The sequence below is a fragment of the Nocardia sp. NPDC003482 genome, from assembly GCF_053588115.1.
Window position 1 is genome coordinate 165260 of sequence record NZ_JBSFPI010000014.1, and the last position, 56307, is coordinate 221566.

The 56307-nt window shown below is 68.6% G+C and carries 55 protein-coding genes and 1 tRNA gene (2 of these 56 only partly in view); 41 read left to right on the forward strand and 15 right to left on the reverse strand.

Annotated elements, in window-relative coordinates; genetic code table 11:
- On the reverse strand, positions 1 to 1067 hold the 5' portion of the coding sequence (gene pdhA, locus ACWDSJ_RS22960) for a pyruvate dehydrogenase (acetyl-transferring) E1 component subunit alpha (protein ID WP_450034139.1). Its footprint begins 4 nt before the window's first position; the window shows 1067 of its 1071 coding nt (coding positions 1–1067); the start codon lies at positions 1065 to 1067; its stop codon lies beyond the left edge, outside the window.
- Between the two features lie 166 nt (positions 1068 to 1233).
- On the opposite strand from pdhA, the gene ACWDSJ_RS22965 reads away from it, so the two are divergent.
- Positions 1234 to 1737: an Lrp/AsnC family transcriptional regulator gene (locus tag ACWDSJ_RS22965; RefSeq protein ID WP_450034141.1), complete on the forward strand. Its 504-nt coding sequence runs from the start codon at positions 1234 to 1236 to the stop codon at positions 1735 to 1737.
- A 608-nt stretch (positions 1738 to 2345) separates the two neighbouring features.
- A complete protein-coding gene (gene purN / locus ACWDSJ_RS22970) occupies positions 2346 to 2942 on the forward strand; it encodes a phosphoribosylglycinamide formyltransferase (protein ID WP_450034142.1) in 597 nt (198 codons plus the stop codon).
- A 342-nt stretch (positions 2943 to 3284) separates the two neighbouring features.
- Here the strand turns inward: purN and ACWDSJ_RS22975 are convergent, their stop codons facing one another.
- Entirely contained in the window at positions 3285 to 4343 is a 1059-nt protein-coding gene (locus ACWDSJ_RS22975) for an alpha/beta fold hydrolase (RefSeq protein WP_450034143.1), read from the reverse strand.
- 111 nt (positions 4344 to 4454) lie between these two features.
- Here ACWDSJ_RS22975 and ACWDSJ_RS22980 point away from each other — a divergent pair, with 111 nt between their 5' ends.
- From ACWDSJ_RS22980 to ACWDSJ_RS22990, 3 genes are all read left to right on the forward strand, one after another.
- The gene (locus ACWDSJ_RS22980; RefSeq protein ID WP_450034145.1) at positions 4455 to 5081 is read left to right on the forward strand and encodes a class I SAM-dependent methyltransferase; all 627 of its coding nucleotides are present in this window, start codon (positions 4455 to 4457) and stop codon (positions 5079 to 5081) included.
- Positions 5082 to 5262: 181 nt separating this feature from the next.
- A complete protein-coding gene (locus ACWDSJ_RS22985) occupies positions 5263 to 6465 on the forward strand; it encodes a benzoate/H(+) symporter BenE family transporter (RefSeq protein ID WP_450034147.1) in 1203 nt (400 codons plus the stop codon).
- Positions 6466 to 6524: 59 nt separating this feature from the next.
- Positions 6525 to 7331: a sulfurtransferase gene (locus ACWDSJ_RS22990; protein WP_450034199.1), complete on the forward strand. Its 807-nt coding sequence runs from the start codon at positions 6525 to 6527 to the stop codon at positions 7329 to 7331.
- Between the two features lie 232 nt (positions 7332 to 7563).
- On the opposite strand, the gene ACWDSJ_RS22995 is transcribed toward ACWDSJ_RS22990, so the two are convergent.
- Together ACWDSJ_RS22995 and ACWDSJ_RS23000 are read right to left on the reverse strand one after the other, a co-directional pair.
- Positions 7564 to 8265: an HNH endonuclease family protein gene (locus tag ACWDSJ_RS22995; protein WP_450034149.1), complete on the reverse strand. Its 702-nt coding sequence runs from the start codon at positions 8263 to 8265 to the stop codon at positions 7564 to 7566.
- A gap of 32 nt (positions 8266 to 8297) precedes the next feature.
- Positions 8298 to 8660, reverse strand: coding sequence for a hypothetical protein (locus ACWDSJ_RS23000; protein ID WP_387362339.1), 363 nt, complete (start codon positions 8658 to 8660; stop codon positions 8298 to 8300).
- Between the two features lie 134 nt (positions 8661 to 8794).
- On the opposite strand from ACWDSJ_RS23000, the gene ACWDSJ_RS23005 reads away from it, so the two are divergent.
- The 3 genes from ACWDSJ_RS23005 (at position 8795) to ACWDSJ_RS23015 (ending at position 13227) form a co-directional block, all read left to right on the forward strand.
- A complete protein-coding gene (locus ACWDSJ_RS23005) occupies positions 8795 to 11599 on the forward strand; it encodes a DEAD/DEAH box helicase (protein WP_450034150.1) in 2805 nt (934 codons plus the stop codon).
- Positions 11596 to 12360 (forward strand): SWIM zinc finger family protein, encoded by a 765-nt coding sequence (locus ACWDSJ_RS23010; RefSeq protein WP_450034152.1) that lies wholly within the window; start codon positions 11596 to 11598, stop codon positions 12358 to 12360. The genes ACWDSJ_RS23005 and ACWDSJ_RS23010 overlap by 4 nt, the downstream gene beginning before the upstream one ends.
- A 105-nt stretch (positions 12361 to 12465) precedes the next feature.
- Complete coding sequence (locus ACWDSJ_RS23015) at positions 12466 to 13227, forward strand: helical backbone metal receptor (RefSeq protein ID WP_450034153.1); 762 nt, start codon at positions 12466 to 12468, stop codon at positions 13225 to 13227.
- A 7-nt stretch (positions 13228 to 13234) separates the two neighbouring features.
- Here the strand turns inward: ACWDSJ_RS23015 and ACWDSJ_RS23020 are convergent, their stop codons facing one another.
- Positions 13235 to 14062 (reverse strand): SDR family NAD(P)-dependent oxidoreductase, encoded by an 828-nt coding sequence (locus ACWDSJ_RS23020; protein WP_450034154.1) that lies wholly within the window; start codon positions 14060 to 14062, stop codon positions 13235 to 13237.
- A 65-nt stretch (positions 14063 to 14127) separates the two neighbouring features.
- Positions 14128 to 17376 (reverse strand): fused isobutyryl-CoA mutase/GTPase IcmF, encoded by a 3249-nt coding sequence (gene icmF / locus ACWDSJ_RS23025; RefSeq protein ID WP_450034155.1) that lies wholly within the window; start codon positions 17374 to 17376, stop codon positions 14128 to 14130.
- Between the two features lie 161 nt (positions 17377 to 17537).
- Here icmF and ACWDSJ_RS23030 point away from each other — a divergent pair, with 161 nt between their 5' ends.
- Complete coding sequence (locus ACWDSJ_RS23030; protein WP_450034201.1) at positions 17538 to 18599, forward strand: enoyl-CoA hydratase/isomerase family protein; 1062 nt, start codon at positions 17538 to 17540, stop codon at positions 18597 to 18599.
- 25 nt (positions 18600 to 18624) lie between these two features.
- On the forward strand, positions 18625 to 19401 hold the full coding sequence (locus ACWDSJ_RS23035) for an enoyl-CoA hydratase (RefSeq protein WP_387362325.1): 777 nt from the start codon (positions 18625 to 18627) through the stop codon (positions 19399 to 19401).
- Between the two features lie 2 nt (positions 19402 to 19403).
- Here ACWDSJ_RS23035 and ACWDSJ_RS23040 read toward each other — a convergent pair whose 3' ends face one another.
- From ACWDSJ_RS23040 to ACWDSJ_RS23055, 4 genes are all read right to left on the reverse strand, one after another.
- Positions 19404 to 20474, reverse strand: a complete 1071-nt coding sequence (locus ACWDSJ_RS23040) for an Hsp70 family protein (RefSeq protein WP_450034157.1) — start codon at positions 20472 to 20474, stop codon at positions 19404 to 19406.
- A gap of 84 nt (positions 20475 to 20558) precedes the next feature.
- Entirely contained in the window at positions 20559 to 21095 is a 537-nt protein-coding gene (locus ACWDSJ_RS23045) for a MarR family winged helix-turn-helix transcriptional regulator (protein ID WP_450034158.1), read from the reverse strand.
- Positions 21096 to 21129: 34 nt separating this feature from the next.
- On the reverse strand, positions 21130 to 22533 hold the full coding sequence (locus tag ACWDSJ_RS23050; protein ID WP_450034159.1) for a metallophosphoesterase: 1404 nt from the start codon (positions 22531 to 22533) through the stop codon (positions 21130 to 21132).
- A gap of 430 nt (positions 22534 to 22963) precedes the next feature.
- Positions 22964 to 24133 carry an FAD-dependent monooxygenase gene (locus ACWDSJ_RS23055; RefSeq protein WP_450034160.1) on the reverse strand — a complete coding sequence of 390 codons (1170 nt, stop codon included), beginning with the start codon at positions 24131 to 24133 and terminating at the stop codon, positions 22964 to 22966.
- A gap of 106 nt (positions 24134 to 24239) precedes the next feature.
- On the opposite strand from ACWDSJ_RS23055, the gene ACWDSJ_RS23060 reads away from it, so the two are divergent.
- On the forward strand, positions 24240 to 24815 hold the full coding sequence (locus tag ACWDSJ_RS23060; RefSeq protein ID WP_450034161.1) for a TetR/AcrR family transcriptional regulator: 576 nt from the start codon (positions 24240 to 24242) through the stop codon (positions 24813 to 24815).
- Here ACWDSJ_RS23060 and ACWDSJ_RS23065 read toward each other — a convergent pair.
- Positions 24796 to 25590: a thioesterase family protein gene (locus ACWDSJ_RS23065; protein ID WP_450034162.1), complete on the reverse strand. Its 795-nt coding sequence runs from the start codon at positions 25588 to 25590 to the stop codon at positions 24796 to 24798. The genes ACWDSJ_RS23060 and ACWDSJ_RS23065 overlap by 20 nt on opposite strands.
- Before the next feature lie 21 nt (positions 25591 to 25611).
- Positions 25612 to 25968, reverse strand: coding sequence for a VOC family protein (locus ACWDSJ_RS23070; RefSeq protein WP_450034163.1), 357 nt, complete (start codon positions 25966 to 25968; stop codon positions 25612 to 25614).
- Between the two features lie 97 nt (positions 25969 to 26065).
- On the opposite strand from ACWDSJ_RS23070, the gene ACWDSJ_RS23075 reads away from it, so the two are divergent.
- Both ACWDSJ_RS23075 and ACWDSJ_RS23080 read left to right on the forward strand, forming a co-directional pair.
- Positions 26066 to 27073 (forward strand): hypothetical protein, encoded by a 1008-nt coding sequence (locus tag ACWDSJ_RS23075; RefSeq protein ID WP_450034164.1) that lies wholly within the window; start codon positions 26066 to 26068, stop codon positions 27071 to 27073.
- A gap of 67 nt (positions 27074 to 27140) precedes the next feature.
- Positions 27141 to 27626, forward strand: a complete 486-nt coding sequence (locus tag ACWDSJ_RS23080; RefSeq protein WP_450034166.1) for a GNAT family N-acetyltransferase — start codon at positions 27141 to 27143, stop codon at positions 27624 to 27626.
- 28 nt (positions 27627 to 27654) lie between these two features.
- Here ACWDSJ_RS23080 and ACWDSJ_RS23085 read toward each other — a convergent pair.
- The 3 genes from ACWDSJ_RS23085 to ACWDSJ_RS23095 all read right to left on the reverse strand — a co-directional run bounded on the left by ACWDSJ_RS23085 (position 27655) and on the right by ACWDSJ_RS23095 (position 29392).
- Positions 27655 to 27727 (reverse strand) — tRNA-Arg (locus ACWDSJ_RS23085).
- A gap of 136 nt (positions 27728 to 27863) precedes the next feature.
- Positions 27864 to 28532, reverse strand: coding sequence for a DUF305 domain-containing protein (locus ACWDSJ_RS23090; RefSeq protein ID WP_450034168.1), 669 nt, complete (start codon positions 28530 to 28532; stop codon positions 27864 to 27866).
- Positions 28529 to 29392: a DUF3105 domain-containing protein gene (locus ACWDSJ_RS23095; protein ID WP_450034170.1), complete on the reverse strand. Its 864-nt coding sequence runs from the start codon at positions 29390 to 29392 to the stop codon at positions 28529 to 28531. Before ACWDSJ_RS23095 ends, ACWDSJ_RS23090 begins: the two co-directional genes overlap by 4 nt.
- A 136-nt stretch (positions 29393 to 29528) precedes the next feature.
- Between ACWDSJ_RS23095 and argS the strand changes: the two genes are divergently transcribed.
- From argS to murA, 28 genes are all read left to right on the forward strand, one after another.
- Complete coding sequence (gene argS / locus ACWDSJ_RS23100; protein ID WP_450034171.1) at positions 29529 to 31187, forward strand: arginine--tRNA ligase; 1659 nt, start codon at positions 29529 to 29531, stop codon at positions 31185 to 31187.
- A complete protein-coding gene (lysA, locus tag ACWDSJ_RS23105; protein ID WP_450034172.1) occupies positions 31187 to 32608 on the forward strand; it encodes a diaminopimelate decarboxylase in 1422 nt (473 codons plus the stop codon). The genes argS and lysA overlap by 1 nt, the downstream gene beginning before the upstream one ends.
- Positions 32605 to 33960: a homoserine dehydrogenase gene (locus ACWDSJ_RS23110; protein ID WP_387371122.1), complete on the forward strand. Its 1356-nt coding sequence runs from the start codon at positions 32605 to 32607 to the stop codon at positions 33958 to 33960. Before lysA ends, ACWDSJ_RS23110 begins: the two co-directional genes overlap by 4 nt.
- On the forward strand, positions 33957 to 35039 hold the full coding sequence (gene thrC, locus ACWDSJ_RS23115) for a threonine synthase (protein WP_450034174.1): 1083 nt from the start codon (positions 33957 to 33959) through the stop codon (positions 35037 to 35039). The genes ACWDSJ_RS23110 and thrC overlap by 4 nt, the downstream gene beginning before the upstream one ends.
- Positions 35040 to 35064: 25 nt before the next feature.
- Complete coding sequence (gene thrB / locus ACWDSJ_RS23120) at positions 35065 to 36006, forward strand: homoserine kinase (RefSeq protein WP_387371126.1); 942 nt, start codon at positions 35065 to 35067, stop codon at positions 36004 to 36006.
- Between the two features lie 325 nt (positions 36007 to 36331).
- Positions 36332 to 38359, forward strand: coding sequence for a transcription termination factor Rho (gene rho, locus ACWDSJ_RS23125; protein WP_387371128.1), 2028 nt, complete (start codon positions 36332 to 36334; stop codon positions 38357 to 38359).
- A gap of 672 nt (positions 38360 to 39031) precedes the next feature.
- The gene (gene rpmE, locus ACWDSJ_RS23130) at positions 39032 to 39259 is read left to right on the forward strand and encodes a 50S ribosomal protein L31 (RefSeq protein WP_387371130.1); all 228 of its coding nucleotides are present in this window, start codon (positions 39032 to 39034) and stop codon (positions 39257 to 39259) included.
- Between the two features lie 87 nt (positions 39260 to 39346).
- Positions 39347 to 40426, forward strand: coding sequence for a peptide chain release factor 1 (gene prfA / locus ACWDSJ_RS23135; RefSeq protein WP_387371132.1), 1080 nt, complete (start codon positions 39347 to 39349; stop codon positions 40424 to 40426).
- 4 nt (positions 40427 to 40430) lie between these two features.
- Positions 40431 to 41321: a peptide chain release factor N(5)-glutamine methyltransferase gene (prmC, locus tag ACWDSJ_RS23140; RefSeq protein ID WP_450034177.1), complete on the forward strand. Its 891-nt coding sequence runs from the start codon at positions 40431 to 40433 to the stop codon at positions 41319 to 41321.
- Between the two features lie 32 nt (positions 41322 to 41353).
- Positions 41354 to 41833 carry a MarR family winged helix-turn-helix transcriptional regulator gene (locus tag ACWDSJ_RS23145; protein WP_387371136.1) on the forward strand — a complete coding sequence of 160 codons (480 nt, stop codon included), beginning with the start codon at positions 41354 to 41356 and terminating at the stop codon, positions 41831 to 41833.
- Positions 41830 to 42648, forward strand: a complete 819-nt coding sequence (locus ACWDSJ_RS23150) for an ATP-binding cassette domain-containing protein (RefSeq protein WP_450034179.1) — start codon at positions 41830 to 41832, stop codon at positions 42646 to 42648. The genes ACWDSJ_RS23145 and ACWDSJ_RS23150 overlap by 4 nt, the downstream gene beginning before the upstream one ends.
- Positions 42608 to 43450 carry an ABC transporter permease gene (locus tag ACWDSJ_RS23155; protein WP_450034181.1) on the forward strand — a complete coding sequence of 281 codons (843 nt, stop codon included), beginning with the start codon at positions 42608 to 42610 and terminating at the stop codon, positions 43448 to 43450. Before ACWDSJ_RS23150 ends, ACWDSJ_RS23155 begins: the two co-directional genes overlap by 41 nt.
- A 60-nt stretch (positions 43451 to 43510) precedes the next feature.
- A complete protein-coding gene (locus ACWDSJ_RS23160) occupies positions 43511 to 44176 on the forward strand; it encodes an L-threonylcarbamoyladenylate synthase (RefSeq protein WP_387371142.1) in 666 nt (221 codons plus the stop codon).
- An 11-nt stretch (positions 44177 to 44187) separates the two neighbouring features.
- Positions 44188 to 45381, forward strand: coding sequence for an MraY family glycosyltransferase (locus ACWDSJ_RS23165; protein ID WP_387371144.1), 1194 nt, complete (start codon positions 44188 to 44190; stop codon positions 45379 to 45381).
- Between the two features lie 11 nt (positions 45382 to 45392).
- Positions 45393 to 45848 (forward strand): hypothetical protein, encoded by a 456-nt coding sequence (locus ACWDSJ_RS23170; RefSeq protein WP_450034183.1) that lies wholly within the window; start codon positions 45393 to 45395, stop codon positions 45846 to 45848.
- Positions 45849 to 46209: 361 nt separating this feature from the next.
- On the forward strand, positions 46210 to 46935 hold the full coding sequence (atpB, locus tag ACWDSJ_RS23175) for a F0F1 ATP synthase subunit A (RefSeq protein WP_387371171.1): 726 nt from the start codon (positions 46210 to 46212) through the stop codon (positions 46933 to 46935).
- A 71-nt stretch (positions 46936 to 47006) separates the two neighbouring features.
- Complete coding sequence (locus ACWDSJ_RS23180) at positions 47007 to 47255, forward strand: ATP synthase F0 subunit C (protein WP_216897472.1); 249 nt, start codon at positions 47007 to 47009, stop codon at positions 47253 to 47255.
- 5 nt (positions 47256 to 47260) lie between these two features.
- The gene (locus ACWDSJ_RS23185; protein ID WP_387371149.1) at positions 47261 to 47812 is read left to right on the forward strand and encodes a F0F1 ATP synthase subunit B; all 552 of its coding nucleotides are present in this window, start codon (positions 47261 to 47263) and stop codon (positions 47810 to 47812) included.
- 19 nt (positions 47813 to 47831) lie between these two features.
- Positions 47832 to 48641 (forward strand): F0F1 ATP synthase subunit delta, encoded by an 810-nt coding sequence (locus ACWDSJ_RS23190; protein WP_387371151.1) that lies wholly within the window; start codon positions 47832 to 47834, stop codon positions 48639 to 48641.
- A gap of 50 nt (positions 48642 to 48691) precedes the next feature.
- Entirely contained in the window at positions 48692 to 50329 is a 1638-nt protein-coding gene (gene atpA / locus ACWDSJ_RS23195) for a F0F1 ATP synthase subunit alpha (protein ID WP_450034185.1), read from the forward strand.
- A gap of 51 nt (positions 50330 to 50380) precedes the next feature.
- Complete coding sequence (locus ACWDSJ_RS23200) at positions 50381 to 51349, forward strand: F0F1 ATP synthase subunit gamma (RefSeq protein ID WP_387371155.1); 969 nt, start codon at positions 50381 to 50383, stop codon at positions 51347 to 51349.
- Positions 51350 to 51373: 24 nt separating this feature from the next.
- Positions 51374 to 52822: a F0F1 ATP synthase subunit beta gene (gene atpD, locus ACWDSJ_RS23205; RefSeq protein WP_450034187.1), complete on the forward strand. Its 1449-nt coding sequence runs from the start codon at positions 51374 to 51376 to the stop codon at positions 52820 to 52822.
- A 6-nt stretch (positions 52823 to 52828) separates the two neighbouring features.
- On the forward strand, positions 52829 to 53203 hold the full coding sequence (locus ACWDSJ_RS23210; protein WP_387371159.1) for a F0F1 ATP synthase subunit epsilon: 375 nt from the start codon (positions 52829 to 52831) through the stop codon (positions 53201 to 53203).
- 214 nt (positions 53204 to 53417) lie between these two features.
- Positions 53418 to 54077 (forward strand): MspA family porin, encoded by a 660-nt coding sequence (locus ACWDSJ_RS23215; protein ID WP_387371161.1) that lies wholly within the window; start codon positions 53418 to 53420, stop codon positions 54075 to 54077.
- 26 nt (positions 54078 to 54103) lie between these two features.
- Positions 54104 to 54775 (forward strand): MspA family porin, encoded by a 672-nt coding sequence (locus ACWDSJ_RS23220; protein ID WP_387371163.1) that lies wholly within the window; start codon positions 54104 to 54106, stop codon positions 54773 to 54775.
- 213 nt (positions 54776 to 54988) lie between these two features.
- A complete protein-coding gene (locus tag ACWDSJ_RS23225; protein ID WP_387371165.1) occupies positions 54989 to 55411 on the forward strand; it encodes a DUF2550 domain-containing protein in 423 nt (140 codons plus the stop codon).
- Between the two features lie 18 nt (positions 55412 to 55429).
- Positions 55430 to 56035 carry a cob(I)yrinic acid a,c-diamide adenosyltransferase gene (locus ACWDSJ_RS23230; protein WP_450034188.1) on the forward strand — a complete coding sequence of 202 codons (606 nt, stop codon included), beginning with the start codon at positions 55430 to 55432 and terminating at the stop codon, positions 56033 to 56035.
- A gap of 10 nt (positions 56036 to 56045) precedes the next feature.
- Positions 56046 to 56307, forward strand: partial view of a UDP-N-acetylglucosamine 1-carboxyvinyltransferase gene (gene murA / locus ACWDSJ_RS23235; RefSeq protein ID WP_387371169.1) — the 5' portion only. It continues 992 nt past the right edge of the window; the window shows 262 of its 1254 coding nt (coding positions 1–262); it begins with the start codon at positions 56046 to 56048; its stop codon lies off the right edge, out of view.

The following is a 56307-nucleotide window of genomic DNA, read 5'->3' on the forward strand; positions in this document are numbered from 1 at the left end:
GAGCGGACTCCCTCCAGGTGGGCCGCGCGCTGCTCGTCGATCAGGGGATGCGGCGCGGCGTAGACGTGGTCGAACAGCTCGCTCGGATCGGGGTCGGGGAGTTCGAGAGTGGCGGTGCGGACACGGGCGCCGACCTCGTCGGACCGGTCCTTGACGTGGTGCTCGAAGGCGTTGTCCCACAAGCCTTCTCGCTCCAGCAGGCGGCGCATTCGATCGATGGGGTCGCGGCGCTGCCACACCTCGGTCTCGGCCGCGGTGCGGTAGCGGGTCGGGTCGTCGGCGGTGGTGTGCGGGCCCATGCGGTAGGTGATGGCCTCGATGAAGGACGGGCCGCCGCCGGACCGGGCGCGGGCGATCGCCTGCCGGGTCACCGCGAGGACGCCGAGCACGTCGTTGCCGTCGACCTGCACACCCGGGATGCCGTAGCCGTAGGCGCGCCGCACGATCGGGGTGGGGCTCTGGACGCGGACCGGTTCGCTGATCGCCCACTGGTTGTTCTGGCAGAAGAAGACCACCGGGGCGCTCCACGAGGCGGCGAAACCCAGGGCCTCGGCGATATCGCCCTGACTGGTCGCGCCGTCGCCGAAGTAGGCGACCACCGCGATCTCCGCGCCCTCGAGATGCGCGGCGTAGGCGTAGCCGGTGGCGTGCAAACCCTGGGCGCCGACCACGATCGCCGGATTGGTCATATTGATCTCGGCCGGATCCCAGCAGTGGTGCGCGACCCCCCGCCACAGCCGGGTGATCTTCGCCGGATCGACGCCGCGGCAGTAGGCCACGGCCGCCTCGCGATAGCTACAGAACACGTAGTCGTCGCGGTGCAGGGCGTGGGCCGAACCGACCTGAGCCGCCTCCTGCCCGAACAGCGGCGCCCACAGCCCGAGCTGCCCCTGCCGTTGCAGTGCGGTCGCCTCGGTGTCGATCCGGCGGGCGACCACCATGTCCTCGTAGAGTTCGCGCAGCTCTGTGGGTCCCACATCCGCGACCGACGCCGCGTGCTCCCGATCGAACACCCGTCGTCCGTCCGGTTGAACCAACTGCACCGGGTAGGTGGCTCTGTCGGCCATGCCCATCGCCTCCTGTTCATCGCGCTGCCGGGGTCTCCGGGTATCGCGACATATCGATGTGCTGTAACTCACAGCATCCACGCCTGGGCGATTTGCGCAAGTCACCACACGGCAACTGTGCAGAATGCTCGTCGTCCGGCCGCTGATTGCTGTCATACTGCATCGCATGTCCAGTGCAGAACCTGTCAACGCGGTGGTCGACGCGACGGATGCCCGGTTGTTGCTCGAACTGGTGGCCAACCCCCGGGCGACGGGGGTGGAGCTGGCCACGCGATTGGGGTTGTCGCGCAATACGGTTCAGGCGCGGCTGGCGCGCTGGGAGGCGGGCGGGGTGCTGGGCAGCTTCGAACGTCGGGTGGACCCGCGAGCGTTGGGCTATCCGTTGTCGGCGTTCGTGGCGGTGGTGGTGGATCAGCACAAGCTGGATTCGGTGGTGGACGAGTTGGCGGAGGTTCCGGAGGTGACGGAGGTGTGTGGGATGACGGGGCCTACGGATCTCACTGTTCGGGTGGTGGCGCGGGATGCGGATGATCTGTATCGGATCGCTGGGCAGATTTTGAAGATTCCGGGGGTGGAACGGACGAATATGGCGTTGGTCATGCGCCAGCTTGTGGGGCCGCGGACTTCGCCCTTGCTCCAACGCCTCTCGAACGCCCGCGCCCCTCGCTGACCCGCCCGCCACCCCAGGTTCGGCAACCCCAGGTTCGGCAACACAGCCGCACCCTTTACTTGGATTCGCACCCCCTGCATGGCCTTACAAGGGGTGCGCATCCGAATAAAGGGTGCGGCTGGGGTGGCGGTCAGTGGTCGGCGGTGCGGGTGTTTTCGTCTTGGATCGCGCGTTCGTAGCTTGGAGGCTGGCTCGCTCCACGGCTTCTATCGCTTCTCGGTTGTTCCGGTAACCGGACTCGAGGTGCAGCTTCCAGTCCGGCCTGTCGAGATTGGTGTCGTGGGCGTCTAGGTAGCGGGCCTTGTTCATTCGTGGCCGCGGTGGGTTTGGTTCGAATCCCACGGTGAGGGGGCGTGGACACTAAACTTTGTGCTTATGTGAAATGGTGCGTTCGGAGGGCGGACGCGGTGGCGGCTCGGGGCGAACGCCGAGTTTGGTGCGGCATTGACGACGTGACGGTGGATTATGTGGGGCCACAGCACATAACAGTCATGCCAACCATTCCATCGAGACTCGGCCATGGGTGTAGGCCAGTGAACGCTTGGCCGGATCGTTCCGTTAGGTGCAGTGCACGGCGCCCTTATCGGCATTATGAGACACTGCACGGCATGCCGGAGATCCGAGTCGCAGTACTTGCCTCGCACAAGGGGTCGAATCTGCGCGCGTTGCATCGAGCCTCGCTCGCAGACGATTCTCGATTCTGCATTGCGCTGGTCATCAGCAACAACAGCGGTTCGGGGGCGCTCGCCTTCGCGCGCGAACACGGTATCCCAGCCCTCCATATGTCGGGGCGAACGTACGCGAATCCGGATGACCTCGACGAAGCGATGCGAGTTGCCCTGCGCGAACATCGGATCGACTGGGTCGTGACGGCTGGCTACATGAAGAAGGTCGGCGACAGGACCCGCAGAGAATACGCGTCGCGTATTCTCAACATTCACCCCGCATTGTTGCCCCGCCACGGCGGACCGGGAATGTTCGGTCAGGCCGTACACGCGGCCGTGCTGGCCTCAGGGGACCAATTCAGCGGGCCATCGGTCCATCTCGTCACCCAGGAATACGACGCGGGTGAAGTGATTGCGCAGTCCTACGTTCCTGTCCTGGCCGAAGATACGGTGGAAACGCTGGCGCAGCGTGTCTTGGCGGCCGAACACGCCCTGTTGCCGGCTGTCATCCGGAAGATAGCTCACAAGGAGATCCTTTAGCCAATCATCCGGTTGCGGTCCGTGCCGTCGCGCGGCCTACCGGGTAAAGCGATTGTGTACGGGCAGACGCTCGGAGCGTCGATCATCGAGTATTGCAACCTTTCAACCAAAAGCGCCCTCGCTGTATGCGACTCCGTCGCTGTCGGTCAAAGCACTTTCTAATACGATAGGGTATTCCTGGCTTCCCCGAAATTCATGTGCCGCAAGAGCTGAACCGTCGCAATAGTATTAGTTTCTATTATCACAGCCGCACCCTTTATTCGGATCCGCACCCTTTGTGGGGCGCTAGAGGGGGTGCGGATTCGAATAAGGGGTGCGGCGGGGGCTGCCGGGGCGGGGGGGTTAGGGGTGGAGGGCGGCTGCGGCGGCGGCTCGGGAGCGGACGCCTAGTTTGGTGCGGGCGTTGGCTATGTGGCGGTGGATGGTGTGGGGGCTGAGGGTCAGGTGGGCCGCTATTTGGTGGTCGGTGAGGCCCTGGGAGACGAGGTGGAGGATTTCGCGTTCGCGGGGGGTGAGGGCTTGGGGGCCCGGTGGGGTGGGGCGGGGTGGGAGGGGGTGGCCGAGGGCTCGGAGGGTTTCGTCGGCTACGGCGGTGGCGTTGCCGCGCCAGGGGAAGTGGTCCTCGCCGGGGAGTTCGACGAAGGTGGCGCGGGGGAGGCGGCGGGCCACGTCGAGGCCGAGGGGGAAGGGGACGGCTCGGTCGTCTCTCCGATGCAGGACGGTGGTCGGGATTCGCACTGCCGCAAGGTGATTCGTGGCGTCGAGGGCGTAGGTGGCGGCCAGGGAGCGGGCGGCCTGGTCGGCGGTGGCGGACAGGCGTTGGAATTGGGCGAAGCGTTTGCGTTCGGCGTTGTCGGCGCCGGGGACGAAGACGTCGGCGAGGAGGCGGGAGCCGAGGCCCCAGTGGGTGGCGATGGTGTCGACCATGGCGCGGCGGGCGGCCTCGGGGGCGAGGTCCGCGCCGCGGGCGAAGGCGCCGTAGAGCACGAGGCGGTGGACGCGGCGGGGGAGGCGGGCCGCGAGTCCGGCGGCGACGGCCCCGCCGGAGGACGCGCCGAGAATCGCCACGCGCTCCAGGCCGAGGGCGTCGAGAAGGTCTGTGGTGACGGCGATCTCGGCCTCGAGTTCGAGGGGAGCGCCGCCGCCACCGGACAGGCCACGGCCGGGCTGGTCGTAGCGGATGACGGTGAAGCGGTCGGCGAGCCGGGACAGATACCCGCGGAACAGCGGGTCCTCCCAGTTGAGGGCCAGGTGGCTGCACCACCATCCGCCGATCAGCAGGGCGGGGCCGCTGCCGACCGCCGAATAGGCGACGTCGCCGCCGACCGTTCGCACATGACGGACGACCTGATCCTCGACGCGCAACATGAGCCACCTCTCACCGGTCGTGCGGATTCTCACGACAGGAGAACATCGTCCCGGACACCGCGGGCGCATCACCCGTTCCCGCCATCGATGATGGCCCGAAACGGCCATGACACCGGTCGCCCTGGCCCGCCACACTCGATCACCATGACCACCACAACGTTCGGTCAGCGCGTCTTCGCCAGCTGGTACCCGAATTTCATGTCCCGCGTCGATCGGGCCGGGCAGGCCGATATGCGCCGCGAGCAACTCGCGCACGCGCGGGGCCGCACCCTCGAAATCGGTGCGGGGAACGGGCTTTCCGTACCGCACTATCCCGGCGATCTCGACGCGCTGGTCCTGCTCGAACCGAACGCGGCGCTGCGGGCGCGGCTCGCGGAGCGGACCGATACCCCGGCCGCCGTCACGATCGTCGATGGTGACGCGCACAATCTGGAGTTCCCCGAGGGCAGTTTCGACACGGTCACCGCGTCGCTGGTGTTCTGTTCGGTCCGCGACCCCGCCCGCGCCCTGCGTGAGGTGCACCGGGTCCTGCGGCCGGGCGGCCGGTTCCTCTTCCACGAGCACGTCCGAGGCACCGGCGTCCGAGCGTTCTTCCAGGACCTGCTGACGCCGATGCAACGGCGCCTCGCGGACGGCTGCCACGCCAACCGCGACTTCGAATCCTACCTGGCCGCAACAGATTTCGAGATCGAAAGCATCGACCACCGCCAAATGCCGACAATGATGTCCACCATCGTCCCCCTGGTCGTCGGCACAGCCCGAAAGCGCTGACCCACCCCCCGTCCGGCAACCCAGCCGCACCCCTTGTTCGGATCCGCACCCGTTGTGTAGCCCTGGAAGGGGTGCGGATTCGAATAAAGGGTGCGGCTGGGTTGCCGGGCGTTGGGGAAATCAGGCCAGTTTTGGGGGAGTGGATGGTGACTGGGGGTGGGGGATTGGTGAGGATGGCTCGGTGAGTAGTGGTGTGGAGAGTGCGGCCGTGGGGGAGCGGGCTGTGGGGGTGGGGCAGCCGATCGGGGCGGGGGTGGTCGCGGCGCTGGTGGGGTTGACCAGTTCGTTCGCGGTGGTTTTGGCGGGGTTGACGAAGGTGGGGGCGTCGCCGGGGCAGGCGGCTTCGGGGTTGGCGGCGGTGTGTGTGACGCAGGCCGTGGGGATGATGATTCTGAGTTGGCGGTATCGGATGCCGATCTCGTTGGCCTGGTCCACTCCGGGGGCGGCGCTGTTGGCGAGTACGGGGGCGGTGGCGGGTGGGTGGCCCGCGGCGGTGGGGGCGTTCGTGGTGACGGGGGTGTTGATCGTGGTGACGGGGTTCTGGGAGCGGTTGGGGAGGTTGATCGCGGCGATTCCGGCGGAGATCGCGCAGGCCATGTTGGCGGGGGTGTTGATGCCGTTGTGTCTGGCGCCGGTGCACGCGGTGGTGGTCAGTCCGGCCGTGGTGATTCCGGTGGTGGTGACGTGGCTGGTGTTGCAGCGGTTCGCGGCCCGGTGGGCGGTGCTGGCGGCGTTCCTGGTCGCGGCGGTGGGGGCGGGGATCGATATCGCGGTGACGCATCGGTCGGTGGCGTGGTCGGAGATGGCTCCTCGGGTGGAACTCGTTGCGCCGCATTTCAATTGGCAGGCCGTGATCGGGGTGGCGGTGCCGCTGTACATCGTGACCATGGCGGCGCAGAACATTCCGGGGACCGCGATCATGAGTTCGTTCGGGTATCGGGTGCCGTGGCGGGCGGCCATGGCGACGACCGGGGTCGGCACGATGATCGGGGCGCCCGCGGGCGGGCACGCGATCAATCTGGCGGCGTTGAGCGCCGCGTTGACGGCGGGGCCCGGGGCGCATCCGGATCCGCGGCGGCGGTGGATCGCGGTCATGGCGGCCGGGAGCACGTATCTGGTGGTGGCGTTGGCGTCCGGGGCCTTCGTGACGCTGGTGGCGGCGGCGCCGAAGGGGGTGCTGGAAACCGTTGCGGGACTTGCCCTGATCGCCACGCTGGGTGCCGCGCTGACGGCGACGCTGAGCGCGGCGGAGCATCGGATCGCGGGGGTGGCCACGTTTCTGGTGGCGGCGTCCGGGGTCGCGATCTTCGGGATCGGGGCCGCGTTCTGGGCGCTGGTCGTGGGGTTGGCGGTGCGCTGGGCGCTGGGTTCGGGCGTAGGGTGAGGGTGTTTCGCGACAGGGTACAGATCTGGAGAACAGGAGCTGGCTTGACCGCGGTATTGATCTCGGCCGATGACCTTCGGAAAGCGCTGTCCGACAACGGTTCCCGGCCGCATCTGCTGGATGTGCGCTGGGCGCTGGGGGATCCGGACGGGCCGCAGCATTATCTGGACGGGCACATTCCCGGGGCCGTCTTCGTCGATTTCGAGACCGAGCTGTCGGCACCGCCCTCGCCCGGCCGCGGCCGGCATCCGCTGCCCGATCCGGCTCATCTCCAGAAGTGCGCGCGCAGTTGGGGTTTGCGGGCCGGGGAGCCGGTGGTGGTCTACGACGCGACGGGCGGGATGGCGGCGGCTCGGGCCTGGTGGTTGTTGCGTTGGGGCGGTGTGGGAGACGTACGGATTCTGGACGGGGGCCTGCCCGCGTGGGAGCGCGCCGGTGGCGAACTCGCGCGCGGGGACGCACCCGCGCCGGAGCCCGGGAACATCGTGCTGACCTCGGGGCATATGCCGACGATCGACGCCGACGGGGCGGCGAGTTGGTCCGGGCTGTTGCTCGACGCCCGGGCCGGGGACCGCTATCGGGGTGAGTCCGAGCCGATCGATCCCCGAGCGGGCCACATCCCGGGGGCCTTGAGCGCCCCGACGGCCGAAAATCTCACGCCGGAGGGGACTTTCAAGCCTGCCGATGAGCTCCGGGACCGCTTCGTCACCCTCGGTACGGGTCCGGTGGCGGTCTACTGCGGGTCCGGGATCACCGCCTCCCACCAGATCGCCGCCCTCGCCGTCGCGGGGATCGACGCCGCGCTCTATCCGGGGTCTTGGTCGCAGTGGTCCAGCGATCCCGACCGGCCTGTGGCCACCGTGTGAGATCCCCGCCCGGCCCGCAGGCCGGACCGGGCGGGGAACAAGGGGGCCCTGGGCCGGACTGGGGAACATGGGTGGCCCTGGGCCCGACCGGGGAACATGGGTGGCCCTGGGTCGGATCGGGGAACATGGGTGCCCTGGGCCGGACCAGGCGGGGGGACAAGGGGACGCCCTAGGCCGTACCGGGCGCGGAAACAAGCGGTGCCGGGGTCGGAAATCCTTGTGGTGGAACGGTTCACGGGCACCTGGAGGCGACCTTGGTGAGCGCTCGATGGTCGGCCTTGGTGATCGGTAGGTCGTAGTGGATCGCGACGGTCAGGTACTTGCCCGCGTAGAAGCAGTGGTAGGCGGCGGATGGGGGGAGCCAGTCGGAAGGCGTGCGGGCGCCCTTGGATTCGTTGGTTTCGCCGTCTACGGCCAGGAGGTTGAAGACTATGTCGTTGGCGAAGCGGAGGCGGTGGGGGAGGGGCCAGGTGGGGGCGCCCATGGCCCAGGCGGCGGCTAGGGGGTAGACGTGGTCTATTTGGACCGTGCGGGGGTTGGTTCGGGTGAAGGGGATTCGGCGGCCGGTGTAGGGGTCGTTCAGGGTGCCGGATTGGACGACGCAGTCGTGGGTGTTGGGGCGGTAGTGGACCTCGTGTAATTGGTTGGCCAGCACCGTGTTTCGGGCGTCGCAGCCGTCGTGGCCGCCGGGGCCGTCGTGGTCGTCGGACCAGGCGGGGCCGAAGACGCAGGCTTGGGCGGCCTGGCAGCCGCGTTCGTAGCCGCGCAGCGGTGGGCGGGTGTCGAGGAGGCGGACGACGCCGAGGAGGCGTTCGAGTTCGGCTCGGGGTGGGCTGCCGGGGGCCGGTGGGTCGGTGCCCAGGATCGAGCAGGCGGCGGTCAGTGCCGTCGCCAGAACCGTCGCGAGTCCGAAGCCGTACTTCCCCCAGCGCACCCGTCAGGTTGTACACGGGGGCACCGACAGGTTCACATCCAGGCGCGGGCCAGGAGTTGATCGGAGGCCAGGTCCACGGCGGTGGGCGGGAACCGGGTGGCCGCGAGGGTTTCGACGCGTTCGCCGTCGTGCCCGATGACCCACGAGCCGCCGCGGTCCTCGCATTCGGCGATCTTGGCGAAGGTCGTGAGCAGGAAGGTGATGGCGTCGCGGGGGTCGCGGGTGCAGGCCAGGCGCTGGGATTCACCCGGTCGCGACAGATCCAGCCAGACGCCGCACTGGCCGTCGAGTCGCATGCCGACGATCTTGGCCGCGTCGACGAAGGTGAATTTGCGCCGCTCCCACGGGGTGGTCGGCGTGAAACTCTGTTCGAGAACCTGGAGCAGGATGGTCATCGTGCCGCCCTCTCGGTCGCACAGGTGTTTCATCGGCTGTGACCAGCGGATATCTCAGTATGTGCCGTGCCATCGCAGAAGGAAAGGCCACGGTCGCGGCGCATCGTGTCGGTGCCGGCTGCTTGGATGGACCCATGCTGCACGGGTTGTGGACACCGGGCTCGGGGCTGCTGCTGTGGCGGCGGCCCGATGCCGGTGACGACAGCGCCGTCCCGCCCGTCCCGCTGGGGTCGATCGTGCAGACGGCCCGCTTCCGGCATCGCGCGACCGTACTCGTCGCGGGTCCCGACGGGCCGGTGGAGACCGAGGTGCTCGCACACGCCCTCGCCCCGGACGCCGCCGCTCGCGTTCTGCTGCAATCCCTTCCGGCCGCCACCGTCGCCGCCGATCTGCGCTTCCTCGCCCACGTCGCGCTCGGCGTCGAGCGGTGGGTGCGCGCGGGCCGGATCGTGCCCGAACTGCGGCGCGAGGACGGGGACTGGTGGGTGCGCTGGCGGCTGGTCGGCGGCCGTCGGCAACGCGCGTGGCTCGCCGAACTCGCGGTGGCCATGCCGCCCGCGCTGCGCCTGCCCGGCCGCCCCGCCACCGTCCTAGAGGATCTGGTCGAGGAACTGACCGACCCGATCGCGCGGCTGCACGCGCCGCGCCTCGACTCCGCGCACCCGTTGCTGTCGGCGCTGCTCGCGGACGTGCCGCTGCCCGCCGGATCGCATCGCGTGGCGACGGCTCTCGAGCACTGGCGGACCAGCCTCACCGCGGGCGAACCCGAACTGGTCCTGCGCCTGCTCGAACCCGACGACGACGCCGCGGACGACAGTCTCGACGCGCTGTGGCGGCTGGAGGTCTGTCTGCGCGCGGAAGGCGAAGCGCCGCAAGCGGTTCCGCTGCACGGCGATCCGAGCCTGGTCCGCCTGGCCGGGGAGAAGGTGACCGCCGCCGTGCGGGCGTACCCGCTGCTGCGCGAGCTGCCCCGCGATCCGCGCGGCATGGACTTCCTGCTGCCCACCGAGGTCGTGCGGGATCTCGTCGCGCACGGGGCGACCGTGCTGCGCGAGGCCGGTGTGCAGCTGCTGCTGCCGCGCGCCTGGCGGATCGTCGCGCCGAGTATGCGCGTCCACGTGCAGAGCCCCGCCGCGACCGAGACCGCGGTGGGTCTCAGCGGGTTGGTGTCCTACCGCTGGGAGCTGGCGCTCGGCGATATGGTCCTCACCCCGGCCGAGATGAGTCGTCTGGTCCAGGCGAAATCCGATCTGGTCCGCCTGCGCGGGCAGTGGGTGCAGGCCGATCACCGCACGCTCGCCGCCGCGGCGGCCTATCTCGAGGGCCGCACCGACGAGACGGTGGGCACCCTGACCCAGTTCCTCGGCGAGGTCGGCGCGGCGGGAATCCCGCAGGTGCCCGTCGAGCGGGCGGGCGCGACGGGATGGGCCGCGGAGCTGTTCGACTCGACCAAGTCCGTGCGCGACGTCGATCCCCCGGCCGGTCTGAAGGCCCAGCTGCGCCCGTACCAGTTGCGCGGCCTGTCCTGGTTGGCGACCATGAACCGGCTCAACTGCGGCGCGATCCTCGCCGACGATATGGGTCTGGGCAAGACCGTGCAGGTGCTGGCGCTGCTGGCGCACGAAAGGGAAACCGCCGCAACGGTTCCCGGCCCGACGCTGCTGGTGTGCCCGATGTCGGTGGTCGGCAACTGGCAGCGCGAGGCCGAACGCTTCGTGCCCGGCCTGCGCGTGCTCGTCCATCACGGCGCGGGGCGTCGGCGCGGCGCGGAACTCGATGCGGCCGTGGCGTATTCGAATCTGATGATCACCACCTACGCCCTGCTCGCCCGCGACACCGAGGAGCTGGAACGCCAGCCCTGGGAGCGGATCGTGCTCGACGAGGCCCAGCACATCAAGAACGCCGCCACCCGGCAGGCGCGCGCCGCCCGCCGCGTCCCGGCCCGACATCGCTTGGCGCTCACCGGAACTCCGGTGGAGAACCGGCTCGAGGAGCTGCGGTCGATCCTCGACTTCGCCGCGCCGAAACTGCTCGGCAAGGCGTCGGAGTTCCACTCCCGCTTCGCGGTGCCGATCGAACGGGAACGCGACGAGAACGCGGTCACCCGGCTGCGCGCGATCACCGCGCCGTTCGTGCTGCGGCGGGTCAAGACCGATCCGGCGGTGATCTCGGATCTGCCCGACAAGATCGAGATGACCGTGCGCGCCAATCTCACCGTCGAGCAGGCGGCGCTGTATCAGGCCGTCGTCGACGATATGGTCGCCAAGCTGCGCGGATCGGAGGGCATGGCCCGCAAGGGCGCGGTGCTCGGCGCGCTGACCCGGCTCAAACAGGTCTGCAACCATCCCGCCCACTATCTCGGCGACGGGTCGGGCGTGCTGCGGCGCGGGCAGCATCGCTCCGGGAAGCTGGCGCTGATCGAGGACGTGCTCGAGTCCGTGGTCGCCGACGGCGAGAAGGCCCTGCTGTTCACCCAGTTCCGGGAGTTCGGCGAGCTGATCGCGCCCTACCTCGCGGAGCGGTTCGGCACGACGGTCCCGTTCCTGCACGGCGGTGTGGCGAAGAAGGCCCGCGACGCCATGGTCGACCGGTTCCAGCACGACGACGGTCCGCCGCTGATGTTGTTGTCGCTCAAGGCCGGTGGCACCGGGCTGAACCTCACCGCCGCCAATCACGTTGTGCACCTGGACCGTTGGTGGAATCCGGCGGTGGAGAACCAGGCCACCGATCGCGCGTTCCGCATCGGCCAGCGCCGCGATGTGCAGGTGCGCAAGCTGGTCTGCGTCGACACCATCGAGGAGCGCATCGACGACATGATCGGCGGCAAACAGGAATTGGCGAACCTGACCGTCGGCACCGGCGAGAACTGGATCACCGAGCTGAGTTCCGACGAGCTGCGCGAGCTGTTCGCGCTCGGCCCCGAGGCGGTGGGCGAATGACCTCCTTCGAGGACTACAGCAAATACGGCAAACGCCTGCCGGTGCGCGGCGGGGTGGAACCGCGCAGCCGCCGCGGCTCGTTCGCGCGCACCTGGTGGGGGCGCTCGTTCATCGAGGCGATCGAGGACGTCGCCGATGCGGGGCGGCTCGCGCGCGGCCGTTCCTACGCGCGTTCGGGGCAGGTGGTGACCTATCACCTCGAGCCGGGCGCGGTGTCCGCGGAGGTGCAGGGCAGCCAGCCGCGTCCGTTCGCGGCCGCGCTGACCATGCGCAAGCTCCGCGACGAGCGGCTCGACGAACTGATCGAGCTGGTGCGCGGCACGCCCGGCATGCTCGCCCAACTGGCCTCCGGCGCGCTGCCGAAGGAACTGGGCCCGCTGCTGCTGCCCACCACCGCCGCCGAACTCGACTTCGCCTGCACCTGCCCGGATTCGGGCTGGCCGTGCAAGCACGTCGCCGCGCTCTGCTACATCATCGCCGAGCGACTCGACGAGCAGCCCTCGGTCATGCTCGTGCTGCGCGGACTCGATCTGGACACCCTCATCGGCGGGGTGCAGTCCGACGACGGTCCGACCGTCTCCGACGATCTCTACGGCGAGAACACCGACCTGCCCGCCCTGCCCGTGCCCGAATTCCGCCCGGCGTACGAGGATCTCGATCCCGTCCCGCTGCGGCAGGCGCTGCGCATGACCGCCGAGGACGAGCGCACCGCGGAGGCGGGCCTGCGCGATCTGCGGGAGCTCTATCGCGGGTTGCCGTGACGCCGTGTCGCGTTGGGTTGCGCCTGCGCCTGGCCTCGGCCGCGATCAGCCAGCGGCGCGGGGACTCGCCTCGGGCGGGGCGCTGGGGCGGGCTATCGTGAAGTCATGCGCGACGATCTCGGTGCGGAGGTGCGGCTGTCCCGGCCCGTGGGCCGCGTGGTCTCGCTGGTCCCGTCGCTGACGGAGGCCATCGCGCACAGCTGCCCGGGGTTGCTCGTGGCGGCGACCGAATGGTGTACGCACCCAGCGGATCTGGCGGTCGAGCGGGTGCGGGGGACGAAGAATCCGAATGTGCGGCGGATCGTGGAACTCGCGCCCGATCTGGTGGTGTGCAATCAGGAGGAGAACCGGCGCATCGACGTGGATCGGCTGCGCGTCGCCGGAATACCCGTGTGGGTCACCAGGATTCGAACGTTGGACGAGGCATTCGATTCGCTGGCAAGGCTTTTCGAGGTCGCGCTCGGCGTCGGCCGCCCCGGCTGGCTGGACGAGGCCGAGCGGGCGTGGCGCGTCCCGGCTCCGAAACCGTTGCGGGACGCCGTGATTCCGATCTGGCGCAATCCGTGGATGGTCGTGGGGGCCGACACCTTCACCGCCGATCTGGCGGGCCGACTGGGTCTGCGGCTCGTGCACGCCGACCGGCCCGAACGGTATCCCCGACTGTCGGAGGACGAAGTGCGCGGCGGAGTGGAGTTGGCGGTCCTGCCCGACGAGCCGTACGTCTTCACCGCCGACGACGGCCCCGACGCCTTCCCCGGCATCCCGGTCGCGCTGGTGGAGGGTCGCAGCCTCACCTGGTACGGCCCGTCGCTGGTCACCGCGCGCGCCACTCTGACCGATCAGCTGGCGGGCGCCTTCGTGGCCTGAGGGCCGCTCAGCGCACCAGTCGCTCCAGCAATCCGGCCATCCGGGTGTAGGGGGCGGGCAGCAGGCGTTTGAGGTGCCAGATCGCCTTGGCCTCGAGCTGCGGCACGGCGTACAGCGTGCCGCGATCGACCGCGTCGAGGACATTGCGCGCGATGGCGTCGGGGGACCGGCCGGTCCAGCGCACCAGGCGTTCGCCGAGCCGCTCGGAGCTCGCGTCGGGGAACGAAACACTGTGCAGGATATTGGTTTTCACCGCGGTCGGGCACACCGCCGTGACGATCACGCCGGTGCCGGACAGTTCGGCGGCCAGCGTCTCCGACAGCGCCAGCACCCCGGCCTTGCTCACGTTGTAGGCGGCCATGCGCGGCGCGGTGCCGAACGCGGCGGCCGAGGCGGTGTTGACGATCGCGCCGCGCCCGGCCGCGCGCAGCCGGGGCGCGAAGACCTGACAGCCGTGCACGACACCCCACAGGTTCACGTCGAGCACCCGATGCCACTCCGGCAGCGGGACCACGCCGACCACCGAACCGGCCTGGGCGATGCCCGCGTTGTTGACGACGATGTCGGGCTCCCCGCCGAACCAGTCGCGGGCGGTGTCGGCCAGGGCGACGACCCGATCGCAGTCGGTGACGTCGCAGGCCACGCCGAGCGCCTCGCCCGGGGCCGCCGCCGCGGTCGCGCGGGCGCGGTCCTCATCGATATCGGCGCAGACGACGCGCCCGCCGCGCCTGCTCAACTCCAGCGCCAACGCGCGCCCGATGCCGCTACCGGCCCCGGTGATCACCGCGTCGGCGCGGTCGGTGCGACGGGGACGACGGAACGGATCGAACCGCATATGCCCTCCCGTCGCCGGAGACCGGATCTCCCCCATCAGACCCGCGGACCCCGGCGATGTCAACCTCACACGTTGCGGCGATACTGCCCGCCGACGGTGAAGAAGGTGTCGGTGACCTGCTGCAACGTGCACACCCGGGCGGCGTCCATGAGCACCTCGAAGACATTGTCGTCGGTGCGGGCGGCCGCCTCCAGCCGGGCCAGCGCGGCGTGCGCCTCGTCGCGGTGGCGGGTCCGGTAGTCGCGGGTGCGGTCGAGTTGGGACTGCTTCTCGGCTTCGGTGGCGCGGGCCAGTTCGAGTTCGAGTCGCGGGTCGCCGTGCGGATTGCGGAAGGTGTTGACGCCGATGATGGGCAGCGTGCCGTCGTGTTTGCGCTGTTCGTAGAGCATCGACTCGTCCTGGATGCGGCCGCGCTGGTACCCGGTCTCCATCGCGCCGAGCACGCCGCCGCGCTCGGAGATGCGCTCGAACTCGACGAGCACCGCCTCCTCGACCAGATCGGTGAGCTCGTCGATGATGAAGCTGCCCTGGAGCGGGTTCTCGTTCATCGCCAGGCCCCACTCCTTGTTGATGATCAACTGGATGGCCAGGGCGCGGCGCACCGAATCCTCGGTCGGGGTCGTCACCGCCTCGTCGTAGGCGTTGGTGTGCAGGCTGTTGCAGTTGTCGTAGATCGCGATGAGCGCCTGCAACGTGGTGCGAATGTCGTTGAAGCTCATCTCCTGTGCGTGCAGCGAGCGGCCCGAGGTCTGGACGTGGTACTTGAGTTTCTGCGAACGCTCGTTCGCCCCGTACTTGTCCCGCATGGCGATCGCCCAGATGCGGCGCGCGACCCGCCCGATGACCGAGTACTCCGGATCCATGCCGTTGGAGAAGAAGAACGACAGGTTCGGCGCGAACTCGTCGATGTGCATGCCGCGCGCGAGATACGCCTCCACATAGGTGAATCCGTTGGCCAGCGTGAACGCCAGCTGGCTGATCGGATTGGCCCCCGCCTCGGCGATGTGGTAGCCGGAGATCGACACCGAGTAGAAGTTGCGAACTCCGTTGCGCACGAACCATTCCTGGATGTCGGCCATCATGCGCAGGCTGAACTCGGTGGAGAAGATGCAGGTGTTCTGGCCCTGATCCTCCTTGAGGATGTCGGCCTGCACGGTGCCGCGCACGGTGGCGAGGGTGTCCGCGCGGATCGCGGCGGCCTCCTCGGCGCTCGGCTCGCGGCCCTCGGCGGCGGAGAAGCGTTGCAGCGCTTGGTCGATCGCGGTGTTGAGGAAGAACGCCAGGATGGTGGGCGCGGGCCCGTTGATGGTCATCGACACCGAGGTGGTCGGCGCGGTGAGGTCGAAACCGTCGTAGAGCGCCTTCATATCGTCGAGCGTGGCGATGGAGACGCCGGAGGTGCCGACCTTGCCGTAGATGTCGGGGCGTTCGGCCGGATCGTGGCCGTAGAGGGTCACCGAGTCGAAGGCCGTCGAAAGCCGTTTGGCCTCCGAATGTTCGGAGAGCACCTTGAACCGGCGGTTGGTGCGGAACGGGTCGCCCTCCCCGGCGAACATGCGCGCCGGATCCTCGTTGTCCCGCTTGAACGGGAACACGCCCGCGGTGAACGGGAAGCGGCCGGGCAGGTTCTCGGCGCGCAGGAAGCGGAGCAGTTCGCCGTGGTCGGTGAACCGCGGCAGGGCCACGCGCGGAATCGAGCTGCCGGACAACGAGTTTCGCCGCAGGGGGGTGCGCAATTCCTTGTCCCGCACGCGCACGACCTGCTCGTCGCCCCGATAGGATTCGGCGACCGACGGCCACTGGGCCAGCAGGTCGGCGTCGGCGGGAGCCAGCTCCTTGCGGGCCCTGTCGAGAAGGTCGGCGACGGCGGTGGCCGCGGACTCGTTCGACTCGTCGGCTGCGGCGGCGGTGAGTTCGCCCAGCACCTGCTCGAACCGCTGAACCCGTTGCGCCGCAAGGGTTTGCCGCGCCGTCTCGGCGTGGTAGCCGCGCACGGTGTCGGCGATCTCGGCGAGGTAGCGCACCCGGGCGGGCGGGATGACCTGGGCGAAGCGGGTGGAGACCTTGGTGTCGACGCGGGGCAGCACGCCCTGTTCGAGGGGCAGGCCGTGCGCGGCCAAGGCGGTGGCCAGATGTTGGTACAGCGCGGTGACGCCGTCGTCGTTGAAGGTGGCCGCGCTGGTGCCGAACACGGGCATGTCCTCGGGCGAGCTGCCGAACGCCTCCCGGTTGCGCACCAGCTGCCGCGACACGTCGCGCAGCGCGTCGGCGGCGCCGCGACGCTCGAACTTGTTGATGGCCACCACATCCGCGTAATCGAGCATGTCGATCTTCTCGAGCTGGGAGGCCGCGCCGAACTCCGGCGTCATGACGTACAGCGACACGTCGACGTGGTCGATGATGCCCGCGTCGCCCTGGCCGATGCCGGGGGTCTCCAGGATGACCAGGTCGTGGCCCGCCGCCTTGCACGCGAGGATCATCGCGTCGATGTTCGTGGGCAGTTCGTGCGCGCCGCGGGTGGCCAGCGAGCGGAAGTAGACGTGCTCGGAGTCGAGGGAGTTCATCCGGATCCGGTCGCCGAGCAGCGCGCCGCCGCCGCGTCGCCGGGTCGGATCGACGGCCAGGATCGCCACCCGCAGCTTGTCCTGCTGGTCCGACCGCAGGCGGCGCACGAGTTCGTCGGTGAGCGAGGACTTTCCGGAACCGCCCGTGCCCGTGATGCCGAGCACCGGCACCGAGCGCGCGGCGGCCGCGGCGGTCAGCGCGGCCAGATCCGATGCGGGCAGCGTGTCCTGTTGCAGGCAGGTGAGGGTGCGCGCGAGAGCGGTGCGCTCCCCGGCCAGCACGGCGTCCACGGGCGCGGGCTCGAGCGACAGGTCCACATCGCAGGTCTCGATGAGTTTGTTGATCATGCCCGGCAGGCCGAGCCGCTGCCCGTCCTCGGGCGAGAAGATCGTCACGCCCGCGTCGGCCAGTCGCGCGATCTCCTCGGGCACGATCACCCCGCCCCCGCCGCCGAAGATGCGCACGTGCCCGGCCCCCGCCTCCCGCAATGCCTGGGCGAGGTACTCGAAGTACTCGACGTGCCCGCCCTGGTACGAGCTGACCGCGACACCCTGCACGTCCTCGGTCAGCACGGCGTCGACGACCTCGCTCACCGCGCGGTTGTGGCCCAGGTGGATGACCTCGGCGCCCTGCGATTGCAGAATCCGCCGCATGATGTTGATCGCGGCGTCGTGCCCGTCGAACAGGGCGGCCGACGTCACGAAGCGGACGGGGTGGACGGGCGTGTGCAGTGCGGGGCGGTCGGCCATGGAATCCTCCGGCGAGTCCTTTGGCGCCCGATACTAGGACGTCAAACTAATTCTAGGGGTGAGTGGTGTCACAGCGCCAGCGGACTAGGTCGGGCTAGGTTCGGTTGGACGTCCAACTATCCTGCCGGGCGGCGAGCGAAGGGAGCGGTGTGAGCGACGACATGCTGATCGAGCGGCGGGACGGGCTCGGGCTGATCACGCTGAACCGGCCCAAGGTCATCAACGCGCTGACGCACGCGATGACGCTGGCGGTGCTGGACGCGCTGCGGGAGTGGGAGTCCGACGACGCGGTGCGCGCGGTCGTGGTGACCGGTGCGGGGGAGCGCGGCCTGTGCGCGGGCGGCGACCTCGTGGCCATCTACCAGGACGCGAAAACCGGTGCGGGCGGGCCGGATTCGCCGTCGGGGCGGTTCTGGCGCGACGAGTACACGCTCAACGCCTACATCGGGCGCTATTCGAAACCGTATGTCGTGGTGATGGACGGGATCGTGATGGGCGGCGGCGTGGGGCTGTCGGCGCACGGCAGTCATCGCATCGTCACCGAGCGGTCCGCGGTCGGAATGCCCGAGACCGGAATCGGTTTCGTGCCGGATGTGGGCGGGACGTATCTGCTCGCGCACGCGGCCGGGGAGATCGGCACGCACCTCGCGCTGACCACCGCGCGGATGGCCGCGGGCGACGCCATCGCCGCCGACTTCGCCGACTATTACGTTCCGGCACAAGACATTCCGGCGCTACTGGATGCGCTGCGCACCGCCGACCCGGAGATCGCCATCGCGAAATTCGCCCGGCCCGCGCCCGCCTCCGAGCTTGTGGCGCAACGGGATTGGATCGATGCGTGCTACGCGGCCGACACCGTGGCGGAGATCGTGGCCCGGCTGCGCGCGCACGAATCACCCGCGGCACGCCGCGCGGCCGAGGACATATCGGCGAAATCGCCGACCGCGGTGCAGGCCACCCTGCGGCTGCTGCGCCAAGCCCGCACGCTGGACAGCCTCGAGGAGGCGCTCAACGCCGAGTACCGGGCGACGGTCGCCGCGCTGGCCACCCACGATCTGGTCGAGGGCATTCGCGCGCAGGTGATCGACAAGGATCGCAATCCGCGCTGGGCGCCCGCTACCTCGGCCGAGGTGACGGCCGCGCAGGTGGACGCCTACTTCGCGGGGCTGGGCCAATTCGAGCTGAATCTCGCCGCGCCGCGCCTGGGCTATCGTCACCGGTAATCCGCCACCGATCGGGAGAGGGACAGTGACCGATTTCGAGACCATTCTGCTGGAGCGCAGGGACCGGGTGGCCCTGATCACGCTGAACCGGCCGAAGGCGCTCAACGCGCTCAATTCGCAAGTGCTCGTGGACATTACCGCCGCGCTCGACGAGCTCGAGGGCGACGCGGGCATCGGCGCGGTCGTGCTGACCGGTTCGGAGAAGGCGTTCGCGGCCGGGGCCGACATCAAGGAGATGCAGAGCAAGTCCTATATGGACATGTACCTGACCGATCATTTCGGCGGCTGGGACCGGCTCGCCGCGTTCCGCAAGCCGATCATCGCGGCGGTCGCGGGTTACGCGCTCGGCGGCGGCTGTGAGCTGGCGATGATGTGCGACATCCTGATCGCGGCCGATACGGCGAAGTTCGGTCAGCCCGAGATCAAGTTGGGCATCATTCCGGGGATGGGCGGTTCGCAGCGGCTCATTCGGGCCGTCGGCAAGGCCAAGGCCATGGATCTGATCCTCACCGGCCGGAATATGGACGCCGAGGAGGCCGAGCGGGCGGGGCTCGTGGCCCGGATTGTGCCCGCGGCCGAGCTGGTCTCGACCGCGCTCGAGGTCGCCGGGACCATCGCGAACATGTCGCTGCCCGCGGTGATGCTCGCCAAGGAGGCGGTGGGCCGGGCCGACGAGACCACGCTGTCGGAGGGGCTGCGGTTCGAACGGCGGGTGTTCCACTCGCTGTTCGCGACCGAGGATCAGTCCGAGGGCATGGCCGCCTTCGTCGAGAAGCGCGCGCCGAACTTCAGCAATCGCTGAAATCACTTGTGCGGCACGGTATTTCCCGGCGTGCCCGCGATCTCCATCGGGGACGCCGGGGTGCCGCCGGTGGTGGTCGGGGCGGGAGACTGCTTGTCGGTCATGAGAAGTCCGGCGACGGTGGCGCCGAGGGTCGCGGTGACCGCGAGGGCGGCCACCACCTTGCGCCTGGACACCGGCGCGGCGTTCGCGGGGCGCAGGGTCGGCATGCTCGCGAAGCGCACACCGCGCACGCGCCGGGCGGCGGGCAGCTGCGTGGCCATCAGGACCGCGCCGCGGGCGGAGACGAATTCCGGTTCCGGATCGTACATTTGGGGCAGATCGAGCAGTTGGCTCAGGGTCTCGCGGATACCCGGATTGCGGGTGCAGCCGCCGAGCAGGGCCAGCACCTGCGGCGCCACCCCGGCCTCATCGATCATCTGACGGACGTAGGACACCGAATGGTGGATGCCCGCGGCCACCAGATCGTTGAAATCGCTGCGGGTCAACACCATTCGCGATCCGGTCACCGGATCGGTCGTCGTCACCACCGGGGAGGCGGTGAGGGCCTCCTTGTAGCCGCGGGTGATCGTCTTGTCGACCTCGACGCCGCCGTGCGCGAGCCGCCAGCGCAGCAGATCGTCGTGGCTGTCGCCGCCGAGCACGGTGCTGTGCCGGGTCGACAGGATGGCGTCGGTGCGGCAGTCGGCCTCGGTGATGGTCAGGCCGGAGGCGCCCAGATCGTAGAGCACGACCGCGCCCTCGTCCGGAAGCCTGCCGGTGAAGCGGAGATACCGCAGCTGGGCGACCGGTTCGTCGACGATGGTGAGGCGGCTGCGGCCCGCCGCGGCGCGGATCGCCTCGGCGTGCCGGGGGCAGCGGCAGGTGACCGCGATCCCGGTGATGAATTCGTCGCGCTCGGTGGCCGCCTCGCGCATGAGCGTGATCGCCTGGAAGACAGGCTCCTCCACGCCGCCGCCCGCCCGCCGGGGAACCGTGCACCGATCGATGGGGGGCAGGTGCGGCTGGTCGGAGTGCGTGAGCATCGCGCGTGCGCCACCAGCGCCCGCCGACACCCCCAGGACCAGCACCATGGCTTCCATGGTGAACCTTTTGGGGCGCGATGGGAAGACGACGGGTCAGTAATGTCGCTGGGCGGATGCTGAACGGTTATGCGGTCAGGCCCAGCGGGTCGGCGTGTCGCCTGTGTCGAAGTCGCCCGCCGCCCGGCGGAATTCGGCGAGAAGTCGCAGCAGGAGCTGCAAACGTTCGGGCGGCAGCCCCGGATGCGCGAAAACCTTCGCGTTCAGGGCAGCGCTCGCGCGAGTCGCCAATTCGCGTCCGGCGTCGGTGATCTCGATCAAGGTTGCCCGGCGGTCGCTGGGATGGGGTACGCGCTTGACCAGATGCGCGGCTTCGAGGCGGTCCACGGTGTTGGTCACGCTGGTGGGATGCACCTGGAGGCGGGCGCTGGCGACGGCCATGGGCAGTGCGCCGGTCTTGCTGAAACTGAGCAGGGTCAGCAGTTCGTATCGGGAGAAGGTCAATCCGGACGGGCGCAGCGCCTCGTCCACCCGGGCCATCACGATCTGCTGCGCCCGCACCAGGGATGTCACCGCGGCCATCCCGTCGGCGACCTCGCCCCAACCGTGCGCGGCCCACTGCCGGTGGGCCTCCTCGATGGGATCCAGGGGAAGCGGGCGGGGCGTGGCCATGGGCCGAGTCTATTTGTTGTGTTCTCCGCTGTATCTAGGGGATTCCGGCGAGGCCCGAGAAATCCCTGGTCACAACGTGGTTGCGGTCGGTGACCGTGCCCAAGGTGTATTCGGGGAGCAGGCCGAAGTACTCCGAGCGGGTGCGGGTGCTCCAGCGGCGTGCGGCCGGGGTACGGGTTTTGTAGAAGTTGGCCTGGTAGCCGCCCTCGTGGATGCGGAGCAGGGTGTAGCCGCCCGGGTACTCCTTGACGGCGGCGACTTCGAGGAATTCGACGTTCAGCGGGATGTCGGGGCGGGTGCGGCGGTTGCGGTGGGTGTGGCCGCTGTGGTGCAGGAAGACGCCGGGGGTGTCGCGGTAGAGGGCGTGCAGGCGGGCGGCGTCCGGGCGGTTGAGGACGAAATCCGGTCCGGCGAGGTTGGTTACGCCGGATTCGAAGGTGACGGGGTGGTGGCCGAAGACGAGGGTGGGGCGGTCGGGGTCGGCCTTCAAGGTGGTGCGGAGGCGGTCGAACTGGTCGTCGTCGATGGTGCCGCCGGAGGTGTCGAGGGCGGTGGTGTCGAGGCCGATGAGGTGGAGGCCGCCGAGGTCGTGGTCGGTGAGTTCGCCTCGGGAAGTGAAGGATTCGGCCCAGCAGTCGTGGTGGTCTTCCTCGATCGGGCGGCAGGACTGGTAGTCCGGGCCGACGTGCGGACGGTCGTGGTTGCCTCGGGTGGCGAACCAGTCCTTGTTCTCGGTGCCCCAGGCGTCGAGGAGGCCGCGGACGGCGTGGGTCTGGTCCGGGGTGGCCTCCGCGGTGAGGTCACCGGCGAGGAGCAGGTGATCGGCTGTGCGGTCCGGGCGGCGGACGTCGTCGAGCAGGGCTGTGAGCATGACCTCCGGGTAGGGCGGGAGGCCCGGGTCCTGGCGGACGCCCGGGGGGAGTCCGGCGGCGATGAGTCCGCTGATCTCCTCGCCGAAGTGGATGTCGTTGCAGAGGGCGAGGGTGCGCAGGAGGCGGCCGGGTGGGGGTGTGAGGGTGGTGAAGGTGCCGGTGGTTTCGGGGGAGCCGGGGAGTCTGGTGGCGAGATTCTTTGCGGGGGTTGCGGTTACGCCGTTGGAGAGGGCCTCGAAGCGGTAGGGGCGGTTGGGGTCCAGGTTGGTGATCTCGGCGTAGTGGTAGGGGGTGGGGGTTTGGTCTTCGAAGACGGTTTTGGGTGTTGTGGGCGAATCCGCCGGGGCCAGGCGGACTTCGGTGTTCGCGGGGACCGGGGTGTGGTCGTGGGGGTCGAGGGTGGTCCAGGTGAGGATGGCGGTGGTGTCGGTGAGGGTGACCAGTTCGAGATCGGTGGCCTCCGGATTGGTTTGAGCGCGGGCGGTTCCGGGGGCGAGTAGGGGTGCGGTGGCCGCTATGGCCAGAGCGTTCAGGAAGCGGCGACGGTTGGGGCCGCAGCAGGTCATGGGATCTCCTCGCCCATCGGATGCGCCTTGTCCCCGTGGAGGATACGGCTCCTCCTTTCCCGCCACCTCCAAAAGCCGGACTGACCCCAGGTACGGCAGTACAGCCGCACCCTTAATTTGGATCCGCACCCGTTTCAGGGGTCTACAAGGGGTGCGGATTCGAATAAAGGGTGCGGCTGGGTTGGTACGGCACTTGGGGGGATCGGCAGTGCAGCCGCACCGCTTGTTTGGATCCGCACCCCTTCTGGGGGCCTGTAAGGGGTGCGGATTCGAATAAGGGGTGCGGCTGGGTTCGTTCGGCCCTTGGGGGTTCGGCAGGTGCAGCCGCACCCTTTGTTGGGATCGGCACCCTCTTCGGGGGGTTGTAAGGGGTGCGGATTTGAATAAGGGGTGCGGCTGGGTTGGCGAGCGTGGGGGTGTGGGGTTGGGGTTAGCGGTTGGCTAGTTCGGAGAGTTGGTAGGCGAGTTTGTGGCGGATGAGGGGGATTCGGGTTGCGGTGCGGATGAGGGTGTTTCGGAGGGTTCGGGCGGGGCGGGGGCGGAGGGTGGCCATGCGGGTCATGCGGTCGGTGAAGGTGACTACGCCGAGGGCTATGGGGCGGCGGCGGGGTTCGTAGTCGTCGAGGAGGGTGGTGGGGGCGTTGGCGCGGAGGACTTGGGAGAGGAGGGAGCCTAGGAGGGCGGCGTCCTGGATGCCGGTGTTCATGCCCTGGCCGCCGGCGGGGCTGTGGACGTGGGCGGCGTCGCCCGCGAGGAAGACGCGGCCCGCGCGGTAGTGGTCGGCGACGCGGTGGTGGACGCGGAAGCGGGAGCTCCAGAGGACCTCGTGGACGGTGGCGCCGGAGCAGCGGGCGTCGAGGAGGGTCTGGATCTGGTCGCGGGTGGGGTGTTCGGGGGCCTCGGCGACGGTGGCGACGACGCGGTAGCGGTCGCCGGTCTCGTCGGGGAGCGGGGCGACGACCGTGACGCCCTCGGGGGACAGGTGCAGGGAGACCTCGTCGCGGGGCGCGGGCCAGGTCATGCGGACATCGGCCAGTACGAAGGACTCGGGGTAGGTGGAGCCGGTGAAGCCGATCCCGGCCTGTTCCCGTACCAGGCTGTGCATGCCGTCCGTACCGATCACGTAGTCGGCCCGGATGCGGCCGGAAGTGCCTGCGGCGTCGGTGTATTCGACGGTAGCGCCCGTCTCGTCGGTGGTCACCGCGGTCACCTGATACGGCCGGTGCACGTCGCCGCCCGCCTTGCGGAGCCGGGCGAGCAGGACCGCCTCGGTGGTCTCCTGGCCGACCATGAGGGTGTAGGGGAATGCGGTCGGCAGATCGGCGAAGGAGACGGTGGCCAGCCGCTCGGCGCCGTCGTGCAGCACGAAGCGCGGCACCTCGATGCCCAGCTCGTGCAGTTCCTCGGCGATGCCGAACTCCTGGAGCACCTCCATCGTGCGGGCGTGCACCACGGCGGCGCGAGAGGTGTTGGCGCCCTCCGCGAGTCGGTCCAGGACCACCGCGTCGACACCCGCGTCGGCGAGCGCGGTGGCCGCGGTGAGTCCGGCGGGTCCGGCGCCGACGATGACGACCGAGGCGGTGGCGGGAAGAGTGCTCATGACCTGCTCCTCATGCTTGCCAACATTTGTTGGCCAACGGCTGTTGGCATCAACGATAAGACGGCGGTGGTGGCATGTCAACACTTGTTGGCCTACAGTTGTTGGCATGCCGCTCGAGACCACCCCCCGCCGTTCCGACGCCACCCGGGCCGCGATCCTCGACGCCGCGCGAAAACGCTTCGCCGAGGACGGTTTCCGCAAGGCGACGATCCGCGCGATCGCGGCCGACGCCGGGATCGATCCGTCCATGGTGATGCGCTACTACGGGAACAAGGAGGGTTTGTTCGCGGCGGCGCTGGATGTCGAACTGGAACTGCCCGATCTGGCCGCGGTCGACCCGGAGTCGTTCGGCGATGTGCTGGTGCGGCGATTCCTGGAACTGTGGGAGGAGTCGCCGGGCAATGAGATCCTGCTGACGTTGCTGCGCTCGGCGGTCACCGACGAGGCGGTGGTGGAGCGGATCCGGCAGGTGTTCGTCGGGCAGGTGATGCCGGTGGTGCTGCGCGTCGGTGACCCGGCCGACGCGCCCCGTCGGGCCGGTCTGATCGTCACGCAGATTCTCGGACTTGCCTTGTGCCGCTACGTGTTACGGCTGCCGCCGGTGGTCGCGCTGACCCCGGAGCGGATCCGGGCCGATATCGGCCCGACGATTCAGCGCTATCTCATTTCCGGTGACCGATGAGCAGCGTCTGCGTGCTGCGGCCGACCGCGCCCTTCTCGTCGAACAGCCGGGATTCCGCGAGTCCGGTGCCGTTGGGTTCGGGATAGGTGACGGCGTCGAGGCAGATCCATTCCCCGATCGGCTCGCGATGCAGGGTGACGGTGAGGTCGGTGTTGATGAACAGGTAGCTGTTCCAATCCAGTACCGTACTGATGCCGTTCCCGTGGTCGGCCGCGACGAGGGTGCGTTCGAGGGGGCTCGGGGTGGTTCCGGCGACGATGGGTCGGCGCAGGCGCAGCCAGCAGGTGGCGGGGCCGAGTTCGGCGAAATCGCCTGCGACGAAACGATATTCGATGCCCTGATGGAAGCCGACGTCGAACGCGGATTCGAAGTGGGTCTCCGCGGCGGCGGTGTCCGGGCCGGGGCGGGTCTCGTCGGCGACGATGCCGTCGGGCAGCTCGAGTTCCGGTTCGGCCTGCCGGATCCGCCAGGCGTTGGCCTTCAGCACCGGACCGCGTTCCGAACTCATGGTGGCCTCGATCAGCTCGACGCTGCGGCCGGGCCGGGTCACCTTCGCCTCGACGACGAGCGGGGCGAGCGGCACCGGCCCGAGGATCTCCACCGCCACCCGGGCGACGCGGAAGTTCTCGCGCGGTTCGCAGCGTTCGATGACATGTCCGAGCAGGGCCGAGGGCGGCCCGCCGTGCTGCGCGTCGGGGGACCACGGGCCGCGGGTCAGCTCGGTCGATTCGAACCGGGTGGGGTCCGAGGGGTCGGGCAGGTAGAACGCCTCCATGTGTCTTTCCTACCGCATGGGTCAGGCGTTGATCTCGATGACGCAGACGGTGTTGCCGTCGGGGTCGGTGTAAGGGGCCTTGCGTCCGGTCGCGCCGTCCGGGCCGACCGCGATGAGCGGCCCGTGTTCGATTCCGCGCGAACCGATTTCGGTGATCGCGGTGTCGAGATCGGCCACGGCCAGATTGACGACCGTGTACCCGGCCCGCGCTGGATCGACCAGGACGTAGAGCAACGCGGTGGGGGTCACCTGCCACATGGTCTCCTGGTCGGGGATGGCGAGGACGTCGGCCTCGCGGCCGAAGAGGCGGGTGTACCAGTCGACGGAGATGGGGAAGTCGCGGACGGGGACTGCGGTGAACATGTAGTCGATGTCCATGTGGTGGGGACGGTGGGGGAGAGGGGAATTCATCGGCTGACGGCCGATAGAATTTTCATCGGCTATGTGCTGAGTACTGTCAAGGGGGGATTGAGCGATGATCACTCGTACTAGTTGGGTGGCGAGTTGGTGGTGGGGGGTGCCGCATGCGGCGCCGCGTGCCGAGGTTGCGGGTGAGACCCTGGCTGCGCTGTTGGAGGTGCTTGCCGACGCGCGTCTGTCGAACGGCATTGTGCCGATCAAGGTGGGCCTATGGAAATCGGGTAGGAAGACACTGCCGGGGTGGAACACCGCCTTCCGGGTTGGAGGCGACTCGAGTTGCGCGGAGTTCGTGGAGATGATTCGACGCGATCGCTCCTACCGAGAAATCCACTCGATCAGTCTGTACGCGAGATGCTCTCCGGTGATATTTTCGGGCGACGAACTAGTGTATGAAGAAGATTCGATAGCGTTGTCGGTCGGCGTCAATGCTTCGCTCACCGGCGCCGAGCTACAGGCCAGGCTCTATGTTTTTTCGGACGCCTGGTTGGAGTTCGATTTGAAAGGGATGCCGCAGCCTTCGATATTCGCGGCGAACGCTCCGCGCCTGCGTGGCGTCCTGGAAAAATTCTCGGAATTTCTACAGGTCGAGGTGTACCCCAACGATCCGACACTGTTCGCTGTCCCGACCCAGGTTGGCGTTGACAACCATCGTCAGCTGTCCGGACAGGTTTCGGACGTCTGGTTCGACGAATGCAGTATGCGTGCCGATCGATTTCGGCGTCGACCTCATGGATATGCGGAAAGAATGCGAGCCGTGGCCGCCCGAAATGATTCCGTAACGGGGAGGTCCTCCGACGTGGTCCTGGGTGATGAAATCCTGGGCTGCATATGGGTTTCCGAAGAGGCCGAGGCGATTGGTTATGCGGCTAGGGATATCGAATCGGATCGCTGTTACTCGGCGGGTCTGGTATGGGTCGACCGGCTCGAGCGGGCATACCATTCGGGAATGGGGGCGCAGGAGGCTTTCGTGCATATGGCTGGGTTTCCGGCCGACCCTGTCGCAGGAGTTTTGAATACGCGGGCCGTGAGCAGCCGTATCGATGTTCTGGAATTGCTGGAATAGCCGAATCGCGTCGGTGGCAACACCATTCGCATCGGCGAGTGGGTTGCATCGGCCGTAGGGTGAGGGAATGTCGTCTCGTGATGCGGTGTACTCCGTGCGTGCGGCGGCCGTCGACGACCACGCGGCGGTCCTGGAACTCGCGGTCGCTTTCTATCGGGAGGAAGGCTTCGCGACCACTCCGGATGTGCTGGCGGCGAATCTCGGCACGCTCCTCTCCGCTCCACAGGCGCGGGTCGCGGTGGCGCTCGGCGACGGGGCTCGGGTCGGGTTCTGTGTCACCACGGCCAAGTTCGGGCTCGAGCAGGGGTGGATCGCGGAGCTCGAGGATCTGTATGTGCTGCCCGCGCGGCGGCGGCGAGGGATTGCGGAGGCTTTGATCGAGGACAGTGCGGGATGGGCGACCGAGCGGGGGTGTGGGGAGCTCGAGCTCGTGATCGCACCGCAGAGGCATGATGTGGCCGGGTTGCGGCGGTATTACGCGCGGCGGGGGTTTGTCGACGGTGGGCGGACGTTGCTCGGGCGGCCCTTGAAACCGGAAAGCCCCGGCCGATGAAAGATCGGGCGGGGCTTGGGGTTTGGAGTGCCCTCGGCAGGATTCGAACCTGCGGCCTTCTGCTCCGGAGGCAGACGCTCTATCCCCTGAGCTACGAGGGCGGGGTGGACCCGGTCGTCGTTGTTTGCACGTCGTCCGATCGGGCTGGGAAAGCGTATCGCATCGGGGGGCTGGAGCCAAAACCGTCACGGTCGGAGGCGGAACAGGGTGGTCCAGGGGGTGGGGGTGGCGGGGGGATCAGTTGAGGGGGAGGGGGGTGGTCTGGCGGGCGGTGAGCATTTGGGTCATGAGTTGGGATTCGCCGGTTTGGGTGGTGCGCATGCTGGTGGCCAGGGAGCGGACGGCGTCGGTGTCGGCGTGGGTGGTGGCGTAGTCGATCATCGACAGGCCGCCCTGGTGGTGGCGGAGCATGAGTTGCAGGAACAGGGTGTCCTGGGCGGGGCCGGTGAGGTTGCGGAGTTGTTCGAGTTCCTGGGGGGTGGCCATGCCGGGCATGGTGGCGACGGGGCCGGACATCTGGTGGGTCGTGCCGTGGTCGTGGCCGCTCATGGGCTCGGTCATCCAGGCCATGTAGCCGTCGGCGGCGGCAATCGGCTTGCCCCACAATTGAAGCCAGCCCTGCATGCGGCCCGCCTGGTTGGACTGGGTGGTGAGGATGTCGTAGGCGAGCCGCTTCACGTCCGGATCGCTGCCGCCCGCGACCTCGAGCCCGGCCATCTGGACGGCCTGGGCGTGATGCACCGACATGTCCTGGCAGAAGCCGGTGTCCACCGCGCCGGGCGCGGCATCGGTGTGGCGCTGCAACGGGATTCGGGCGATCACGCCGATGGCCACGCCGACGAGCAGGACGGCGACCGTCGCGAGGACGACGGTCGCCGTGCGCTGCCGTGATCCGGGGGCCGTCACTGACCCGGGACTCCGGGCATTCCGGGCAGGCCGGGGATTCCCGGGATGCCGCCGGGCAGGCCGCCCATGCCCTCGCTGGCGTCGGGGGTCAGGCCCTTGCCGTCCATCGGCACCGCGTCGGGGCCGGGGGGAGTGGGATCGAACGGCGGCGGGTTGTTCGCATCGAACGTCGGGTTGTCGCACGCCGCACCGACTTCCGGGTAGGCGTACTGGTTCATCCGCAGCGCGGTGATGAACTCGCCGATGCGCTTGTCGTCGGCGCTGTCCAGCTTGAGCTGATGGCCCCACGACTGCAACGAGATCGGCTTGTCCAGGCCCGGGTACGGCGACATGAGCATGGCGGGCTTGTTCTGCACCTTCTGCTTCAGCTTGTCGAGCGCGTCGCCGGTGACCTGATCGGGGTTGTAGGCGATCCACACCGCGCCGTGCTCGAGCGCATGCACCGCGTTCTCGGTGCGCATGGCCTTGGCGTAGACCACGCCCGTGCAGGCCGCCCACGACTCGTCGTGCGGGCCGCCCATCGGCGGGCTCATGTCGTAGGCCACCCGCTGCGGGGCGCGCACGTGCAGGCCCGCGGGGTAGTCCTTCTTCACCACGCCCGCGATCTCGGTCGACGGATCCTTCTTCTCGGCGGTCGGGGTGAACTTCTCCGCGTCCGCCTTCTCCTGGTACTTCGGCACCAGGTACACCGCCAGGGCGGCGATGAGGGCGATGATCACGACGGCTGCGCCGACGGTCGCCCAGGGGATCCGGTTACCCAGTGGCGTCTTGCCCTTGTTCGTGCCCCCGCCTTTGCGGGCCGGGCCCGTCTTGGCGGCGGCACGAATCGCCTTGGCGGACTTCGCGCTGGTGTTCGGCATCGCTGATGTGCTCTCTTCGACATGTCGGACGGTCCCGCAATGCGGCAAGCTGGTGTCACCGGCCCGGTTTGCTGGGTGCCTGCCCAGAGGTGCCCGATGGCGGCGTACGCCTGCTCAGACCATAGGATAGAGACTCGTGACTCCAGCTGACCTTGCAGATCTCCTTCGCGCCACCGCCGCGAAGGTGCTTGTCGAACGTGGATCGGACCCTGCGGTCCTGCCCGACGAGGTCAAGGTGGAGCGTCCCCGCAACCCGGAACACGGTGACTATGCCACGAATGTGGCCATGCAGGTGGGTAAGAAGGCCGGACTGAATCCGCGCGAGTTGGCCGGGCTGCTCGCCGAGGCGCTGGCCGCCAACGACGGCATCGAGTCCGCCGATGTGGCGGGGCCGGGGTTCCTGAACATCCGGCTGGCGGCCGCGGCGCAGGGCGCGATCCTCGAGCAGATCCGCGCGGCGGGCGCGGGCTACGGCAGCGCGAGCACGCTGGCCGGGACCAAGATCAATCTGGAGTTCGTCTCCGCCAACCCGACCGGTCCCGTCCATCTGGGCGGCACCCGCTGGGCCGCGGTCGGCGACGCGCTCGGCCGCATCCTCGCCAGTCAGGGCGCGGAGGTCACCCGCGAGTACTACTTCAACGACCACGGCGCGCAGATCGACCGGTTCGCCGAATCGCTGGTCGCCGCGGCCACCGGCGCGCCGACGCCGGAGAACGGCTACGCCGGGGCCTACATCGCCGAGATCGCCGAGCGGATCACGACCGCGCATCCCGACGCGGTGACTCTGCCCGACGACGAGCGGCACGAGCTGTTCCGTCGCGAGGGCGTCGAGCTGATGTTCGACCACATCAAGCGGACCCTGCACGAGTTCGGTACGGAATTCGACGTCTACTTCAACGAGAGTTCGCTGTTCGCCTCCGGCGCGGTCGACGAGTCGGTGGAGCGGCTCAAGGCCATGGGCAAGCTGTACGAGAAGGACGGGGCGTGGTGGATCGCCTCCTCCGAGTACGGCGACGATCAGGACCGCGTGGTCATCAAGAGCGACGGCAAGGCCGCCTACGTCGCCGGTGACATCGCCTACTACCTGGACAAGCGCGCCCGCGGCTTCGATCTGTGCATCTACATGCTCGGCGCGGACCACCACGGCTACATCGGGCGACTGAAGGCGATCGCGGCGACCTCCGGCGACGATCCGAGCACCGTCGAGGTGCTGATCGGCCAGATGGTGAACCTGGTGCGCGACGGCAAGGCCGTGCGGATGAGCAAGCGCGCGGGAACCGTTGTGACACTGGACGATCTGGTCGAGCTGATCGGCGTCGACGCCGCCCGCTACTCGCTGGTGCGCAGCTCGGTCAACACCAGCATGGACATCGACCTCGACGTCTGGACCAAGCAGAGCAACGAGAACCCGGTCTACTACGTGCAATACGCGCACGCCCGCACCTGCGCGGTCGGCCGCAACGCCGCCGATCTCGGATTCGCCGGTGTCACACCGGATCTCGCGCTGCTGACCGCCGACGAGGAGGGGGAGCTCATCCGCACGCTGGGCGAGTACCCGGCCGTCGTCGCGAGCGCGGCGACGCTGCGGGAGCCGCACCGCGTGGCCCGCTACCTCGAGGAACTGGCCGGGGCCTACCACCGGTTCCAGACCAACAAGACGCTGCGCATCCTGCCGCAGGGCGACGATCCGGTCACCCCGGTCAACGCCGCGCGTCTGGAACTGGTCAACGCCACCCGTCAGGTACTCGCCAACGGCCTCGGGCTGCTCGGCGTCGACGCACCGGAGCGAATGTGATGAGCGCCCACCCCGCCGGACCCCGGCACGCCGAGATCCCGCACGCGCCGAATCTCCCTGAGCGCCCGCGTGATCCGGTTCTGATGATCGATCTGCCCGCCGCGGTGTGGCCACGAAACGCCACGCGTGGCGACGACGGCGTGGTACGGCTGGCGGGCGTCCCGGTCACGGAGCTGGCCGAGGAGTTCGGCACGCCGCTGTTCGTGGTGGACGAGGACGACTTCCGGTCGCGCTGCCGCGATATGGTCCGCGCGTTCGGCGCGAACGCGCGAGTTCACTACGCCTCCAAGGCATTTCTGTGCGGTGAGGTCGCCCGGTGGGTGCGCGACGAGGGCCTCTCGCTGGACGTCTGCTCCGGCGGCGAGCTGGCGGTGGCGCTGCACGCGGGCTTCCCGGCGAATCGAATCGCGTTGCACGGCAACAACAAATCGGTCGCCGAGCTGGAGGCCGCGGTCGCCGCGGGGGTGGGCCACGTGGTGGTCGACTCGCTGATCGAGATCGACCGGCTCGAGGCCGTGGCCGGGCGCGCCGGAGTGGTGCAGGACGTGCTGGTGCGCGTCACCGTCGGCGTGGAAGCCCATACGCACGAATACATCTCGACCGCGCACGAGGATCAGAAGTTCGGCTTCTCGATCTCCGGCGGCGACGCCCTCGAGGCGCTGGCGCGGGTGTTCGAGGCGGACAATCTGCGGCTGGTGGGCCTGCACAGCCACATCGGTTCGCAGATCTTCGACATCGACGGATTCGAGATCTCCGCGCGGCGCATGCTGCGGCTGCTGCGCGACGCCATCGACAAGTTCGGCGCGGAGCGCACCGCGCAGATCCACACGCTGGATCTCGGTGGGGGACTGGGCATCTCGTATCTGCCGAGCGACGATCCGCCGCCGCTGGACGAGTTCGCGGCCAAGGTGCGCGATCTGGTAAGCGCGGAGGCCGCGCAGATCGGCCTGCCCGTCCCGACCCTCGCGGTCGAACCGGGCCGGGCCATCGCCGGTCCCGGCACGGTCACCCTCTACGAGGTCGGCACCATCAAGGATGTGACCCTCGACGCGGGCGCGCGGCGGCGTTACGTCAGCGTCGACGGGGGTATGAGCGACAACATCCGGCCCGCGCTGTACCAGGCCGAGTACGACTGCCGCCTGGTCTCGCGCGGCAGCGACTCCGGTCCGGTGGTGGCGCGCGTGGTCGGAAAGCATTGTGAGAGCGGCGATATCGTCATCAGGGACACCTGGCTGCCCGACGACGTCGGGCCGGGCGATCTGATCGCGGTGGCGGCCACGGGCGCCTACTGCTACTCGATGTCGAGCCGGTACAACCTGCTCACCCGCCCGGCCGTGGTGGCCGTGCGGGACGGGCGGGCACGGGTGATCCTGCGCCGGGAGACGGTGGCGGATCTGCTGAGTTTGGAGGTGGAGCCATGACCGGGGCCGGGAACAGGGCGGTGTTCGGATCCGACCATCCGATCGGGGTCGCGGTCCTGGGCATGGGCAATGTCGGCACCGAGGTCGTGCGGATCCTGCGCGAGCACGCCGACGATCTGCGCTCGCGCGTCGGCGCGCCCGTGGTGTTGCGCGGAGTCGCGGTGCGGCGCACCGACATCGATCGCGGCATTCCCGCCGACCTGCTGACCACCGACGCCGAGGCGCTGGTGCGGCGCGACGACGTGGACCTCGTCGTCGAGGTGATGGGCGGTATCGATCCGGCGCGCGGGCTCATCCTGGCGGCGCTGAACGCGGGCAAGTCGGTGGTGACCGCCAACAAGGCGCTGCTGGCCGACTACACCGCCGAACTGGCCCGGGCCGCCGAGCGCAGCCGCGCCGATCTGTACTTCGAGGCGGCCGTCGCCGGGGCGATTCCCGTGGTGCGCCCGCTGATCCAGTCGCTGTCCGGCGATCGGGTGAACCGGGTGGTCGGAATCGTCAACGGCACAACGAATTTCATCCTGTCGGCGATGGACGAGACCGGCGCGGACTACGGCGACACGCTGGCGGAGGCGACCCGGCTGGGCTACGCCGAGGCCGATCCGACCGCGGACGTCGAGGGCTACGACGCCGCGGCGAAGGCCGCCATCCTGGCCTCGCTGGCCTTCCACACCCGGGTCACGGCGGCCGACGTGTACCGCGAGGGCATCTCGAAGATCACCGCCGAGGATCTGGAAACCGCTGCGGCCGTGGGCTGTACGGTCAAACTGCTGGCGATCTGCGAACGCGTGCCCGCCGGGCCGGGGGAGCCCGGACCCGCCGAGGGCGGCAAGGAACGCATCTCGGTGCGGGTGTATCCGGCGCTCATCCCGCGCCGGCATCCGCTCTCGGCGGTCACGGGCGCGTTCAACGCCGTGGTCGTGGAGGCCGAGAACGCCGGGCGACTGATGTTCTACGGGCAGGGTGCGGGCGGTGCGCCGACCGCGTCGGCGGTGATGGGCGATGTGGTGATGGCCGCGCGCAACAAGTTCTACGGTGGTCGCGCGCCGGGCGAATCGGTCTATGCTGAGCTGCCGATCGCGCCGATCGGCGACACGCCGACCCGCTACCACGTGAACCTGAAGGTCGCCGACCGCACGGGGGTGTTGCAGGCGGTGTCCGGCGAATTCGCCGAACACGGCGTGAGCATCTCGACGGTCCGCCAGGAGGGACACGACGAGGGCGCCCGGCTCGTCGTGGTCACCCACCACGCGGCGGAGTCGGCGCTGGCCGATACGGTGGCCGCACTGGCCGAGTTGGAATCCGTCACGTCCGTGACCAGCGTCCTGAGATTGGAAGGCACCGAGGAATGAGTACGACGGGAGTGCCCGTGCATCGCGCGTGGCCCGGCTTGATCGCGGCCTATCGCGAGCGATTGGCGGTGGGCGCCGACTGGGAGCCCGTCACGCTGTTCGAGGGCGGTACGCCGCTGGTGCCCGCCCGCCACCTGTCCGAGCTGACCGGGTGCGAGGTGTACCTCAAGGTCGAGGGCGCCAACCCGACCGGTTCCTTCAAGGACCGCGGCATGACCATGGCCATGACCGACGCCAAGGCGCGCGGGCAGCGGGCCGTGCTGTGCGCGTCCACCGGCAACACCTCGGCCTCGGCGGCGGCCTACGCCACCCGCGCGGGTATGCACTGCGCGGTGCTGATCCCGCAGGGCAAGATCGCGATGGGCAAGCTGGCGCAGGCGGTCATGCTGGGCGCCAAGATCATTCAGGTACAGGGCAACTTCGACGACTGCCTCGAGCTGGCCCGCAAGGTGACCGCGGAATTCCCGCAGGTCGGCCTCGTCAACTCGGTCAACCCGGCGCGCATCGAGGGACAGAAGACCGCGGCCTTCGAGATCTGCGACGTGCTCGGCCGGGCGCCGGACGTGCACGCGCTGCCGGTCGGCAACGCGGGCAACATCACCGCCTACTGGCGCGGCTACAGCGAGTATCACGCCGACGGCGTCACCGGATCGCGCCCGCGCATGCTGGGTGTGCAGGCCGCGGGGGCCGCGCCGCTGGTCAACGGGGCCCCGGTCAAGGATCCCGAGACCATCGCCACGGCCATCCGGATCGGCGCGCCCGCGTCCTGGAACGGCGCGGTGACCGCGAAGGAGGAGTCGGGCGGGGCGTTCCGCGCGGCCACCGACGACGAGATCCTCGCCGCGTACCGCCTGGTCGCGGGGCGCGAGGGCGTCTTCGTCGAACCCGCCTCGGCGGCGAGTGTGGCGGGGCTGCTGGCCGCGCGCGCCGAGGGCTGGCTCGAACCCGGGCTGACCGTGGTGTGCACGGTGACCGGCAACGGCCTCAAGGACCCCGACACCGCGCTGTCGGGGATGCCGGAGGTGCAGGCGATCGGGGTGGATCCGGTGGCGGTGGCCCGCGAGCTGGAGCTGGCCTGAGTTGAGCTCGCGCGAAGGTCAATTGATGACCAGGACCCTGCCGCCGGGGATCACGGTCACCGCCCGGGTTCCGGCGTCGAGTGCCAATCTGGGGCCCGGTTTCGACTCGCTCGGGGTCGCGTTGGGGTTGTACGACGAAATCGTCGTGCGCACCACCGATTCCGGCCTTACCATCCGAGTGGAGGGTGAGGGCGCCGACGACGTCCCTTGGGGCCCTTCGCATCTGGTGGTGCGCGCGATCGAGCGCGGCCTGGAGTCGGCGGGCGTCTGGGCCGACGGCCTGGATGTGGTGTGCCACAACGTGATTCCGCACTCACGCGGGCTCGGTTCGTCCGCCTCGGCGGTGGTCGGCGGGCTCGCCGCCGGGCGCGGTCTGGCCGCCAAGTTCGACGCGTCGCTGGTCTGCGACGACGACGAATTGGTCCAGCTGGCTTCGGAATTCGAGGGACATCCCGACAACGCGGCCGCCAGCGTCCTGGGCGGCATCGTGGTGTCGTGGACCGAGGACGCCGCCGATCCGGCGGCCGACCACCATCTGCGGACCTACCGGGCGGTGCGGTTGGACCCGCATCCCGCGCTGTGCGCGACCGTGCTCATCCCCGAGGAGCGTTCGGCCACCGCGCACACCCGCGGCCTGCTGCCCGAACTGGTGCCGCACGGGGACGCGGCCTTCAACGTCAGCCGCGCCGCGCTGGCGGTGGTCGCGCTGACGCAGCGGCCCGACCTGCTGCTTCCCGCCACGGCCGACCGGCTGCATCAGGGGTATCGATCCGCCGCGCTGCCGCTGACGACCGAATGGGTGGGGCTGTTGCGCGAGGCGGGAATCGCGGCGACCGTGTCGGGGGCGGGCCCGACCGTGCTCGCCTTCAGCCTCGGGGAATTGCCCTCCGAGCTGCGCGAACGCGCGTCCCGCGCGGGCCTTCGAGTGGTGTCACCGACCATTTCCGACGGCGTCCGGGTGGATTGACGGCGCGCCTGCCTTGCTGAGGTGAAAAGTGAGAGCTATCCTGGGCACGTCCGTACATCGTGCGCGTCATGTCGCCGGTGCTTCATCAGGGCAATCGCTCCAGCAGGCTCCTTGCTCAGGCTCGGGACACGAGTCTCGGACTTATGGGGAAAGCAACTGGAATGATCTCTCCCACCTTTGTGAACCGGTGGTCGAAGCCCAGGTGGTGACGACCGGCCGGTCCGGCGGGGCAGGCGATACGGCATCCGAGCTCGGCGCAATGACCGGGCTTCGGGACGAAACCCTCGAATAAGCACACGGCAATCGAGGGAAGGAAAGGATCTCCGTGACAGATACGGACCTGCTCGCGACACCCGGGGTGGAATCCAACGCAAGTTCCTCGGGCCGCCGCGAAAGTGACTCCGGACAGATTTCGAAGATGAGCGAACACACCGACGTCGCACGATCGGGGCTGACTGGAATGTTGTTGCCGCAGTTGCGTGCGCTTGCCGGAGAGCTCGGTATCCGAGGCACATCCGGGATGCGTAAGGGCGATCTGATCGCCGCCATCAAAGAAAATCAGGCCGCCTCGTCCGGAAAGGCCCCGCGTGGCCGGAACGAGACGAAGTCCGACGCGAAGGCGGAGGTGTCCCAGCCCGCCGCGGCGCCGTCGACCGGCGAGGAGTCCGCTCCGGTGAAGCACGACCGCGCCAAGGACCGGCAGCGGGTCGAGCAGCCGACGCTGGACAGCGTCGTCGACGAGAAGCCCGCGAACAACGCCGCCGCTCCCGCCGAGGCCGCCGAAAGCGCTGCGCGCCCGGCCGATTCGGGTGACGACACCGGTCGTGACGGCGGTCAGCGCGGCCGGGGCCGCCAGCGTCGCGGGCGCGAGCAGCGCGCCGGGAACGCCGGGGGCGAGGGCGAGAACGCCGGGGGCGAGGCCCGGGACAACCGGGAGACCCGCGAGGCCCGCGAAACCAAGGACGCCGACACCAAGCAGGAGCAGGACGGCGGCGACCGGCGGCGCGATCGCGGCGACCGCGGCCAGCAGAACGGCCAGAACCAGAACAACCAGAACGGCAACCGCGGCGATCGCGGTAATCGCGCCGACGCGGACGCCGACGACGAGGGCCGCGGCCGCCGGGGTCGCCGGTTCCGCGAGCGTCGCCGGGGACGCGACCGCGAGGGCGGCGAGGCCCGCGGCAACGAGGTCGAGATCCGCGAGGACGACGTCCTGCAGCCGGTGGCGGGCATTCTGGACGTGCTCGACAACTACGCGTTCGTGCGCACCTCGGGCTACCTGGCCGGGCCGAACGACGTGTACGTGTCGATGAACCTGGTCCGCAAGAACGGCCTGCGCCGCGGCGACGCCATCACCGGCGCCGTGCGCGCGCCCCGCGAGGGCGAGCAGGCCAACCAGCGGCAGAAGTTCGATCCGCTGGTGCGCCTGGACACCGTCAACGGCGCCGATATCGAAAGTGCCAAGCGGCGGCCGGAATTCGGCAAGCTCACCCCGCTGTACCCGAATCAGCGCCTGCGGCTCGAGACCCAGCCCAACAAGCTGACCACGCGCGTGATCGACCTGATCATGCCGATCGGCAAGGGCCAGCGCGCGCTGATCGTGTCGCCGCCGAAGGCCGGTAAGACCACGATCCTGCAGGACATCGCGAACGCGATCGCGATCAACAACCCTGAGGTCTACCTCATGGTCGTGCTGGTCGACGAGCGTCCGGAAGAGGTCACCGACATGCAGCGCACGGTGCGCGGCGAGGTGATCGCCTCCACCTTCGATCGGCCGCCGAGCGACCACACCTCGGTCGCGGAACTCGCCATCGAGCGGGCCAAGCGGCTGGTGGAGATGGGTCAGGACGTGGTCGTGCTGCTGGACTCGATCACCCGGCTCGGGCGCGCCTACAACAACGCCTCACCGGCGTCGGGGCGCATTCTGTCCGGTGGTATCGACTCGACCGCGCTGTACCCGCCCAAGCGGTTCCTGGGCGCGGCCCGCAACATCGAGAACGGCGGATCGCTCACCATCATCGCCACCGCGATGGTGGAGACCGGGTCGACCGGTGACACGGTGATCTTCGAGGAGTTCAAGGGCACCGGCAACGCCGAGCTCAAGCTCGATCGCAAGATCGCCGAGCGCCGCGTGTTCCCGGCGGTCGACGTCAACCCGTCCGGTACCCGTCGCGACGACCTGCTGATGTCGCCCGACGAGGCCGCGGTCATCCACAAGCTGCGCCGAGTGCTGTCCGGGCTGGACTCGCACCAGGCCATCGACCTGTTGATCGACCGGTTGAAGAAGACCAAGACCAATCTCGAGTTCCTGATGACGGTCTCCAAGACCGCACCGGGCGCGCTCGAGGAGTAAGCGCTCGAACCCGTACCACGGCGGCCCCGCTTCGGCGGGGCCGCCGTGGTGTTCGCGGGGCCGGACGGAAGAAGACCAGTCCGATCCCGGCCGCGCCGACCACCAGGAAGCCGAGGATCAGCGCGGTCACGGTCGCGACGCCGCCGGTCGAGACGGCCGTGGCGGTGTATTCGTAGGTCGGTGTGTCGGTGGGGGCGTGCGCGGGCAACGCGGTCCGCGGATCGTCGGGCGTCGACCACCAGCCGATGGCCGCGAGCACGAACAGCGCCGCGAACGTCGTCGCGGCCGGCCGCGTACCCGCCCCCCGAGCGGCGTGGAGATTCACTGCTGTCCCTTTCCCGTAAGCACCCGGTACTCACCTGGGGTTACTCTATGAACAGACCTGTACGCGTTCCCGAGTAGCGAACTACTCGACTTCAGCGTCACTCGAGATCCGGGTCCGCGCGCGCCCGTACTTTCCTGGGTGCAGGGATCGGGGGCGCTCCGGGAATGGGCGGGTGCGCTCCGGGAATCAAACCGCACGGGGGTGCGTTGACAGGTCGTGCCAGCCGTTCTGGCATACTGATCCGCTGGTGCGTCTGCTGGTAGAACGCAGAGCATCCCGCCTAGTCGGTTCCGGTTCACGCCCTCGCACGTCGACGGCGACCCGGCGACCACATCGAAAGGACACCCATGAAGGCAGGAATCCACCCGGCTTACGTGCCGACCACCGTCGTCTGCGGTTGCGGTAACACCTTCGAGACCCGCAGCACCAAGGAGTCGGGCCACATCACCGTCGAGGTCTGCTCGCAGTGCCACCCGTTCTACACGGGCAAGCAGAAGATCCTCGACACCGGCGGCCGCGTCGCCCGCTTCGAGGCCCGCTACGGCAAGCGCGCCAAGAAGGCCGACGCCAAGTAGCTGTCCCACCGACGCCCGTCCTGCCTCGCAGGCCGGGCGTCGGCCTGTTTGGCGACCCTTTCGACCTTCTCCCGAGGAGCACCTTCGATGGCCGACAAGACGGCCCCCTCCGCGATAGACGACATCCTGGCCGAGTACTCGGGTCTGGAGACGCAGTTGTCCGACCCGGCGCTGCACAACAACCCGGGTGAGGCGCGGCGTGTGGGAAAGCGGTTCGCCGAGTTGGCTCCGGTCATGTCGACCTACAACAAGTTGGCGAGCGCGCGCGACGATCTCGCGGCGGCGCGGGAGCTGGCGGCCGACGACGCGGCGTTCGCGGCCGAGGTGCCCGACCTCGAGCGGCAGGTCGAGGAGCTGGAGAAGACGCTCACCGATCTGCTCGCGCCGCGCGATCCGCACGACGCCGACGATGTGGTGCTCGAGGTGAAATCCGGTGAGGGCGGCGAGGAGTCGGCCCTGTTCGCCTCGGATCTGGCGCGCATGTACGTCCGCTACGCGGAGCGGCGCGGGTGGAAGGTCGAGGTGCTCGACGCCAACATCTCCGATCTGGGCGGGTACAAGGACGCGACGATCTCGATCAAGAGCCGCGAGCCCAGCCGGGACGGGGTGTGGTCGCGGCTGAAGTTCGAGGGCGGAGTGCATCGCGTCCAGCGCGTGCCGGTGACCGAATCCCAGGGACGTATCCATACCTCCGCCGCGGGTGTGCTCATCTATCCCGAGCCCGACGAGGTCGAGCAGGTCCAGATCGACGAATCCGATCTGCGCATCGATGTCTACCGGTCCTCGGGTAAGGGTGGCCAGGGTGTCAACACCACCGATTCGGCCGTGCGCATCACGCATCTGCCCACGGGCATCGTGGTGACCTGCCAGAACGAGCGTTCGCAGCTGCAGAACAAGGCGCGGGCCATGCAGGTGCTCGCCGCCCGGTTGCAGGCGCTCGCCGAGGAGCAGGCCGACGCCGAGGCGGCCGCCGGACGGGCGAGCCAGGTCCGCACGGTGGATCGATCCGAACGCATCCGCACCTACAACTTCCCGGAGAACCGGATCACCGACCACCGCATCGGCTTCAAAGCTCACAACTTGGATTCGGTGCTGGATGGGGAGTTGGACACCCTCCTCGACGCATTGAGTGAAGCGGACCGAGCGGCACGGTTGGCGGCGGAGTGATTTCGTGACGCGCGTTCCGCTGCGTTCCGCGCTGGCCGAGGCCGTCGAGGTACTCACGCGGGCGGGCGTGCCGAGCCCCCGGGTCGACGCCGAGTATCTGGCCGCACATGTGCTCGGGGTGGAACGGCCTCGACTGGCGTTGATTCCGCTGGTCACCGAGGAGCAGTCCGCCGAACTCCGGGCGTTGGCGGCGCGGCGGGCGGAACGCGTTCCGCTGCAACATCTCACGGGCACCGCGGCCATGGGGGAGATCGAGCTGTCCGTCGGGCCCGGGGTTTTCGTGCCGCGCCCGGAGACCGAATTGCTGTTCGCGTGGGCGCTGGCGCGGCTCGAGGTGCTGGGGCACGAGCATCGGCCCGTCGTCGTGGATCTGTGTACCGGGTCCGGGGCGCTCGCGCTGGCCGTCGCCCACGCCCGCCCGGACGCGGACGTGCACGCGGTCGAGCTGGATCCGGCGGCGCTGGCCTGGGCGGCACGCAACGCGGAAGCCCGTGTGGCCGAAGGGGATACGGCCATCCGGCTGCACGCGGGGGATGTCACCGATCCCGCGATCCTCGCCGCGCTGAACGGGCGCGTCGATGTCGTCGTCTCGAATCCGCCCTACATCCCCGCCGACGCCGTGCTGGATCCCGAAGTGGCCGACCATGATCCGCATCTCGCCTTGTTCGGCGGGGCGGACGGGTTGTCGGTCATTCGTCCGATGGTCGGGACCATCGCGCGTCTGCTGCGGCCCGGCGGGGTGGCGGCGGTCGAGCACGACGACTCCAACGGGTCCGGGGCCGCAGGGCTTTTCGCTGCTCACGGGGGTTTCGACGAGGTGGTCGAGCATCCGGATCTGGCGGGGAAGCCGCGGTTCGTCTCGGTTCGGCGGAAAATTACCTCTGACTCGGAGTGATTTACCTCTGATTCAGAGGTATTGTTGCGGGCATGGAGTCCACCACTCAGGCCACCGATCGGGAGTTGGTCGGCGGGCTGCTGCGCACCTTCGGGCGATTCCGGCGGCAGGTCGGGCGCTTGGCCGGGCGGGCGTTCGACCGGTCGGGGGTCAGCGCCTCGCAGTCGGAGTTCCTGCGGCTCGTGGGCCGCAATCCGGGAATCTCGGTGAAGGAGGCCGCGGGGGAGCTGGGGTTGGCGGCCAACAGCGTGTCGACGTTCGTGACGGCATTGGTGCAGGCGGGACTGCTGGAACGGGAGTCCGATCCGGAGGACCGCCGGGTGATGCGACTGAGCCTGCCCGCGCGCGTGCAGCAGCGGGTCGACGAGACGCGCCGACGGCACCACGATCTCATCGCGACCGCGCTGGCCGAACTGACCGCCGAGGAACGCGAGGAACTCACCCGCGGCCTCGCCGTGGTGAACAAGCTGACCGAGATCCTGCACGACCGCGAGACGAGGAAGGGCAGATGACCGAAAACCGGCTTCCCGCAATCGAATGCGAGGGCCTCACCCAACGCTACGGCGACCACGTCGTCGTCGACCACCTCGACCTGCGCATCGACCGCGGCGAGATCTTCGGCCTGCTCGGCCCCAACGGCGCGGGTAAGACCACCACCATCCGCCTGCTCACCACCCTCATGCCGGTGCGCGAGGGCACGGTCCGGGTACTCGGATTCGAGGTGGGCCGCCGCGACATCGATATCCGCTACAACCTCGGCTATGTGCCGCAACAACTCTCGGTCGAGGCCACGCTGACCGGACGCCAGAACGTCATGTGGTTCGCCCGGCTGTTCGACGTGCCGCGCCGCGAACGCGCCCGCCGGGTGACCGACGCGCTGGCCGCCATGAATCTGCTCGACGTCGCCGATCGGCTCGCGGCGAGCTATTCCGGCGGCATGGTGCGCCGCCTCGAGCTGGCCCAAGCGTTGGTCAACCGTCCGGCACTACTCGTTCTCGACGAACCGACGGTCGGCCTGGATCCGATCGCGCGGGACGGGGTGTGGGAGCGGGTGCGCGACCTGCGCGACCGGTTCGGCACCACCGTCCTGCTCACCACCCACTACATGGGTGAGGCCGACGCGCTCTGCGATCGAATCGCATTGTTGCACAAGGGAACCCTGCGCGCGGTCGGCGCGCCGGAGGAATTGAAACGAGCCCTCGGTCCCGACGCCACGCTGGAGGACGTCTTCCGTCACCACGCGGGTGCCGATCTGGCCGAGGACAATACGGAGGGAGGGCTGCGCGGTGTCCGGAACACGCGTAGAACAGCACAGCGCGCCGGTTGATTTCCCGCCGCCGCGCACGGCACCCCGCGGAGCGGCGCGGCTGATCGCCCTGGGCTCGCGCATCGGCACCTTCGCGATCGTCGAACTCCAGAAGTTGCGTCGCGACCGTACCGAACTGCTCACCCGGGCCGTGCAACCGGCGTTGTGGCTGCTGATCTTCGGCACCACCTTCGCCCGGCTGCGCACGATCCCGACCGGAGAACTGCCCTATCTGGACTTCCTCACGCCCGGGATCATCGCCCAGTCCGCGCTGTTCATCGCGATCTTCTACGGCATCCAGCTGATCTGGGACCGCGACGCGGGAATCCTGAACAAGCTCATGGTGACTCCCACCCCGCGCGCGGCGCTGATCACCGGGAAATGCTTCGCGGCGGGGGTGCGCTCGGTGGCCCAGGTGCTGATCATCGTGGTCCTCGCGCTGGTCATGGGCGTGCACATGACGCTCAATCCGCTGAAGCTGCTCGGCGCGATCGTCGCGGTGATCCTGAGCGCGGCCTTCTTCGCCTGTCTGTCGATGACCATCGCGGGCCTCGCGGGCACCCGCGATCGACTGATGGGCATCGGCCAGGCCATCACCATGCCGCTGTTCTTCGCCTCGAACGCGCTGTATCCCATCGACCTCATGCCGGGCTGGCTGCAAGCGATCGGGCGGGTGAATCCGCTGAGCTACGAGGTGGACGCGCTGCGCGGACTGCTGGTCGGCGGGCCGCACCACCTCTGGCTCGACATGGGTGTGCTGGTCGCCGCGGCCGTGCTCGGAATCGCCTGCGCCTCGGCGCTTCTGGGCCGTCTCGTCCGCTGAGCGGACCGGCCCGCCACTCCGATCATCGTCCGCTCGGAACCAACACATAGACTCCACGCCGTGAGTACCGTCTACGACTGCTCCGATCCCGACTCGCGGGCCGCCGGCCTCACCGCCGCGCGGGCCACTCTGAAATCCGGACGGCTGGCTGTCATCCCGACCGACACGCTCTACGGAATCGCCGCCGACGCCTTCGACTCCGCGGCGGTCTCCGCGCTGCTCGCGGCCAAGCGCCGCGGGCGGGACATGCCGGTCCCGGTGCTGGTCGGCTCGTGGAACACCATCGACGGGCTCGTGTTCTCGGTGCAGCCGCAGGCCCGCGAGCTGATCCGCGCGTTCTGGCCGGGCGGGCTGAGTCTGGTTGTGCAGCAGGCGCCCTCGCTGGCCTGGGATCTCGGCGACGCGCGGGGCACGGTGATGCTGCGGATGCCGCTGCATCCGGTCGCGCTGGAACTGCTGCGCGAGGTGGGCCCGCTGGCGGTATCGAGCGCGAACGTGTCCGGCCGCCCGCCCGCGACCACGGTCGACGAGGCGCGCGATCAGTTGGGCGAGCTGGTGAACGTCTATCTCGACGGCGGCCCGGCCGAGCACGGCGTCGCCTCCACCATCGTCGACCTGACCGCCGACACCCCGCGCATCCTGCGCGAGGGCGCGGTCACCGCGGCGCGGGTGGCCGAGGTCCTGGGTCTGTCGCCGGACGAGCTGACGCCCGAGACCACCCGGTGACGGCCTGGTAGATGCTTCTCAGTCAGGCAACGGCATACAGTCAGGGCGCTGTCGTTCCGCTGCGCGAGCTGTTGCTCGTGCTGCTCGTCTCGACCGTGATCACCCTGCTGTCCACCGGCGGTATCCGCGTGCTGGCCATCTGGTTCGGGGCGGTGGCGATTCCGCGCGAACGCGATGTGCACGTCAAGCCGATTCCGCGGATGGGCGGGGTGGGCATCTATCTGGGCGTGCTCGCCGCGGTGGCCTTCGCGCACCAATTGCCCGCGCTGCGTAGGGGATTCGAGTACCCGCACGACATCCCCGCGGTGGTGGTCGCGGGGACGCTGATCGTGGGGGTCGGCGTACTCGACGACCGCTGGGGGCTGGACTGGCTGACGAAACTCGTGGGGCAGATCACCGCCGCGGGCGTGATGGCCGTCATGGGGTTGAGCTGGGTGGCCGTCTACAACCCGTTCAACAACACGACCGTGGTGCTGGATCCGTTGCAGGGCGGGCTGGTGACCGTCGGCATCACCGTGGTCATGATCAACGCGATGAACTTCGTCGACGGCCTGGACGGGCTCGCGGCCGGGCTGGGGCTCATCGCCGGGGGCGCGGTGTTCGTGTTCACCGTGGGGCTGCTCTACGAGCAGGGCGGGGCCACCGACACCTATCCGCCCGCGCTGCTCGCCGCCGCGCTCGCGGGGGGCTGCCTGGGATTTCTGCCACACAATTTCTCCCCGGCCCGGCTGTTCATGGGCGATTCCGGCTCGATGCTGATCGGGCTCATGCTCGCCGCGGTGTCCACGGGCGCGTCGGGGCGCATCCCGCTCACCGGGTACGGGCCGCGCGACATCGTGGGTCTGCTGTCGCCGCTGCTGCTCGTGGGCGCGGTGATGTTCATCCCGGTGCTCGATCTGGTGATGGCCATCGTGCGGCGGGCGCGGGCGGGCGTGAGCTTCTCCACGCCGGACAAGATGCATCTGCATCACCGGCTGTTGCAGATCGGTCATTCGCAGCGGCGGGTGGTGTTGCTGATCTATCTGTGGGTCGGGGTGCTGGCCTTCGGTGCCGTGGGGACCTCGCTCATGGATCGGCGGCTGGTGGTGTTGCTGTTCGCGGCCGGACTGGTGTTCGCGCTGGTGGTGACGGCCGTGCCGTCGTTGCGGGAGGCGGTCGGGCTGCGCCGCCGGACGCCGCGCGGGGGCGTCGCGGGCGACGGGTAGAGTTGGCCGGCGTGAGCACCGCACCCGAGCATCATCCCGACGCCCCGCTGCGCGCGGCCCTGCGCTCCGGCATCGTGGGGTTGGTCGCGCTGGTGATCGTCTCGGCGGTGCTCGGCTCGATCCTCGCGGGACTGCCCGGGTTGTGGGGCGCGCTGATCGGATCGGCCATCGGGGGATTCTTCATTCTCACGACCGCGGCGCTGGTGCTGTTCAGCGCGAAATTGGATTCCGGGATCCAGGGCATGGTGATGCTCGCCTCCTGGGTCGGGAAACTGCTCGTCGTGATGATCGTCGTCGCGATTCTCCAGCGCTTCGATTTCTACGACCGCATGACCCTGTTCCTGACCGTCGTGGGCGCGCTGCTGATCGTGCTCGGCGCGGAGACCTACGGGCTGTTGCGGCAACGGGTTCCGATTGTCGCGACGCCGGACGAGCGGGCGGCGAATCAAGATCATTCCAAGGCGTGACGAGACCCCCTACACGTTGTCGTAGATACCTTGGTAAACTCTTTACCGTAAGCATCCGGTCCATAGGGCGGTCACTACTTCCTCATGGGAGCGGCTATGCTTACAGCCGTGCCGGCCCTGCGGGGTTCGGCTCTGCACCGTCGACGATGTCGCCGACGTACAGACGCCACGAGCGGGTGATTCCCCGCACAGCTGCTGACGAACTTCGAGCCGACCTGAGTCGACCACCAGATCGTCAATGTCCGATCGAACCGCGGGTTGACCCATACCCGCGGCCCGAACACGGGAGAGAACGCTGAGCGTCACCACTTTGGCAGGCGAGTTCACACCGCCTTCGCTAGATGACTTCTTCCCGGACGCGTTGCTGTTCGCGGGTACTCCTTTCGCAATCGACCGTCTGATGCTGATCCGCATCGTGATGACGTTCGTGCTGATCGGCGTGATGTTGCTGGCGTTCCGGCGGCCCCGACTCGTACCGCGCGGCCTGCAGAATGTCGCCGAATACGGTTTGGTGTTCGTGCGCGAGCAGATCTGTGACGAGGTGCTCGGCAAGGAAACCGGCAGGAAGTATTTCCCGCTGATCGCCACCATCTTCTTCACGGTCCTGTTCCTGAACTTTTCGAGCATCATCCCGTTCCTGAACATCTCCTCGAACGCGCGAATCGGTATGCCGCTGGTGCTCGCGGTGATCGCCTACCTCGCGTTCAACTACATCGGCATCAAGAAGTACGGCTTCTGGAAGTACATGCGCTCGTCGATCGTGGTGCCCAACGTGCCGCCCGCGATGCACGTGCTGCTGATCCCGATCGAGTTCATCTCGACCTTCATCCTGCGCCCGTTCACGCTGACCGTGCGACTCATGGCCAACATGCTCGCCGGGCACATCATGCTGGTGCTGTTCTTCACCGCCACGCAGTTCTTCCTGTTCGACGGCGCCGCGTGGATGAAGGGCCTGTCGCCGTTCTCGCTCGCGGGCGGACTCGCCTTCACGCTGTTCGAGATGCTGGTGATCTTCCTGCAGGCCTACGTCTTCGCGCTGCTGACCGCCGTGTACATCGGCCTGGCCCAGCACGCCGACTCGCACTGACCGCACAACCGCACAAAGACTGACCCACACGCCGCCGGGGGTGTGGGCAACAGAAAGGGAAAGAAAATCTCATGAGCCTCTCCTACGTGGCCGCCGAACTCGCCCAGACCTCCGACAAGGTGAAGGGCTACGGCGCCATCGGTTACGGTCTGGCGGCCATCGGCCCCGGCATCGGCGTGGGCATCGTGGTCGGTAAGGCGATCGAGGGCATCGCTCGCCAGCCCGAGCTGCAGGGCACGATCCGGACCAACATGTTCCTGGGCATCGCGTTCACCGAGGCGCTGGCCCTGATCGGCCTCGTCGCCGGCTTCATTTTCTGATTGCCATGAACGGGACCTTTTTGCTCGCGGCCGAGGAAGAGCACAACCCTCTTCTCCCGGCCAACTACGACATCATTTGGTCGCTGGTCTGCGTCGCGATCATCGCGTTCGTGTTCTACAAGTACGTGATCCCGCGCCTGCAGAAGGTGCTCGACGAGCGCTCCGACAAGATCGAGGGCGGTCTCGCCAAGGCCGAGGCCGCGCAGGCCGAGGCGCAGGCGACGCTCGAGCAGTACCAGCAGCAGCTGGCCGAGGCCCGCCTCGAGGCCGCGCGCATCCGTGAGGAGGCGCGCAACCAGGGCCAGCAGATCCTGGCGCAGCTGCGCTCCGAGGCCCAGGCCGAGGCCGACCGCATCGTGGCTTCCGGACATGCCCAACTCGAAGCGCAACGGCAGCAGATCGTGACAGAGTTGCGTGGTGAACTCGGCCGCACCGCGGTCGATCTGGCCGAGAAGATCATCGGACAGTCGGTGTCGGATCAGGCCAAGCAGGCCACCTCGATCGACCGATTCCTTGCAGAATTGGACGACAAGGCCGGCATCGGGGTCGGAAGGTAACGACACGAAAGTGGGAAGCATGTACGCAGCGAGCCGTGAGGCGAGCTCCCGGGCTCGGGAAGCTCTGTCGGCCGCTCTCACCGGGAGCGACTCCGTCGCCGCCACGACGGGCTCCGAATTGTTCGCCGTTGTCGCCGTACTCGACGACCAGCGTTCGCTGCGTGTAGCGCTCGCGGATAAGTCGGTATCGAGTTCGGCACGCGCCGAACTGGCCGAACGCGTCTTCGGCGGCAAGATCAGCGCGGCCACCCTGGCCGTGCTGACCACCGCCGTCGCCCAGAACTGGTCCCGCACCCGGGACCTGGTCGACACGCTGGAATTGCTCGGGCAGGAGTCGTTGCTGCGGGCCGCGACCGACCGCGGCCGGATCGACGCCGTCGAGGACGAGCTGTTCCGGCTCGGCCGGATCGTCGAGGACAATCCGGACCTCGAACAGGCCCTCGCCGCCCGCAACACGTCGGCGCAGGCCAAGCGCGAGCTGCTGGAACGGCTGCTCAGCGGCAAGGTCGAGGACATCACCCTGCAGCTGGCCCAGCACGCCGTGGGCCGGTCGGTCGGCGACGTCGGTCCCGTCTTCGATCGGCTGTCCGATCTGGCGGCGTCCTTGCGCAAGCAGATCGTCGCGCACGTGCGCGCGGCGGTCGAACTGACCCCACAGCAGCGCGAACACCTGGCGGCCTCGCTGCAGCGGATCTACGACAAGCCGGTCACCGTGCACGTGCAGGTCGATCCGACCCTGCTGGCCGGTGTCGTCGTGCGCGTCGGCGACGACGTGATCGACGGCAGCGCGATCGGCCGGTTGCAGCGGCTGCGGCAGTCGCTGACCTAGCCGCACATTCCCCGACATTCCTTCAGACCACAGCGAGAGCAGGAAGAACCATGGCGGAGCTGACGATCTCCCCCGATGAGATCCGTAGCGCTATCGAGAGCTACACCCAGAGCTACACCCCCGAGACCTCCATCGAGGAGGTCGGCATCGTCACCGACACCGGCGACGGCATCGCCCATGTCAGTGGCCTGCCGTCGGCGATGACGAACGAGCTGCTGGAGTTCCCGGGCGGCGTGCTCGGCGTCGCGCTGAACCTCGACGACACCTCGATCGGCGCGGTCATCCTGGGTGAGTTCGAGAACATCGAGGAGGGCCAGGAGGTCCGCCGGACCGGTGACGTGCTCTCCGTCCCGGTCGGCGACAAGTTCCTGGGCCGCGTCATCGACCCGCTGGGCGCGCCGATCGACGGCCTGGGCGAGATCGAGGCCGACGAGCGTCGCGTCCTCGAACTCCAGGCCGCGACCGTGCTGCAGCGCCAGCCGGTCGGTGAGCCGATGGCCACCGGCATCACCGCCATCGACGCCCTGACCGCGATCGGCCGCGGTCAGCGTCAGCTGATCATCGGCGACCGCAAGACCGGCAAGACCGCGGTCTGCATCGACGCCATCATCAACCAGAAGGCCAACTGGGAGACCGGCGACCCGACCAAGCAGGTCCGCTGCATCTACGTCGCGATCGGCCAGAAGGGCTCGACCATCGCGGGCGTGAAGACGGCCCTCGAGTCGCACGGCGCGATGGAATACACCACCATCGTCGCCGCCCCCGCCTCGGACTCCGCGGGCTTCAAATGGCTTGCCCCCTATACGGGTTCGGCGCTGGGTCAGCACTGGATGTACCAGGGCAAGCACGTCCTGATCGTGTTCGACGACCTGTCCAAGCAGGCCGAGGCGTACCGCGCGATCTCGCTGCTGCTGCGTCGCCCGCCGGGCCGCGAGGCGTACCCCGGTGACGTCTTCTACCTGCACTCCCGCCTGCTGGAGAGGTGCGCGAAGCTGTCCGACGACATGGGCGCGGGCTCGATGACCGGGCTGCCGATCATCGAGACCAAGGCCGGTGACATCTCGGCGTTCATCCCGACCAACGTCATCTCCATCACCGACGGCCAGGTCTTCCTCGAGTCCGACCTGTTCAACAAGGGCGTCCGCCCGGCGATCAACGTCGGCACCTCGGTCTCCCGCGTCGGTGGCGCCGCGCAGACCAAGGGCATGAAGAAGGTCTCCGGCTCGCTGCGCCTGGAGCTGGCCCAGTTCCGTGAGCTGGAGGCGTTCTCCGCCTTCGCCTCCGACCTGGACGCGGCCTCGCTGGCCCAGCTCGAGCGCGGCGCCCGCTGGGTCGAGCTGCTCAAGCAGGATCAGTACTCCCCGGTCTCGGTCGAGGACCAGATCGTCTCGCTGTACCTGGTCGACGCCGGTTTCTACGACTCGGTGCCGGTCGGCGACATCCGCCGGTTCAACAGCGAGCTGCTGGAGAACCTGCACCGCTCCGCCGCCGACGCGTTCAAGTCGATCGAGGGCGGCAAGGTGCTCGAGGGCGAGGCCGCCGAGCAGATCAAGGCCGAGACCGAGAACTTCAAGAAGGGCTTCCTGGCCTCCGACGGCAGTCGCGTGGTGAACGAGGCCGAGGCCGATCAGCTCGACCACGAAGAGGTCGAGTCGCTGTCGGTCACCCGCAAGCACGTCGAGAAGTAACGCGGCGAGCCAATGCGACTGTGCTATCGAGCAACGAAGGGAGTGTGACCAATGCCAAGCTTGCGTGAATTGCGCTCCCGCATTCGTAGCGTGGGTTCGATCAAGAAGATCACCAAGGCCCAGGAGCTGATCGCGACCTCGCGAATCAGCAAGGCGCAGGCCCGGGTCGCCGCCGCGAAGCCGTACGCGGAGGAGATCACGAAGGTGCTGAGCGAACTCGCGAGCGCCTCGTCCAACCTCACCCACCCCCTGCTCACCGAGCGGGAGAACCCCAGCCGCGCCGCGATCCTGGTCATCACCAGCGACCGCGGCATGGCCGGCGGCTACAACTCGAACGTGCTCAGGCGCGCCGAGGAACTCATGACGACGCTGCGCTCCGAGGGCAAGGAGCCGGTGCTGTACGTGATGGGCGCGAAGGGCCTGACCTACTACACGTTCCGCAACCGCCGGGTGGTCGGCTCGTGGGTCGGGTTCTCCCAGCAGCCGCACTACACCGACGCGTCGGCGGCGTGCGAGAACCTGGTCGAGGCGTTCATGGCGGGTTCGGGCAAGGAGGTGCCCGCGCCCAACGGCGAGGGCACGATCGAGGGCGTCGACGAGATCCACATCGTCTACACGCGCTTCGTGTCGATGCTCTCGCAGGTGCCGGAGGTCCGCCGGCTCGCGCCGATCCAGGTGAGCTACGTCGAGGAGAACTACGACCTCGGCGAGGACTTCGTCACCGACTCGCCGACCGCGGACATCCATCCGCTGTACGAGTTCGAGCCCGACGCCGACACGCTGCTCGGCCGACTGCTGCCGAAGTACGTGAACACCCGGATCTACGCGTCGCTGCTCGAGGCCGCGGCCTCGGAGTCGGCCGCGCGCCGCACCGCGATGAAGGCCGCCACCGACAACGCCACCGAACTGGTGAACGGCCTTACGCGCCAAGCGAACTCGATCCGGCAGGCGAACATCACGCAGGAAATCAGCGAAATCGTCGGCGGCGCGAACGCGCTGGCAGCGACTCCGAGCGACTAAGCCCTAGCCCCAGGAAGAGAACAAATGACCGCAGCAGTTACCGCTGAGAACACCAGCCGGGCGGGCGCTGGCACAGGCCGCGTCGCCCGGGTCATCGGCCCCGTCGTGGACGTCGAATTCCCCCGCGGCGCCATCCCCGAGCTGTACAACGCCCTGCACGCCGAGGTCACCCTGCCCTCGGTCGCCAAGACGCTGACCCTCGAGGTCGCACAGCACCTGGGCGACAACATCGTTCGCTGCATCTCGATGCAGCCGACCGACGGCCTGGTCCGCGGCGTCGACGTCGCCGACACCGGCAAGCCGATCTCGGTGCCCGTCGGTGACGTCGTCAAGGGCCACGTCTTCAACGCCCTCGGCGACTGTCTCGACGCGCCGGGCACCGGCCGCGACGGCGAGCAGTGGGGCATCCACCGCGAGCCCCCCGCCTTCGACCAGCTCGAGGGCAAGACCGAGATCCTCGAGACCGGCATCAAGGTCATCGACCTGCTGACCCCCTACGTGAAGGGCGGCAAGATCGGCCTGTTCGGCGGCGCGGGCGTCGGCAAGACCGTGCTCATCCAGGAGATGATCACCCGTATCGCGCGGGAGTTCTCGGGCACCTCGGTGTTCGCGGGCGTCGGTGAGCGCACCCGTGAGGGCACCGACCTGCACCTGGAAATGGAAGAGATGGGCGTGCTGCCGGACACCGCGCTCGTCTTCGGCCAGATGGACGAGCCGCCGGGGACGCGTATGCGCGTCGCCCTGTCGGCGCTGACCATGGCGGAGTACTTCCGCGATGTGCAGGGCCAGGACGTGCTGCTGTTCATCGACAACATCTTCCGGTTCACCCAGGCCGGTTCCGAGGTCTCGACCCTGCTGGGCCGCATGCCCTCGGCCGTCGGTTACCAGCCGACCCTGGCCGACGAGATGGGCCAGCTGCAGGAGCGGATCACCTCGACCCGCGGCCGCTCGATCACCTCGATGCAGGCGATCTACGTGCCCGCCGACGACTACACCGACCCGGCCCCGGCGACCACCTTCGCCCACCTGGACGCGACCACCGAGCTCTCCCGCCCGATCTCGCAGAAGGGCATCTACCCCGCCGTCGACCCGCTGACCTCGACCTCCCGCATCCTGGAGGCGTCGATCGTGGGCGACCGGCACTTCGCGGTGGCCAACGAGGTGAAGCGAATCCTCCAGAAGTACAAGGAACTTCAGGACATCATCGCCATCCTCGGCATGGACGAGCTCTCCGAGGAGGACAAGGTCCTCGTCGGCCGCGCCCGTCGCCTGGAGAAGTTCCTGGGCCAGAACTTCATCGTGGCCGAGAAGTTCACCGGTCAGGTGGGTTCGGTCGTGCCGCTGGAGCAGACCATCGACGACTTCGACCGGGTCTGCAAGGGCGAGTTCGACCACTTCCCCGAGCAGGCGTTCAACTCCTGCGGTGGTCTCGACGACGTCGAGAAGGCCGCGAAGAAGATCGCCGGGAAGTAGTCGACCATGGCGGAAATGTCAGTCGATCTGGTTTCCATCGAACGCCGGATGTGGTCGGGCGAGGCGACTTTCGTCAGCGCCCAGACCACCGAGGGTCAGATCGGTATCCTGCCCGGCCACGAGCCGGTGCTCGGCCAGCTGGCCGAGGACAGCGCGGTGACGATCGTCGGCACCGACGGCGAGCGCATCGTCGCCGCGGTGCACGGCGGATTCTTCTCCGTCACCGCCAAGACCGTCCGGATCCTCGCGGAGACCGCGGAATTCGCCGCCGATATCGACGTCGAGTCCGCGCGGTCGGTGCTGTCCGATCCGAACGCCTCCGAGGAGGCGCAGAACGCGGCGCGCGCTCGGGTGCGTGCCGTGGAGGCGGCCGACGCCTGATCGCCCAAGGGCGACAATTCGATTCACGCGTGTGGCGGTCCCGGAACTCTCCGGGGCCGCCACACGGCGTTTCGGCGCCGGAATTTCACGCGGTAATGCTGTAATTGCGTCCACGAGGATTTCCCTCGGTTTCCATCGTTCTCCATCGAGTTGACGCAGCGTGGCTGCCCGGGTCTCGACGTGCGCGGCCTCGCGACAAACGAGCGAGGGGTGAATGAATAAACCAAAGGGCGTCGGCCTCGGCATGCGCGTGCTCGTCGGTGCGGCCGCGGCCATTTCGGCGATCGGATTGTGGTCACCCGGAGCGGCGCGCGCGGACACCTTCGTCCCGCTGCCCGACGGGCATATCGAGCGGCCGGGCATTTCGATCACCAGTACCGGTGAGCGCGTTCTCATTTCGCCGTCGCTGGCCGCCAACGGGGCCGGACGCACGGCGTGGGTGTCGGGGAACGTCACCGCGGACGTCGAAACGCCGCCGGGTGTGGTCGGGCCGAACAACGGCGCACAGAACAATCCGGGCACCAATGATTCGTCGACGCACGGGGCCTCGGGGCTGACGGTCGGATATGTTGTCGGCTGCCAGGTTTCGCTGGGTCAATTGTCGAGTTCGGCCGGGTTGGCCGTGTCCACCTCCGGCCCCGCGATCGCCGGTGGTATTTCCTTTCCGCTCGCCCCGGGGGAGGTGAAGTGGGTGCAGATCAACAACATCGATATGACCGATTCGGGTCAGTACCACATGAATTACCAGGACTTCCCGATGGAGATCCAGGGCTGCGGCGGATACGCCCAGGCCCGCCAGTTCTCGGTGGTCGAGATCATCGGAGCCGACTACGCCAAGGTCACTCTCTACGGCCAGCCGTTCAGCCTCGGCTGACGCGGTCCCGACGCGAAGGAGATCGAATGTTGCGCAGGAGCAAGGTGTTCGGCGCGGCCGCGGTGCTGGCCGGTGTCGCGTTGGGGGCGCCGGGCAGCGCCCACGCCGACACCTTCATTCCGCTGCCGGGCGGGACCATCAATCGCACCCTCGGCGACGGCACCGAGGTGACGGTGTCGATCGACGGGGAATCGGCCAATATCAATCCGTCCATGGGCGACACCCCGGTGCATCGCAACGTGTGGACCTCCGGTCGCGGGGTGGTCGATGTGGCCGGGCCGAAGGCGGGTTCGGCCCGGATCAAGATCTATCCGGGGTACGTGGTCGGCTGCCAGGTGGCGATCGAGGGCCTCACCTCGGCGGGGACGGAGAACGGCAGCGAGACGTTCGCCGCCGGGGTCCCACCGGTCTTCGCCAATACGCTCGGCGACACCGAGACCCTGGTCATCGGCCCGGGGCAGGCCGTCGTCCGGTACCTGCTCGACCTGGAGAAGCCCGACGACTACGGCAACGAATCCCACAAGCAGTACAACGAGATCCACGGGCCGCACGCCAGCGTCATGTGGACCGACGAGACCTTCGCCGTCGACGGCTGCGGCGGTTACGCCCAGGCCCGCTCGTTCGTCACCGCCGATGTGGCGACCGACAACACCGAGAGCATGGTCACAGTCTGGGGTGCGCCGTTCACCATCGGCTGACTGAAAGTGCCTGCGCCAGGGCAACTTTCGCCGGAGAACCCGCCCGCGACCCTGGTCGGCGGATAGGCTCGACCGGGGTCGGGGCGTGCCGCCCGTCCCCGAGGTAGGGGTGGTTTGTAGACTCGCCACAACGGTGGCCTTGTTCGGGATGGCACGGCACTCGCGACGACACAGGGGCAAAAGCGAAGGGACGGACCTGGATTGCGGACCGGGATGGTGCTTCTGATCATTCTGGTGCTGCTGCTCGTCGGCCTGGCGTTGGCCTCCATCTACCGGTTCGTGATGTTGCGGCGGGGTGGGACGGCAGCGATCCTGCGGGTGTTACCCGCCAAAGGTGGGCAGGGTTGGCGGCACGGTTTGATCCGCTACGACGAGGACCGGATGGTCTTCTTCAAGCTGACCAGCCTCAAACTCGGCGCGGATTCGACGATCCACCGCAAGGGGATCGAGGTCGTGGATCGGCGCGGCCCCGTCGGTGACGAATACGACATCATGACCGACGAGATCGCGGTCATCGCGGTCTCCGACGGCGACGGCAGCTACGAACTGGCACTCGACCGCGCTGCGCTCACCGCCTTCCTGTCCTGGGTCGAATCGCGGCCGTCCGATCGAATCCGCCGCCGCCCGACACTGTGAGGCGGACATACTGTCTACATGAGTGTGCATCTGACGCGGATCTACACCCGGACGGGTGACGACGGCACCACCGGACTGAGCGATTTCTCCCGGGTGTCCAAGACCGACCCGCGGCTGATCGCCTACGCCGACTGCGACGAAACCAATGCCGCGATCGGCGTCGCCATCGCCCTCGGGCACCCCGAACCGCGCATCCTCGACGTGCTGCGCCGGATTCAGAACGACCTCTTCGACGCGGGCGCCGACCTGTCCACGCCGGTGGTCGCCGAGCCGCAATATCCGCCGCTGCGCATCACCCAGCCCTACATCGACCGGCTCGAGGCGTGGTGCGACGAGTTCAATTCCGCACTGGCGCCGCTGAATTCGTTCATCCTGCCCGGCGGCACCCCGCTGGCCGCGCTGCTGCACACCGCGCGCACGGTCGCCCGGCGCGCCGAACGTTCGGCGTGGGCCGCCGTCGCGGCACACCCGGACGACACGAACGCGCTGCCCGCGAAATATCTGAATCGCCTCTCCGATCTGCTGTTCATCCTCGGTCGGGTGGCGAATCCGGACGGGGATGTGCTGTGGCGCCCCGGAGGTTCCGATGATGGAGACGCCGCGACCGACCGCACCGACCATTAGGCTGACCCCCGTGAGTGAACGGTTTCTGGTGACCGGTGGCAGTCGGCTCGTCGGCGAGGTCCCGGTCGGTGGCGCCAAGAACAGCGTCCTCAAATTGATGGCCGCCGCCCTGCTGGCGGAGGGCACGACGACCATCAGCAACTGCCCCGACATCCTCGACGTGCCGCTGATGGCCGAGGTGCTGCGCGGGCTCGGCTGCGATGTGGTGGTCGACGGCGCGGTGGTCACCATCGCCACGCCGACCGAACCCAAGTACCACGCGGACTTCCCCG

Bases quoted from the DNA above. Each gene is read 5' to 3' on its own strand.
- ACWDSJ_RS22965 (WP_450034141.1), top strand. From the start codon at position 1,234: ATGTCCAGTGCAGAACCTGTCAACGCGGTGGTCGACGCGACGGATGCC.
- purN (WP_450034142.1), top strand. From the start codon at position 2,346: ATGCCGGAGATCCGAGTCGCAGTACTTGCCTCGCACAAGGGGTCGAAT.
- ACWDSJ_RS22980 (WP_450034145.1), top strand. From the start codon at position 4,455: ATGACCACCACAACGTTCGGTCAGCGCGTCTTCGCCAGCTGGTACCCG.
- ACWDSJ_RS23000 (WP_387362339.1), bottom strand. From the start codon at position 8,660: ATGACCATCCTGCTCCAGGTTCTCGAACAGAGTTTCACGCCGACCACC.
- ACWDSJ_RS23005 (WP_450034150.1), top strand. From the start codon at position 8,795: ATGCTGCACGGGTTGTGGACACCGGGCTCGGGGCTGCTGCTGTGGCGG.
- ACWDSJ_RS23010 (WP_450034152.1), top strand. From the start codon at position 11,596: ATGACCTCCTTCGAGGACTACAGCAAATACGGCAAACGCCTGCCGGTG.
- ACWDSJ_RS23015 (WP_450034153.1), top strand. From the start codon at position 12,466: ATGCGCGACGATCTCGGTGCGGAGGTGCGGCTGTCCCGGCCCGTGGGC.
- ACWDSJ_RS23020 (WP_450034154.1), bottom strand. From the start codon at position 14,062: ATGCGGTTCGATCCGTTCCGTCGTCCCCGTCGCACCGACCGCGCCGAC.
- icmF (WP_450034155.1), bottom strand. From the start codon at position 17,376: ATGGCCGACCGCCCCGCACTGCACACGCCCGTCCACCCCGTCCGCTTC.
- ACWDSJ_RS23030 (WP_450034201.1), top strand. From the start codon at position 17,538: ATGCTGATCGAGCGGCGGGACGGGCTCGGGCTGATCACGCTGAACCGG.
- ACWDSJ_RS23040 (WP_450034157.1), bottom strand. From the start codon at position 20,474: ATGGTGCTGGTCCTGGGGGTGTCGGCGGGCGCTGGTGGCGCACGCGCG.
- ACWDSJ_RS23045 (WP_450034158.1), bottom strand. From the start codon at position 21,095: ATGGCCACGCCCCGCCCGCTTCCCCTGGATCCCATCGAGGAGGCCCAC.
- ACWDSJ_RS23050 (WP_450034159.1), bottom strand. From the start codon at position 22,533: ATGACCTGCTGCGGCCCCAACCGTCGCCGCTTCCTGAACGCTCTGGCC.
- ACWDSJ_RS23055 (WP_450034160.1), bottom strand. From the start codon at position 24,133: ATGAGCACTCTTCCCGCCACCGCCTCGGTCGTCATCGTCGGCGCCGGA.
- ACWDSJ_RS23060 (WP_450034161.1), top strand. From the start codon at position 24,240: ATGCCGCTCGAGACCACCCCCCGCCGTTCCGACGCCACCCGGGCCGCG.
- ACWDSJ_RS23065 (WP_450034162.1), bottom strand. From the start codon at position 25,590: ATGGAGGCGTTCTACCTGCCCGACCCCTCGGACCCCACCCGGTTCGAA.
- ACWDSJ_RS23070 (WP_450034163.1), bottom strand. From the start codon at position 25,968: ATGGACATCGACTACATGTTCACCGCAGTCCCCGTCCGCGACTTCCCC.
- ACWDSJ_RS23075 (WP_450034164.1), top strand. From the start codon at position 26,066: ATGATCACTCGTACTAGTTGGGTGGCGAGTTGGTGGTGGGGGGTGCCG.
- ACWDSJ_RS23080 (WP_450034166.1), top strand. From the start codon at position 27,141: ATGTCGTCTCGTGATGCGGTGTACTCCGTGCGTGCGGCGGCCGTCGAC.
- ACWDSJ_RS23095 (WP_450034170.1), bottom strand. From the start codon at position 29,392: ATGCCGAACACCAGCGCGAAGTCCGCCAAGGCGATTCGTGCCGCCGCC.
- lysA (WP_450034172.1), top strand. From the start codon at position 31,187: ATGAGCGCCCACCCCGCCGGACCCCGGCACGCCGAGATCCCGCACGCG.
- ACWDSJ_RS23110 (WP_387371122.1), top strand. From the start codon at position 32,605: ATGACCGGGGCCGGGAACAGGGCGGTGTTCGGATCCGACCATCCGATC.
- thrC (WP_450034174.1), top strand. From the start codon at position 33,957: ATGAGTACGACGGGAGTGCCCGTGCATCGCGCGTGGCCCGGCTTGATC.
- thrB (WP_387371126.1), top strand. From the start codon at position 35,065: ATGACCAGGACCCTGCCGCCGGGGATCACGGTCACCGCCCGGGTTCCG.
- rpmE (WP_387371130.1), top strand. From the start codon at position 39,032: ATGAAGGCAGGAATCCACCCGGCTTACGTGCCGACCACCGTCGTCTGC.
- prfA (WP_387371132.1), top strand. From the start codon at position 39,347: ATGGCCGACAAGACGGCCCCCTCCGCGATAGACGACATCCTGGCCGAG.
- ACWDSJ_RS23145 (WP_387371136.1), top strand. From the start codon at position 41,354: ATGGAGTCCACCACTCAGGCCACCGATCGGGAGTTGGTCGGCGGGCTG.
- ACWDSJ_RS23150 (WP_450034179.1), top strand. From the start codon at position 41,830: ATGACCGAAAACCGGCTTCCCGCAATCGAATGCGAGGGCCTCACCCAA.
- ACWDSJ_RS23165 (WP_387371144.1), top strand. From the start codon at position 44,188: ATGCTTCTCAGTCAGGCAACGGCATACAGTCAGGGCGCTGTCGTTCCG.
- ACWDSJ_RS23180 (WP_216897472.1), top strand. From the start codon at position 47,007: ATGAGCCTCTCCTACGTGGCCGCCGAACTCGCCCAGACCTCCGACAAG.
- ACWDSJ_RS23185 (WP_387371149.1), top strand. From the start codon at position 47,261: ATGAACGGGACCTTTTTGCTCGCGGCCGAGGAAGAGCACAACCCTCTT.
- ACWDSJ_RS23190 (WP_387371151.1), top strand. From the start codon at position 47,832: ATGTACGCAGCGAGCCGTGAGGCGAGCTCCCGGGCTCGGGAAGCTCTG.
- atpA (WP_450034185.1), top strand. From the start codon at position 48,692: ATGGCGGAGCTGACGATCTCCCCCGATGAGATCCGTAGCGCTATCGAG.
- ACWDSJ_RS23200 (WP_387371155.1), top strand. From the start codon at position 50,381: ATGCCAAGCTTGCGTGAATTGCGCTCCCGCATTCGTAGCGTGGGTTCG.
- atpD (WP_450034187.1), top strand. From the start codon at position 51,374: ATGACCGCAGCAGTTACCGCTGAGAACACCAGCCGGGCGGGCGCTGGC.
- ACWDSJ_RS23210 (WP_387371159.1), top strand. From the start codon at position 52,829: ATGGCGGAAATGTCAGTCGATCTGGTTTCCATCGAACGCCGGATGTGG.
- ACWDSJ_RS23215 (WP_387371161.1), top strand. From the start codon at position 53,418: ATGAATAAACCAAAGGGCGTCGGCCTCGGCATGCGCGTGCTCGTCGGT.
- ACWDSJ_RS23220 (WP_387371163.1), top strand. From the start codon at position 54,104: ATGTTGCGCAGGAGCAAGGTGTTCGGCGCGGCCGCGGTGCTGGCCGGT.
- ACWDSJ_RS23225 (WP_387371165.1), top strand. From the start codon at position 54,989: ATGGTGCTTCTGATCATTCTGGTGCTGCTGCTCGTCGGCCTGGCGTTG.
- ACWDSJ_RS23230 (WP_450034188.1), top strand. From the start codon at position 55,430: ATGAGTGTGCATCTGACGCGGATCTACACCCGGACGGGTGACGACGGC.